Raw genomic sequence first — 57,316 nt, 5'->3', positions numbered from 1 at the left:
CGGTGGCGCTTCTGGCCATGGTCTCGGCGTTCCTGGGACTGTTTGTGGCGGTCGCCGTAAGCGAAGTCTTCGAGGCCCAGACCTTCTCCAACTTCTTCCGCTTTCCCATGGTCTTCCTGTGCGGGCTGTTCTTTCCGGTGGAAAAGCTGCCTGTCCTGCTGCAGCCGCTGTCTTACGCGCTGCCGCTGACGTATGGCGCCGATGCCCTGCGCGGCGCGGTGCACGGGGGCAACGCCATGCCCTGCCTGCTGGACCTGGCCATGCTCGTCGCCTTCTGCATCGCCCTGTTCCTGGGAAGCCTGAGGAACATCAAGCGTAAGTGGATTGTCTGACCGGGGGACGCTACACCAGACGCGAAAGCACCAGCAGCCCGAGGAACAGCACTGACAAAACGAGTGAAAGGGCGGCCACCCCTCGCCCATGCCGCCGCAAGGCCTTCGCCTCGCAGTAGGCGAACCACAGGAAAAGAACGGCGACGGCCAGGGTGACGACCAACAGCACCGGCTGCGAAAGCAGGCCCAAGGCCATGCCCTTGCCCTGCGCTCCCTGCGCCAGGCCCTGCGCCTTCCCCATGCCGCCAGTTGTGGAGGCTGCGGCGATGGACGGGAAGGGCCAGGGGGTGGAGGCAAGCCTCCCTGTCCACGCCTCAAAGGCGCCAGGCAGCCCGGCCAGCCATTGCGAGGATTTCGTCACGGCGCGCACCACCTGAGAGGCGACCAGGGCGCTGACCAACGGCAGTGTCAGCCGCTTCCAGACCTCCTTCACCGAGGCACCCACGCCGGAAAGCCGACCAGCCAGACCGATGAGCAGCCAGAGCGCTGCGGGCACGAAGAGCATGGACCAGAGCGCCGCCACCATTCCAGAGGCCGGGTCGATCCCAAATAGGCCGGCGAATTCCGAGGGGATGCGCCAATAGTGCCGCCCGCCCGTGTTCCAGTTCTGGAATAGTTCGTTCAGCGCAAATCCGGTGAAGAAGAAGGCGAACACCGTGGCCGCCCAGCCGTAGTCCTCCCAGTTGTCGTCCGGAGTCGAAGGCATGGCGCGCGTCAGACGAACGTCCTGACCATTGCCGGTCTTGAGGCACTGGGCGCACAGCGTGCACGGCGACGAGTCGCCGAGTCTGGCGGGATCCAGGTTGGCGGGGCAACGGCCCCGTGCGGACGACGCGCGCGCGTCTCCGGCAGGGGGGGCTTTGGCCGCCTCGACGCGTAGCGCCAGCATGCCCCTTCTGCCGAACAGCCGGAACAGCATGGACGCGGGGCAGATGGCCGTGCAGAAGGCCCGGCCCCCGAAGGCGAAGCCCGTGGCCAGCGCCGCCAGCAGCAGCAGGCTGAGAAGCACGGCCGCGTTGTGGGGCACGGCGATGAACTTGCTGGAGACCGTCACCACCAACAGGCCGCTGTACAGCAGCGCCGAAACCATTCCGCCCCGGAGGGCGGCGGGGAGGGAAGCACGTTTGCCAAACACCGTCCGCCCCAGCCGATCACCCAGCCTGTTCACCAGTTCCAACGGGCAGATGGAACACCATATTCTGCCCAGGAACACCGTGGCGAGAATGGTCAGCGGCAACCAGCCCCCCCATAGCAGCAGGGTGACGATGTGTTTTTGGGCAAAGGCCTTGGGGGGCATGCCCTGGGGGGTGAACACACCCAGGGCGAACCAGATGAGCCCGAGGTAGATGAGAAGGCCTGCGGCCTGGATGAGCCGGGGATAGAGCCGGTGGCGGAATACCGCCAGAAGCAGTCCGTTCATGTCGTGTGTTCCCCTAATTGCCTGGGGAGTTGGGAGTCCCTGGCCTTGACGGAATGGTTATGCGGGCCTTTTTCAGCTGCTTCCCGGCCTCGATGGATTCACGCTGAAAGTGGACGAAGCCGAGCAGCACGCCTTCCGGGTGCTGGTGGAAGGCGGAAATGTACATGCCCATGCGCTGGGCGTGCATCCGGTCGCGGATGGTCCAGACCGCAAAAACGCGGGGCCGGAACGGACGCGAACCCGCTCCGGCCCCGCTGCGACGGGGGGCGTTGTCTACTAGTTCTTCAGCGCATCGGTCCACTGCCGCAGGATGTCGGGGTACTCCAGCAGACCAGCGTTGGCGTAGAAGGGCAGGCTGTAGACCGCGCCGTTCTTGATTGCCGGAATCTGGGCCAGGCTCGGGTCGCGTTTGAGCGCATCACGCAGGGCCTTCTGCACGGCGAACGGCTCGCCCACCATGACGATGGCGTCGGGGTTGGCCTCTTTGATGCCGCTGAGCCTGGGGTTGGAGGCATGGCCCTTGGAAATGGCCGAGGCATCCGGAATCAGAGCCTTCCCGACGTTGGCGCAGCCCAGGCGCGAGAGGATGTACTGGTCCGAATAGCCGCCAGGGGCCTCGACGTTGATGAATACCTTGCCTGTGGCGATGGCGTAGGTGCCGTTCAGGACCAGAACGCGCTTGCCCAACGCCTGCTTGGGCAGGGCAGCCTCCGCCTGCTTGAGGTTTTCGGCGTGCGCGGCCGCGAGCGCCTTGCCCTCCTCGACCTTGCCGAGCTTGGCGGCGACTTCCTCGATGGCGGCAGGCAGGCCCTTGTCGAAATCGACATATTCCACTGTGGCGCCGGGCACGGAGCGCACCAGTTCGGCCACCTTGTTCAGGTCGATGTTCTTGTACAGGCAAAAGTTCGCGCACTTCTCCACAATCACCCTGGATACGCCGCGCGCCTTCATGGCCTTGGGCAGACTGTCCGGCGTCACGTTCGTCACCTTGTTCGGGCAGCCCAACGCCTGGGAAAGCCGCGCCAACTCCTTGCCCTTGGGCCACAGGCTCATGCGGATGACCATGGCCTCCGGGGCGACGCCCAGGGCTGCGGCCACGTCCACCAAGTGGTCGCCAACCATGACGACTTTCTGCCGCTCCAGAACCTTGGGCGGTCCTGCGGCCCAGGCGGGGGCAAAAGCGGACAGGGACAGCAACCCGACAAGCAGGGCCAGGGCGGAAATCTTGTTCACGATGCTCATAATTGGGCTCCTTGCTGGTTAAAACTGGAAGGAAAGGCTGGTGACGATCCGGTAGTCCTCGTACAGCCCGTACTGGCTCGCCCTGTCCGGGGTGCGGGTTTCGCCGCGCATGTTGCGGTACACGTTGATGGGTACGCCGAGAGCAAGACGGGAGCTCTCGGTAATTTTCCAATGCACGCCTGGGGTGATGAAGACGAAATGGCCGCCGGTGTTCAACGTGGACTCGTGGTCGTGGCGGCAGGACTCGTGGTCGATGCCGTTGACCTCAAGCTCCACGTCGAAATACTTGTTCAGCGCGTAGCCGTAGCCGAAATCGTACTTGAACACGTTGCCCGCGCGCGAGCCGTGGGGGCCATCGCCGGAGATGGTGTACATGGTGTGGAAGTCGAACCGTGACCGACCAAGGATCTTGGTGGCCCCCAGCTCGAATTTGGGATCCCAGGTTCCGGTGCCCAACTGGAAGTTCGGCCCCATGTAGGGGTGGCTACCGGCTCCGCCCTGCGGGCTTCTCTTGTCCGTGTCGCCCGTGGGGATGCTGAGGCCAGCGCCGACGGCCAGGCTGAAAGGATCGCCCAAGCGCTGGTTGAGCAGCGCGTACCGGCCCATGGCGATGATGTCTCCGAGCCCTTCGTTGTGCACGGTGGCGAAATGCGAGGGGGGGTTGCCGCTCTTCTGCTTCTGCTCGCGATTGTACCAGGGGACCTGCACCCTGGCCTCAAAGTTGTCGAAAAGCCCGGCCTTGGCGGTCAGGGTCGTAATATGGTCGGTGCGCTCGTACTTGCCGTTGTAATTCCCGGTCTTTTTTTCCTGGCCGTCGTACAGGTTGTCCTTGTGCACGAAAACATGTTTCAGGCTCAAGGAGTACTTGCCCGCAGGCAGGACCAAGCCGTTGGACATGTTCACCAGACCGGCGCACTTGGGCGAATTCTCCCCTTTGCCAGGCTTTCCGTTCTTCTCGCCGACCGGCTTTCCTGCTTCGGCACCGTCCTTTGAAGGCAGATCCCCCATGATGTCTTCCGCCATGGCGCAGGGGGGCTGCGCCACCCACAACAGGGCGGCGGCGATCAACACATGCAACGCTTTCATAATTCCTTCCTTTCCTCTGCTCTCGCGGGGCGCGAAACGGCCCCAAGTGAACGCGCCGGGTACGCGGCGCAGGCCTGCAACACCTTATGAAATTGAATTTCGAGTTCATTTTCTAGGTTTCTGAGTAGAAATAGTCAATAAAAAATGATGCTTGAAAAAGATGTCGATTGAATGACGGCACAGTGGGAGCGCAGCCGGTTGCGGATGAGAATGGTGTCAAGCGGAGCTCCCCCAAAACGGGGAAACAAAAAGCGGCCAAGCGCATCATCGCGTCTTGGCCGCTTCTTCCAGGATAAAAGGGCGGGCCGGGCTATGAGCCGCGCTACGTGGCTGGAGTTGTGCTTCTGGATTTCTCGATATCCCGGGCCTGCTGGCAGGACGGGCACAGGCCGTAAAACTGCGCCGTGCAGTGGTGCAGTTCGAAGCCTTCCTGCCGGGCAGCAACCTCGCGCATGGACTCCAGATACGGATTGCTGACGGGAATGCGCCTGCCGCACTTCTCGCACACAAGCTGGCAGCAATGGCCGTGCACGGCTTCGTACAGCGCGCTTCCGGCACCAAGCTGTATGCGCCGCGCAAGCCCTGCGCACTGGAGATGGTTCAAGGCGCGGTACAGGGTGGACAGGCTGATGCCGCTCTCCGCTCCGCCTGCGGCGGCAAGGATGTTCTCGGCGCTCATGGGCTCCTGCTGCCGCATGAACACGCGAAGAATCCGCTGGCGTTGGCCGGTCAGCTTCAGTCCGTTGGATTCAAGGTAGTCCTTGAACCGGTCCCTTCCGGGCGTCTGTTCAAACACGTCCCCTGCCCCCGCTGAAGAAAACGGGCCACTGACACTGGTCGCAGTGGGCCGACTGCCATTGCACTGATTGTGGTACAACATCTGAAAACCTTCGCATTTGTTTCTATTTCTTGACTTTTCCAGCCTCGCTGAAGTAAAGACGATAGCGAAATTCATTATCAATTGCAAGCGGCGCCAGCGCGCCCTGTAGTTGGCAACACAGCGACGCCGCCAACAGCGGCGCTGTTCTTTTGAGGAGAAGCAGATGACATTGTGCGAACTTGAACCCGGCGGCGTATGCACCATTTGCCGCATGACCGCCGCAGGCGCCCTTGGCCAACGCCTGACCGACCTGGGCTTCTATGCCGGAGCCGTGGTCCGGATGCTCCGCTATGCGCCACTCACGGACCCGGTGGAGGTCGAACTTGACGGCTGCTGCGTCAGCATCCGCCGCACCGAGGCACGCCAGGTCGAGGTTCAGCCGGGATGAGCCCGACCCGTACGCTTGTCGCCCTTGCCGGGCAGCCCAATTGCGGGAAATCGACGATTTTCAACATGCTCACCGGGGCACGCCAGCACGTGGCCAACTACCCCGGCGTCACGGTGGAGAAAAAGAGCGGAGGCTTCCGCGCCAGGAATCTTGCTGTGGAGCTGGTGGACCTGCCCGGCACCTACAGTCTGAGCTCGTACTCGCTGGAGGAACGTGTCGCGCGGGATTTTCTGCTCCACGACAAGCCCGGCGCAATCATCGACATCGCGGACGCCTCGAACCTCAGGCGCAGCCTCTACCTGACGCTGCAACTGCTGGAGATGGGCCGCCCCCTGGTGCTGGTGCTGAACATGATGGACGTTGCCGTGCGCCGGGGCGTCCACGTGGACGTGGACTGTCTTTCAGAGCGCCTGGGGGTACCGGTCATCCCCGCCGTGGGCAAGAAAGGCCAAGGCGCGGAGGAGATCGCCGCCGCCCTGGAGCAATGCGTCAACAGCACGCCGGGAGCCTACCGGACGCCGTATGGCGCACTGGAGCCAAGCCTTGAGGCGCTGGAGCGGGCGCTGGCCCAGGAACCCAAGCTGCTGTCGCATTGCCCGCCCAGGTGGCTGGCCATAAAGCTGCTGGAGGGCGATGCCGGGGCCGAAGCGTTGCTGCGCGCACACCACCAGGATGCGTGCGGCGTTCTGGCCCATGCGCTGGAGCTCGGCCGCCGCTTTCAGGCGGAATGCGGCCATGCGGCGGCGGGCCATATCGCCCAGGCCCGGCACAGTGCGGCGGCGGAGCTGGCGCGGCAGACCACCCGCCAGGTCCCGATGCAGGGCCGCCACCTCACGGAACGTGTTGATGCGGTGGTATGCCACCGCTCCCTCGGCCCCCTGGTGCTCATGGCCATCTTGTTTTTGCTGTACCAGGCGTCCATCGTGTTCGGAGGCTGGGTTTCCGCCCAGGCCTGGCCTATTTGGGGCGCGCTGGAGGGCCTGGCGGCGCAGCTGCTGCCGCCTCCCGGTTTTCTCGAAGATCCGCTTCCCCGCGCGCTGGGAATATGGGCCGTGAAAAGCGTCACGGCCATCCTGAACTACCTGCCGATCTTCTTCATTCTCTTCGCGCTCATCGCCGTGCTGGAGGACAGCGGCTACATGCCGCGCATGGCCTTCATCCTGGACAGGGTGTTCCATCGCTTCGGGCTGCACGGGCAGTCCACGCTGCCGCTCATCCTGGGCGGAGTGTATGTGGGCGGCTGCGCCGTGCCCGCAGTCATGGCGACCAAGGCCATTCCCGACGAGCGCGCCCGCCTAGCCACCATCCTCATCACCCCGATGATGAACTGTCTGGCAAAGGTGCCGCTCTACCTCATCCTCATCGACGCCTATTTCCCCGAGCACGCCGGGGCGGCCCTGTTCTTCATCGCCACCGTGACCGTGTTCATGGCCCTGCCCGTGGCCAAGGCCCTGACGCTTACCGTGCTGCGCGGCAAGGAGCAGGCCCCCTTCATCATGGAGATGCCCCCCTACCATCTGCCGACCATACAGGGCGTGCTGTTGCGCGCAACCGAGCGCGTTCTGATTTTCGCCAAGAAAATCGTCACGGTGGTGCTGGCCGTGGCCGTGGTGGTCTTCATGCTCATCAGCTATCCGGGCCTAGAGCCGGAGGACACGGCGCATTTCGAGGCCCAAGCACGGGAGACCATGCGGTCCTTCCTGAACGAGGCGGACAAAACCGCATACGCAGGCAGGCTGCGCATGGAGGATGTGGCGGGGCTGGCCCTCTTCTCCGAAGCCCTGCGCGATGCGGGCCGCGGGGCGAGCGAAACCGCGCGCGCGGCCATCGGCGCGGATTTCCAACAACGCAACCCTCTCTACTATGACATTGTCCGCGGCGATTCCGGCGACGCCAAACGCTTGGCCCGGTCCCTCCGCAAGGTCGAAAGCACCCGCAAGCGCCTGCGGCGTGAAATGCGCACCCTGGGCTTCGAGACAAGCTTCCTGGGCATGGCGGGCAAGGCCCTTGAGCCGGTGACGCAGTTCGCGGGCTTCAACTGGAGGGTGAACATCGCCCTGCTCTCGGCCTTTGCCGCAAAGGAGAACAGCGCGTCCACCCTGGGCGCCCTTTACGGCCAGGACACCGATTCCACGGTGGAGAGCGACATGCGCGCCGGAGAACCGGGCATGACCCCCCTGCACGCCCTGGCCCTGATGCTGTTCATGGCCCTGTACCCGCCCTGCATCCCGGCGTCCGTCATGGTGCGTCTGCAGGCGGGCTCCACGGGCTGGATGCTCTTCTCCATGGGCTATCAGACGCTGCTCGGCCTGCTTGTGGCCTCGCTGGTCTTCACGGGAGGCACGCTGTTGGGCTTCACTGGCTGGCAAAGCATGTGGGCCTTCTACGTCGTGTGCGTGCTGGCCACGGTCGCCATGGCCCTTGTGCCCGAACGCTCCCTCCGGTGCAAACGCCTTTCCATGCCCCCCATCACCACAACCTGCAAAGGAGAACACCCATGAAAAAGAACATCCTTGCCGCAGCCGCCCTGGCCGCCCTGCTGCTCGCCTCTGTCCCGGCCTGGGCGCACACGCCCCTGTGCGATTGTTTTGACAACGGTGATGGAACCGTCACCTGCCAAGGCAGCTTCTCCGATGGATCGTCCTCCGCGGGCGTGAAGATGAGTGTGCGTGACGACAAAGGGACGGTTCTTGCGGACGGAAAAATGAACAAGGACAGCGAGTTCACCTTCAAAAAGCCTTCCGGGGCCTACACCGTTCGCTTCGACGCCGGCGCCGGGCACGCCTTGGAGATCAAGAGCTCCCGCATTGTGAAGTAGCCCCGGGCTCCCGCCAGGAAGCGGGAAAAGAGCGCCTGGCCGCGCGGTCCCCACAACCAGCGCCATGCCAAGACTTCGGCACAGACTTTGTCAACGCGATGCGCCGCCGCCCTGTACCGGGCGGCGGCGCAATGCTGTTCCGGACCGCGCCCCCGCGTCTCCCGGCGGCAAGCGGCGACCGTACGTGTGCCCCCGGAAAGGGCCTCCCGTCACAAGGCCCTAGAACTGGGTCTCAATGGGCGCGGAGTTGTCCTTGAAGTATTCCGCCGTGACGGTAAGGCTGGTGCCGCCACGCGGATTGAACAGGGCCACCACCTGCATCATGCGCGGCTGGCATACGCTCACCAGGTCGTCCAGAATCTTATTGGTGATGGTTTCCATGAAGGAGCCGTGGTTGCGAAAGGCGGTGAAATAGAGCTTGAGGGACTTGGTCTCGATGCACAGGGCGTCGGGGATGTAGGTGATCTCGATGGTGGCGAAGTCCGGCTGGCCGGTCTTGGGGCACAGGCTGGTGAACTCCGGGTGCTCGAAGCGGATCTGGTAGTCCCGATTGGGATACTTGTTGGGGAAAGCCTCCAGAATGTCGGCGGTGGGCTCGTGGAAGGCGTAACTGGTCTTGCCGGAGCCAAGGTGCTTGAGGCCGGAGGTGTCGTCGATCGTGCTCATGGGCGTTGCTCCTGAAATGTGGGGTATGCGCGCGGGCGCATGTTCTGCATAGCCCAGAGCGGGCCTCAGGCCAAGAGGGAAGGCGGTGCTGTGTCCGGGGCCGGGCTGCCGTCCTCCTGCCCGTACCGCTCCACCAGGCGCACAAGATCCCGCCGCTGGTCCTGGGAGGCAAGGTCGAAGGCAAGGGCGATGGAGAAACCCGCGTCCTCGCTTTCGCGCTCCAGCCGCACCACGCGCCCCGAAACCCGCAGCCCCCGCTGCGACGGCGAATCGGCGTCAAGGGCCAACTCCACCCTGGCGCCTGGCAGGATGGGCGTTGGCGAAACGCACAGCATTCCCCCGAAGCTGACATTGGCCACGACCACACGTACCGGTTCGGCCTCGCCCTGGGTCCCACTGCCGACGAACAACGCCATAAGGCTGACCGGAGCGCGCGGGAAGCGCCGGTTTTTCTCGGAAAAGCAACTCACGGCGTTCCGCGTGCGCTTGGCCTCATACAGGGCCTCGTCGGCGCGGCACACCAGGTCGCGGGCGTTTATGGCATCCTCCGGAAAGGTGGCCGTGCCCAGGCTGACGGTGACCGAAACGTCCTGGCCGGAAACGGCAACCGGACGCGCCGCCACGGCCCGGCGCAGGCGCTCTGCTGCGGCGACGGCCTGGGCGCTGTCGGTATGGGGCAGGATGAGGGCGAATTCTTCGCCTCCGTAGCGCACCACATGGTCGAAACTCCGTGCGGTATGCCGGAGCACATCGGCCACAGTCTTGAGGGCATCGTCGCCCGCGGTGTGGCCGAAGGCGTCGTTGAAACGCTTGAAATGGTCCACATCGAGCATCAGCAGGGAAAAACGCTGTCCGAAACGCTTGAAACGCTCGACCTCGCGGGAGATGGCGTCGTTGAAATAGCGGCGATTGTAGAGGCCGGTAAGCTCGTCGACCAGCGCGCCTTGCTCCTTCTGCAGCAGCACCTGCACCTCCACGATGACCGGGTCGCGCATCTTGGGGTGCAGGTTCATGAAGTAGTCGCACACGGCGACGCGAAGGCCCACGTCGCGGCCAAGCGCAAGATTCAGCCCATCGTGGTGACGCAATATCTCGCAGCAGTAGCCCAGGGCCTCGTCCGGGCCAAAGCGCATCCGCGTCAGCACATACAGCAGTTCGGAAAAAGCCTGGCCCCCGGCAAGCGGCGCGTCCGAAAGCTCCTCTGAGAGCAGGCCAGCCCGCGCGAGCAGTTCGTGCAACGCCGAAGCCTCTTGGGGGTCCATGCCTTTGTCCATCCATACCTCGCACATGCGGGCTCCACGAATCAGGAATGTCGATTGAGCATTGACAACAGCCCAAGTCTACGTACTAGGCGAAACCAAGGCAAGAAAAAACAAAAGGCCCGACATTGCCGGGCCTTGCGTACAAAAACACGATACGGACTGGCGGCCTATGCTTCGTAGTCCACCACGCTGCGCGAGGCGGCCACCTGCTTGACAAAGGCCACCACCTTCTGGTGCTCCGGGTGGACCTGATAGGCGTCGAGATCGGCCCGGCTGGCGAATTCGGAATACAGGATCACATCGCAGGCGGGCGAGGCCGCAAAGACCTCGACGCCCACCTCAAGGGCGGCAAGGGAAGGCACCACACCGCGCAGGGCCTCCAGCATCTCCTTCATTTTTCGGGCGTTGGCCGCCCTGTCCGCTCCGGCGGCCTCGTCCTTCAGGGTCCACATGACGATGTGCTTGATCATTGGGCCTGTCTCCTTGTGGCTTGGCAGGGCTAGCAGACCTGCATTCTGGAAATGAGTTCCTCCAGCTCGGCGGAAAGCCGGGAAAGATCATCCACGGCCCGGGCCGCGCTGTCCATGTCCCGGGCGATGTCCTCGGACACGCCGCGCATTTCGCCCACGGCGCGTCCAATCTCCTCGGCCGCGGCGGACTGCTCCTCGCTGGCGGCGGCGATGGCGCGCACCTGGTCGGCGGAGCCCTGGCTCAGGCGCACGATCTCACGCAGGCTCTGCCCTGCGCCATCGGCCAGGGTGGTGCTTTTCTCCACTGCCTGCGCCGCCCCGGACATGCCCTCGGCCGCTCGGCGAGCGCCCTGCTGCACATTGCTGATAGCCTGCGCAACGTCGCTGGTGGCGCTTTGGGTCTTCTCGGCCAGCTTGCGCACCTCGTCGGCGACGACGGCAAAGCCCCTGCCCGCCTCGCCAGCGCGCGCCGCCTCGATGGCGGCGTTGAGCGCCAGCAGGTTGGTCTGGTCGGCGATGTCGTTGATGACATTCAAGATCTGCGCGATTCCTGCCACCTGCTTGTCCAGGTCGTCCAGGCGTTCGCGCATGGCCCCGGTGCGTTCGGACACATCCCCGATGGCCGAAATGACATCATGAACGATCCCCGCGCCCGCCTCGGCCAGTCCACGGGCCTCGTCCGCCCCGGAGGCGGCCCCGGAGGCGCTTCTGGCCACATCCACAACCGCCTGGCTCATCTGCTCCATGGAGGTGCTGATTTCGGCTACGCGGGACTGCTGGGCTTGGCTCCCCGTGGCCGTCTGCCCGATGCTGCCGGTAAGCTGCCGCGAGGCGTCTCGCAGACGACGGCACAGCTCGTTGGCGTGATCGGCGGCGCGTTCGATAGCGGCGTTCTTCTCCACGATGACCTGCTCCTTCTGCTTGAGCATGGTCATGTCAAGATACAGGCACAAGCCGCCGATGCACTTGCGGTCGAGATCATAGAGGGGAAAGACGTTGGCCAGCACGTTGCGCACGCCGCCCTTGTGGCCCTTGATCTGCACTTCGAGGTTGCGGAACACCTCTCCGCCGCCGATGCTGCGGCCGACGGCGGTCTTGCGCGTGGGATCGTTGTAGAAGATCTGCGCCAGAGTCTGTCCGTAGTAGTCCTCCGGCCGACCGGAAAGCTCCAGCATCTCCAGGCATTCCTTGTTGGAGCACACGGCGCGCTCCAGCTCGTCCACCAGGAGATACGGCATGGGCAACCCGCCCAGGATGCCCTGGGCCAAGCCGGTCTGGTGCTTGAGTTCGGCGGCGTTGGCCTGCACGATGGCGGCGAGGCCATCCAGAGGGTCGTCCCCCGGCCGGGGCCGCGCGCCCAGCGTTCCGCCCAGAGCGAGCAGCTCGGCTCGCAGCCGTGTTTCCCGCAGCTGCGCCAGGCCGAAAGCCAGCGCTCCAAGCAAAAGGGCCGCCGCAACCTGCGGCAGCCCCATGACGAATCCCGATTCTGAAAAGAGCCACAGTGCGCCGGCGGGGAGCAGCCACCCCCCCGCCGTCACGCCGATTCCGCACACAAGCGGCCCTGCAAGCCGAGCTCCGGATCGCGGCATACGCACCTCCTTACGCGTTCTGGAACAGCACCCTGGCGTCCACATCGGCCACGCTGTTGCAGCCGGTGAGGATCATGGCCTGCAGCAGTTCTCCGCGCAGTTGGTCGAGATACTTGCCCACGCCCTCCCGCAGGCCGCCCATGGCGGCGATGGCCACCGGACGCCCGATCATCACGGCGTCCGCGCCAAGAGCCAGCATTTTGAGCACATCGCCGCCGGAGCGCACGCCGCCGTCGGCCAGAATGGCGATCTGCCCCTTCACCGCGCGGGCCACAAGCGGCAACACCTCGGCCGTACCGGGGGTGTGGTCCAGCACGCGGCCACCGTGGTTGGAGACCACAATGCCCGCCGCGCCCGCGTCCACGGCGCGCTTGGCGTCGTCCGGGGTCATGACCCCCTTGACGATGAACTTGGCGTTCACGTGGGCGATGATGTCCTTGAGCTTCTCCACCGGTTTGGGGCCCACCGGACGGCCCATGAGGCGCAGGGTGACCAGCCCGGCCGCGTCGATGTCCATGCCCACGACAGGGGCTCCCGTGGCCACGGCGCGGTCGAGCTTTTCAAAGAGTTCCTTGTCCTCCCAGGGCTTGATGAACGGAATGCCCGCTCCGCCAAGCGCCTGGATGGCCGCGAAGCCGGTCTCGTGGATGAAGGGGGGCACGCCGTCGCCGGTGCAGCCCACCACGCCCTTGTCCACGCAGCCGCCCAGAACGGCGTCGAGGTAGTCGCCCTCGGTGATCTTGCCGCCCATGTTGAAGCTTACCCCACCGATGGGCGCGGCCAGCACCGGCATGGCCAGCTTCAAACCGAGCACTTCCGTGGCGGTGTCGGGCTGTTCCGCCCCATGCATGAGCCGCATGTTGAAGCGCAGGTTGGCGAGCGCCCCCACGTTGTTCATGAACGACGAGCCCGTGCCAAGGCCGCCCATGCCGGGCACCTCGCCCGCGCAGGCCTTGCCGTTGCACACCGGGCACACCTTGCAATAGCCTTCCATAAGCTCGCGCGCGTGCTTGCGAACGTCCTTCATGCCGTCATCCTCCTGAGGGGTGCGCCGGGCCGCTATTTCAGACGCTCGGCCAAGGCCTCGGCCACGTGCGCCACACGAATGGAGCTTCCCTTGGCCTCAAGCCCGCCGCGCAGTTGCATGATGCAGCCCGGACAGTCTGTAAGCAAAAGTTCTGCCCCGGTATTCTCCACATTCGCAAGCTTTTTCTTCAGCAGCTCGGCCGAAAGCTCCGGGAATTTCATGGAATACGTACCGCCAAAACCGCAGCAGACGTCCTCTTCCTCGGAAGGCGCGTAATCAAGCCCGGCAATGCCCATGAGGGCGCGCGGGGCTTCGGTGACGTGCATTCCCCGGCACAGGTGGCAGGGCGAATGGTAGGTGGTTTTCTTGCCGTCGCCGCGGAACTCGTCGGGCGACACGTGCAGGACATCGTGCGCAAAGGAACTGAAGTCGATGACGCGGTCGGCGAACTGCCGCGCCTTCACGCCCAACGCGGGGTCGTCGGCCAGGATGTCCGGGTAGCCGTGCTTCAGGTGGGAGGCGCAGGAGGCGCACAGGGTCAGGATGTAGTCGCAACCAGCCGGATCGAACGCGGTCACGTTCTGCACGGCCACAGCGCGGCTGGCATCGCGTTCGCCCATCATCTGCACGGGCAGCCCGCAGCAGGACTGGTCCATGGGGAAGACCACCTCGACGTTGTGCTTGGCCAGCAGCTTCACCGCGGCCTCGGCCTGCTCGGGGTATACGAAGTCCTGCACGCAGCCGCTGAAGAGCGCCACCTTGAACTTCGGGTTCGCCACCTTGGGCTTGATGGACTCGAAACGGTCGCGGAAGGGGGTCTCGGCGATGGCGGGCAGCGCACGGAAGCCCTGGTCCTTGGCGAAGATCATGGGCAGGTGCCGCAGGTACGGCGTGCCCCCGGTGATGGGCTTCTGCACGGCCTTGGCCGAACGCAGCAGAGCGTGAAAGAGCTTGCGGCTTTTCAGCACCTTGCCCAGAAGCTGGCTCTGGAGCGGGTGGCCCTCCTCGTCCTGGATGCGCGCATGAACCTCTTTGATGAGCCGGGGCAGGTCGATGCCGCCAGCGCACACGGCCTTGCAGGCCCCGCAGTTAATGCAGTTCTGCACCAGGTTCTTGGCCTTGTCGCGGCCATGATAGAAGTAGGTCAAGATCAGGCCGATGGCGCCGATGTAGATGTGGCCGAGCTGGTGCCCGCCCACCAGGCGGTACACAGGGCACACGTTGGCGCAGGCCCCGCAGCGGATGCAGCGCAGCACCTGGGAAAAGAGCGGATCCTTGGCCAGGGCGCGGCGGCCGTTGTCCAGGAACACCACATGCATTTCCTTTTTGTCGCAGGGACCGCCCTGGCATTCGGCTTTGCACTCGTTCGCGCCGCTGATGAAGGACACGTACGAGGTGATGGCCTGGCCGGTGGCGTTTCTGGGCAGGGCCTTGATGACCCGCAGGGCGTCGGCGATGGTGGGGGTGAGCTTGTCCAGGCCCACCAGGGCCACATGGACGCGGGGCAACGTGGTGGTGAGACGCCCGTTGCCCTCGTTGGTGCAAATGGCGATGGTGCCGGTTTCGGAGATGGCGAAGTTGCCGCCGGAGATGCCCATGTCGGCCTCGGCGAACTTGCGCCGCAGCTCGCGCCGAGCGACCTTCACCAGCTTCTGGATGTCCACCTCCTGCTTGTGCCCGGTCACGTCGCTGAAGAGATCCGCCACCTGATGGCGCGAAAGGTGGATGGCGGGCATGACCATGTGGGTGGGGCCTTCGTGCCTGAGCTGGATGATCCACTCGCCCAGGTCCGTCTCGGTGACCTCAAGGCCGAGATCCTCCAGGTGATGATTGAGCAGGGTCTCCTCGGCGGTCATGGACTTGGACTTGATGATGCGCTTGACCCCGGCGTTCTGGGCGATGCGGCCGATGATCTCGTTGGCCTCGCGCGCGGTCTTGGCCACGTGCACCGTAACGCCCTGCGCGCTGGCGTTCCTGGTGAACTCGGCCAGGAGTTCGTCCATGCGCCCCATGGCCTCGTCCTTGGACTTGGCGATGTCGGCGATAAGCCCTTCCACATCCATGCCCTTGAAGGCGTTGGCCCGGGAAGCGCGGTACGCCACGGCGAACTTGTCCATGGCCTCGCGCAGGAACTCGTTGTGCAGCGCGCCGGTAAGCTCGCCCTTGTACTGTTTCATATCGCGTGCGTTCTGCATGGCCTAGTCCTCCAAAAGCAGGATGTGCAATTCAAGGGGTCCGTGCACGCCAATGGCCAGCACGCGCTCGATATCCGCCGTGCGGGACGCGCCCGTGACAAATGCGACGTAGGCCGGGCCGTTCGTGCTCATGGACCGGATGAGTCCCTCGGCCTCGAAGCTGGTCTCGCGCAGGGTGCTGGTCTTGAGCACGCACACGTGGACTTCGCACAGCATGGTGGCGAGCCGCAGCTCCTCGCTGCCGGAGTTGAGCAGCAGGGTGCCGGTTTCGGCTATGCCCGCATCCGCCACGGTGAATCCGATGTCCACCCCGCCCAAATGGCGGCGCATCCCGGAATCCAGGCAGTGGATGCCGCGAGACTCGCACTGGGCCTTGAGAACAGCGAAGTCCTCGGCGGAAAGGGCCGGAGCCACCACCACCTTGCCCGGCTTTGCGTCGCACAGCGCGCCCGCCGGGGCGGAGAGCTCGGACTCGCAGCCGCTCATGAGGATCTGGCAGGCGTCCTTTTTCTCACAAATGTCCACGGTATAGGCCAAGGCCTCGGCCATGTCCTTCACCGGCGTAACCACGGCCGAAACCAGCCTCGCCTTTTCGGCGAACAGTTCCGCCAGTTTTTCGGTGTCGCTCATATGCGGCTCCTCGTTAACGGACCCTACGAAAGCCCGTGCTTGAGACGGGGGCGCTCTCGCTGCCACCCTCGCCTTTTGTGTCGACCCGCCAGGGGTAGGGGGTCGGAAATTTTTCGGGAAAAGGATTCCGAAGAACCCGCTCCCATGTCTAAATCCCCAGAAGGTTCATGCCGGCCGACCCAGCACGAAAAGAATCTTCTCCTGCGCCCTGGGGAACATCGTCGGGAATCTCCAGACGCAGCCCACGCCAGGCGTGAACACCAATCGGCTGATGCAGGATCCTCTGGCGCAGGCTGTTGGGCATCGGCGCATCAAAGGCGGCCAGGACGCGGCAAACACACTGCGCTTGTTCAAACCGCCGTTTCCAAGAGCCAAGAGACGTGACGGCTCCGAAGGCGTTCCTGCCCAAACCGGCTTGGCCCAGTCAACTGCTCCGCCACAAGGCGCCCTGCTCCCGCCAGGAGACCCCTTTCTTCGACCTGCGCCTGCAATTCGGCGGCATACCTGCTCCACCTTGATTCACGGACGGAAATGCAGGGGGTCAAGCGAAGAAGGGAGAATGGGGCGATGTGGCGCTTGCACTCCTCTGTCGAAAATGGGGGGCGGAGCGATGCCCCGCCCCCCACACAACACCTTGGACTTAGAACAGGTTGGCGTACGGCCCGAAGCTGAGCACCGTGGCAATGATGCCCACGACGACTCCGTAGAGGACAAAGGGCCAGAAGGTACGCTTCAGGATCATGCCTTCGCGGCCGATCAGGCCGGTAACGGCGCAGACGGCAACGATGTTGTGGATGCACACCATGTTGCCCATGGCGCCGCCGACAACCTGGGCCGCCACGATGATCTGGCGGGGCAGCTGCAACTGCTGCGCAACGCCCCACTGGAATTCGGCGAACAGAAGGTCCGAAACGGTGTTCGACCCGGTGATGAACGCGCCAAGGCCGCCCACGTAAGAAGCAAGCATGGGCCAGGCGTTGCCCGCGAACGCGGCCACGGTCTTGGCCATTGCCAGGGGCATGGAGGGGTAGCTGTTGGGGTTCAGCGCAATGTCGGCCACGCCGGAACCGCGGAAGATGGACACCAGGGCCACCGCAGCGAACAGCGCGATGGTGGGGGCCTTCATCTTGGCGATGGATTCGGTCCAGGCCTTCTTCACCGCATCGCCCTTCATGCCGTGCAGCACAATGGTCAGCAGGGCGACCAGGGTGAAGGGAACGGTGCCGGGCAGGTACAGGTAGTCGATGGAGGCGGAAACGCCCTTGTAGCCGAGAATGTCGTTGAAGGGGAGCTTCTGGGCGGACAGGAAGCCCTTCAGGCCCAATTCGGGAATACGGGTCAGCACCAGGATGACGCCGATCAGAATGTAGGGCAGCCACGCCATGAACTGGCTCATGTGCGGCTTGAATTCAGTGTTGGTGCTGGTGGCGATGGAGCCGGTCCATGCCGCTTCCCAGGTGGACTGGGGGCCGAAGTCCCAGGTGTCCTTGGGCACGCAGAAGCCCTTCTTGGCGCCTGCCACAATGATGCCAAGACCCACAAGGCCGCCGATCATGGACGGGAATTCGGGGCCCACAAGCCAAGCGAAAACCAAGTAGGGCACGATGAAGGCCACGGCGGAGAACACACAGAACTTCCAGGCGGCAAAGCCTTCGCTCCACGACTTCTTCTGGCCGTAGAAACGGGTGAGAAAGCCCAGCATGAAGATGGGCAGGATGAAGACCATGGGTCCGTGCATCACAGTGGCCCACTGGCCGATGACCTTGGCGAAGGAGCCGAAATCGGTGAAATTGAGTGCGACGCCGGAGGCGACGGCCTCCGTGGTCAACGGGGCAAGGAACTTCAGGCCGATGAGAATGGGGGTACCCACCGCGCCGAACGACACGGGGAAGGAGTTGAACACAAGGCAGATGACGGCTGCGGCCAGCGGCGGGAAGCCCAGCGAAAGCAGCAGCGGCGCGGCTAGCGCGGCGGGCGTGCCGAAACCGGCGGCGCCTTCGATGAAGGCCGCGAACATGTAGCCGATGATGATCGCCTGCACGCGTTTGTCTCGGCTGATGTTCTGCATTCCGTACTGGATGGTTTCCATGCCGCCGGAATACTTCAGGGTGTAGAGGATGACGATGGCGCCGAACACGATGATCAGCACGCCGACGGCGGTGACCAGACCTTGCAGCGACAGGGCGGCGATGTACCCCGGCGGCAGGTTCCAAGCGCCGATGGCGCCGAGTACGCAGACAAGCCAGGCCAGGGGCATGGCGCGGGTGGACGGCCAACGCATGCCGACCATGAGCACCAAAGCCACGAGTATGGGCAACAGTGCCACCAATGCAAGCAGTTCCATTGACATAAAAGACGCTCCTCCTCTTGTTGTGCGTGCCCCCCCCGGAGTGCACCCGCCGGGTCTGGGATAGGTTTGGAAGTGCCGCAGGGGGTTGCACCTCCCCCACGGCACTGTTCTACCGATTGATTCTTTTCAGAGGCCCGGCCATCGTCGCGGGCATGTCCGCCCTTGCGATTGAAGGCCTGACCACGCAAGCCGCACCATCAACTCCGCTGTCCATGCTTATCCCTTTGCGCCGGGGGCGAGCACCTCGGCGGTCTGCCTGGCGATCTCCAATTCCTCGTTGGTGGGCACCACAAGCACCCGCACCGGGCTCTGCGGCGCAGAAATGTCCCGTGCGCCGCGCTCCGGGGCCAGGTTGCGCTCCGGGTCCAGCTTAATGCCGAGGTGCTCCAGTCCCCGGCAGGAAAGCTCGCGCGCAACGGGGTCGTTCTCCCCGATGCCCGCGGTGAACACGATGGCGTCCACCCTGCCGAGAACGGCCAGGTAGGAGCCGATGTACTTGCGGTTGCGGTAGCCGAACATATCCAGGGCAAGCCTGGCCCGGGCATCGCCCTGGGCCACGGCCTCGTGGATGTCGCGCATGTCGTTTTTGCCGCAGATGCCCTTGAAGCCGCTCTGCTTGTTGGTCAGCTCGTTGATCTCCGCAATGGAGAGCCCCTTTTCCGCGCCAAGAAGCGGGTAGATGGCCAAGTCGGCATCGCCGCAGCGCGTGCCCATGATGAGCCCCTCAAGAGGGGTGAGGCCCATGCTGGTGTCCACGCTCTTGCCGCCCTGCACGGCGCACATGCTGCTGCCGTTGCCCAGGTGCACGGTGATGAGGTTGGTCTCCTCCGGCGCCTTGCCAAGGAAGCGCGCGGCCTCCTTGGAGACATAGGAGTGGGAGGTGCCGTGGAACCCGTAGCGGCGCACCTTGAGCTCTTCGTACAGCTCATACGGCAGGGCGTACATGTAGGCGCGAGGGGGCATGGTCTGGTGGAACACGGTGTCGAACACGGTGACCTGCGGCACCTTGGGGAACAGGTGGCGCGCCACGCGGATGCCCGCCAGGTGGCCGGGGTTATGCACGGGCCCCAGGGGAATGAGCTTGGTCAACTCGTCCACCACGCGGTCGTCCACCACGCAGGAGGCGTTGAAGATGTCGCCGCCCTGCACGATTCGATGGCCGATGGCCTCGATCTCGTCCAGGCTCTTCACCACACCCCGCTCCGGGTGCACGATGAGGTCGATGACCAGATGCATTCCGGCCTCGTGGTCGGCGATGGGCTGGGAAAGGGTGACCTTTTCCTCGCGCTCGGTGCCGGGTGCGGCCTTGTGGGTCAGCACCCCCGTCTCCTCGCCGATGCGCTCCACCGCGCCGGAGCACAACACCGTCTCGGTGCGCATGTCGAGCAGCTGGTATTTGATGGACGAGCTGCCGGAATTGATGACAAGAACGTTCATTGAAACCTCTAGGCTTTGACTGCCTGGGCCTGAATGGCCGTGATGGCCACGGTGTTGACGATGTCGGGGATGGTGCACCCGCGGGACAGATCGTTGACGGGCTTGTTCAAGCCCTGGAGCACGGGGCCGATGGCCACGGCCTGGGCGGAGCGCTGCACCGCCTTGTAGGTGTTGTTGCCGGTGTTCAAGTCGGGGAAGATGAACACCGTGGCGCGGCCTGCGACCTGGCTGTCGGGCATCTTGGTCTGCGCCACATTAATGTCCACGGCGGCATCGTACTGGATGGGGCCCTCGATGAGCAGTTCGGGCGCGCGTTCGCGGGCGATGCGCGTGGCCTCGATGACCTTCTCCACATCCTGGCCCTTGCCGGAACTGCCGGTGGAGTACGACAGCATGGCCACGCGCGGCTCGATGCCGAAGATGCTCGCGGTATGCGCGCTGGACAGCGCTATCTCCGCCAGCTCCTCGGCCGTGGGGTTGGGGTTCACGGCGCAGTCGCCGTAGACCAGCACGCGGTCCTTCAGGCACATGAGGAACACGCTGGACACGATCTTGGCGCCGGGCCGGGTCTTGATGATCTCGAAGGCCGGGCGAATGGTCTGCTGGGTGGTGGTCACCGAGCCGGAAACCATGCCGTCCGCGTGGCCCTTGTAGACCATCATGGTGGAGTAGTAGGTGGGATCGAGCATACGGTCGCGGGCGTCTTCCTCGCGGATGCCCTTGTGCTTGCGCAGGTCGAAGTAGGTCTTGACGTAGTCGTCGTAATTGGGGCTCTTGCCGGGGTCGATGATCTGCACGCCTTCAAGCTCCAGTCCGAACTGGCTCATGCGGGTGCGGATCTCCGTCTCGCGGCCCAGAAGCGTCACGTCCACCACGCCGCGCCGCAGCAGGATGTCCGCCGCGCGCATGATGCGCTCGCCCGTGCCCTCGGGCAGGACGATGTGCTGCTTCCTGCTCTTGGCCTTCATGATGAGGCTGAACTCGAACATCTTGGGGGTGACGGTGCTGGGCTTGGCGGCCACCAGCTTGGTCCGCAGCTCCGAAAGGTCCACATGCTCCTCGAACACGCGCAGGGCAGACTGGATCTTGTTCTGGTCGGAAGGCTCGATTCGGCCGTACAAATCGTACAGAATACGCGCGGTCTTGTAGGTGTGCCCCTCGGCCACCAGGATGGGGATGGGCGCGCCCACCCAGCCTTCGATGAGCTTGCGCACGGAGGAGGAGGGTTCAAGCCCGCCGGTGAGCAGGATGCCGGAGATGTCCGGATAGTTGGTGGAAAGCCGCGAGGCCAGGCTGCCCAGGATGATGTCGCTGCGGTCGCCGGGGGTGATGACCAGGCTGCCGCGCTCCAGATAGTTGAGGAAGTTTCCCAGCTGCATGGCGGCGATGACGTAGTTGTCCACCAGATTGCTCGTCATGTCCGCGCCGTAGAGCACACGCGCATCGAGCCACTTCATCACGTCGGCCACGGTGGGCTTGCCGAGCTTGGCTTCCTCGGGAATGACGTAAATGGGGAAGCATTCCGGACAGCGAATCTTCTTTTTGAGCTCCTCCACCATGCCGGAGCCGTCCGAATCCTCCACGCGGTTGATGACCGCGGCCAGGATGTCCAGCCCCTTGTCCTCGAAGGATTCAATGGTCAGCAGGGCGCTGGCCACGATCTCGTCCTGGCTCTTCTTCTGCCCGTTGCATACCAGCAGCACAGGGCAGCCCAGGTTGGCGGCGATGTCGGCGTTGATGTCGAACTCGAAGGCCGAATCCGTTCCGAAGAAGTCCGTGCCCTCGCAAAGAATGAAGTCGAAACGGCCCTTGAGCGAGTTGAAGTCGCTCAAAATCTTTTCAAGCAGGGCCTCGTGCTGGCCCATGTTGATCATCTCCCGGGCCTTCTGCATGGTCATGGAGTAGGCTTCCGAATAGCGCATGTCGAGATTGAACTGGCTCATGACGAGATTGATGTCATGATCCTTGGCGCTCGCCTCTGAGGAGGAGATGATGGGCCGGAAAAAGGCCACGCGCTGGATATCGCGCGAGAGAAGCTGCATGAGCCCCAGAACAATGGCGGACTTGCCGCTGCGGGGCTCGGTTCCGGTAACGAAGAGAGTGTCAGCCACGGTACTGCTCCTTGATTGTGTCGCTCGCCTATAAGGTCTTCCGGCGCCGGGGCTCTTGAGGGGGCTCAGAGGGGGATGGGGGCCTCCCCGGCGCCGGAAGTGAACCTCTGTATCGTGCCTCTCCCCCCGAGAACCGCATCGCTCCGCGACCGTTCTTAGAGGAGATTTCCCCGAACGAAAAGTCCTGTCGGGGCCGCGCGTTGGCGAACGCGGATCGTCTGCGACCCAGTCCTAGTCCGGCAGGCACTCGGCGTAGAGCTCCATGGGGTGCTTCACGCTCACGCGGTCGCCGTTCCGAGAAAGCATGTCCGATATCTGCATCATGCAGGCGGGGCAGCCAGTGGCCACAACCTGCGCGCCGCTGTTCTTGATGTTGTCGCGCTTCTGCTGGCCGATCTTCGCCGACATGTCGGCGTGGGTCAGGGTGAAGCTGCCGCCGCAGCCGCAGCAGGTGTCGGCTCCGGCCATTTCCTTGAGCTTGTAGTGCGCGTTCATGGACAGCACCGCGCGGGGCTGGGCCGAAACCCCCAATGACTTCTTGAGGTGGCAGGGGTCGTGCACGGTGACCTCCACAGCGTCCCCGGCGGGCGCTGGCGGGGTAAGGCCCAGCTTGTCCACAACAAAGGCGTTCACGTCCATCACCTTGGCCGAAAGCGCCTCCACAGCCTTTTTCTCGGCCTCGCTGAAGCCCTTGGTCATGGTCGGCCAAATCTTCTTCATGGTGGATGTGCAGGTGGCGCAGGGGGTCACCAGATAATCGAACTCGCCCTTGGCGAAGGCGGCAAGGTTGAGGCGCACCAATTTTTCGTAGCTCTGCATGTCGCCGGAGGACAACGCAGGAATGCCGCAGCAGGCCTGACCTTCGGGCATGTACACGCCCACGCCGTGATGCTTGAGCACCTTGAGCGAGGCGTGCGCGATGCGCGGGAAGATCTTGTCCGCCATGCAGCCGGGGAAAAACGCCACCTTGAGCCCGCTCTTGCCGGGCTTGGTGTCCAGGCTGGGCACCTCCTTGTGCAGGGGCGTCTTGGCCAGCAGCATCAGGTGCCGCTCGCCCAGCATGGGCTCCAGGAACTTGGAGCAGGAAGAGCCCACGATGTCGTTGACCGGGCTGGTGAACAAGCCCTGAAACTTGGAAGCGAAGGACAAAAGGTTGTTGAACAGTCCGGGCTTGGTGAGCATTCCCCGGAAGATGAGCTTCTTGACCGGGGGCAGGCCCATGTAGCCGGTGAGGATGGTGCGCGCCTTGAGGAAGATGTCCAGGGCCTTCACGCCGCTGGGACAGTTGGCCTGGCACGAGCCGCACAACAGGCAGCGGTTGACCTTCTCCTGCACGCCCTCCGGGTTCTTGACCATCTCATGGGCGAGGCCTTCCAGCAGGGCTATCTTGCCGCGCGCCACATCGGCCTCGCGTCCGGTCTGGCCATAAATGGGGCACACGGCCTGGCACATGCCGCAGCGCATACAGGTGACGAGCTGATCATCCAACTCGCCCAGCAGCCGAAGCAGTTCTTTCATGTCGCTCATGGCGTCTCCCCTACTCCCCGATGATCTTGCCGGGATTCAGAATGCCCTTGGGGTCCACGGCCTTCTTGAGGTGGCGGGAGAACAGGATGGTGGCGCGGCTGGTCTCCTTCTCCAGGTACTTGCTCTTGGCCAGGCCGATGCCGTGCTCGCCCGAAAGGGTGCCGCCGAGGGAGAGCGCCACGTCGAATATCTCGTCGATGGCCTCCTCCACGCGCTTCCATTCCTCGGCGTTCCTGCGGTCGGTGAGGATGGTCGGGTGCAGGTTCCCGTCGCCCGCGTGGCCGAAGGTGCCGATGGTGAGCTTGTATTTCGCGGCGACGGAGTCCAGGGCGTGCATCATGGCCGGTATCTTGCTGCGGGGCACGGTGGCGTCCTCCAGCACGGTGGTGGGAGAAACGCGGGCCAGGGCGGAAAGCGCCGCACGGCGGGCCTCCCACACCTTGTTGCGCTCCTCGGCGTCCTTGGCGACCTGAATGCGCACGGCGCCCTGCCGCCGACAGATGGCTTCCACCTTTTCGGCTTCGTCCGCGACTTGGCCGGGGTGCCCGTCCACCTCGATGAGGAGCAAGGCTTTGGCGTCCACGGGCAACCCGGCCTTGGCGAAGTCCTCCACCGTGCGGATGGTGAAGTTGTCCATAAGCTCAAGGGTGGCGGGCACGATCTTGGCGGCGATGATGGCGGCCACGGTCTCCGAGGCCTTGGACATGTCGTCGAACACGGCCATCATGGCCTTGGCGGCCAGCGGCGGCGGAACCAACTTCAGGGTGATCTTCTCGAACACGCCGAGCGTGCCCTCGCTGGCCACCATGAGGCCGGTAAGGTTCAAGCCGGAGACGCACTTGACCGTGCGCGAGCCGCTTTTCACCAATTCGCCGTCCACGTCGAAAAAGTCCACACCCATGACGTAGTCCTTGGTGACGCCGTACTTGAGGCCGCGCAGGCCTCCGGCGTTCTCGGCCACGTTGCCGCCAAGGGTGCTGACGGCCTGGCTGCCGGGATCCGGCGGGTAGAACAGGCCGCGCGCGGCCACCTCGGCCGCGAACTTGGCGGTGATGACGCCCGGCTCCACCACGGCGTACAGGTCGGCCTCGTTGATCTCAAGGATGCGGTTCAAGGCGTTGGTGAGGATGACCACGCCGCCCTGCTTGGGGATGGTGCCCCCGGAAAGATTGGTGCCGCTGCCGCGAACCGTAATGGGCAGTCCGTTGTCGTTGCAGAGCTTGACAACGCGGCCCAACGCCTCGCGGGTCTCCGGCCGGATCACCACGCCCGGGAGCACCGGCTCCAGCACTGCGGCGTCGTAGGCGTAGGAGAAGCGGTCGCTCTCGCCCTCCATGACGTTGTCCTTTCCGACAAGGGCCTCGAATTCCTTCTTCAGCGCATCGTTCATGGCTGCTACTCCTCGGATGTGGCTTCGGCGGATACGGGGGCCGCCTCTTGTTACACCATAGGCAACTTACGTGCCGAAATCATCAACCAACCGATTACATTGATAATCCCATAAAAATCGCGAGTTCTGGAGAATCGCAGGCCCTTGCTGGTCCATTTTTCCGGACATGGCCTGAAGCGCTGGGGTGCCCTGTGCTTCCTGAAATCACAGGAAACCAGGGTGGGGGGGGGAACCGGGGCGCGTTTCTGGACACACAGATGCGGCAAAGCCGTCCGAAGAATCGGACGAACCCGTGTGCGCAGGAAAACTAGGAGCCCACGCCCGGGCCCTCTACGGACAAACCCCATTTTTTGAGCAGGGCGTACAGGTGCGAACGCGACAGCCCGGAACACTCCAGCGCGCGTTGCACGTCGCCGCGGGCGCGGCGCACCAGCGCCTCCATGTAGGCGCGCTCCACCACCTCCTTGCAGTCCTTCAGGGACTGGTCGAATACCCCCTGAGGCAAGGGAGAGGCCGCGCCCTCCGCCGATTCCGGCGACAGGGACAGTTCGAAAGGGGCATGGGACGCCGCCTCCTCCGCGCCTGGCGCGACTGCGAGGTTGGGCGCGCCGTGCGGATCGGCCTCGCGGCCCCGGCCCAAATGGGCCTTGGCCACCTTGATGCGCACGTCCTGGGGCAGATGCATGGCGTACAGGGTCCGCTCCGGCCCGGCGGCCACAAAGGCGCGCTCCAGCACGTTGAACAGCTCGCGCACGTTGCCGGGCCAGTCGTAGCCCTCCAGCACCTGAAAGAGGTCGGGATCGATGCCCTTCAACGGCGTGCCGTACTGCTCGCACAATTGGCCCACGCGGAACACGCACAGGGGCTTCACGTCCTCCACGCGGTCGCGCAGGCAGGGCAGGCTGATGGAGATGGTCTTGATGCGGTACAGCAGATCGCTGCGGAAGGTTCCCTCCGCCACCATGCGCGACAGGTCGCGGTTTGTGGCGGCCATGAGCCGGAAGTCGCTCTCCAACTCGTTCGTGGCGCCCACGGGGCGGAAACGGCGCTCCTGCAGCACGCGCAAAAAGGCTTTCTGGAGATTGAGGGGCATCTCGCCCACCTCGTCGAGGAACAGCGTCCCGCCGTCCGCCAGCTTCACCAGTCCCACGCGGTCGCTGTCCGCCCCTGTGAAAGCCCCTTTCCTGTGGCCGAAGAGGGTGCTTTCCACCAGTGTTTCGGTAAGGGCGGCGCAGTCCACCACCACAAACGGCCTGGAGGCGCGGGCGCTGTTCACGTGGATGGTGCGGGCGATGAGTTCCTTGCCTGTGCCGGTCTCCCCTGTGATGAGCACGCTGGCGCCGGAGCCGGCCGCGCCAGCCACGGCGTCGAAGCAGGTGCGCATGGGCAGGCTCTTGCCCACCACGTCCTCCAGGCGCAGAGCCACGGGATTGCACGCGCCGCGCTTGCCCGTGCGGTACTTCAGCGCGCGCTCCAGGGTGAGCATGGTGTCCTTGATGGGCGAAGGCTTGAGCAGATAATCCCACACGCCGCCCTGAATGGCCAGTTCAGCGCCGTCGGGGTCGCCCCGGCCGGTGAGGATGATGACCTCGGGCGAATCCGGCAGGGCCTTGATCTCGGAGAGGGCGTCCAGCCCGTTGCCGTCGGGCAGGGTGACATCCAGGAACACCACGTCCACGCCGCCCCTGCGCAGGCGCACAATGCCCTCGCGCAGGGTGCCCACGGCCTCGCCGCTCATGCGCATGCGCCGCGTGAGGGAGAGTAAGGTGTCGCGGACTTCGGCGTCGTCGTCGATGATGAGGATGTTGCCCATGCTGCACTCCGATTTGCGGTTTTGGCGCACCGGTAGCAAACTGCGGGCCAGACCGCGCAAGGGGGGGGCGAAACGCCCCCCCCCGAAGGGTACGCTGGTCTGTATGGTGACTAGGCTACTTGGCCCGTTCCGTCAATGCGGGACAGACCGTTGGGCGCTATTCGGCAGCGCGCGGCGCGGAGGGGCGGTACGGCTGGCCCTGCGGCCTGCCGCCCTGGCCGGAACGAGCCTGGCCAGAGCGATCCTGGCCGTAGCGGCTGTTGCCCTCGCGGCCCTGACCCTGGCGGCCGTCGGCGGCGCTGCGGTCGCCCCTGTACCCGCCGCTGCCGGAACGGTCGCCATAACCACGCGGGGCGCGGTTGCCGCGATCGTCGGAAGCGTAGATGTCGTCGCCTGGCTGGACGCGGTTGCCGTCCACATCGCGTTTGTCCGTTTTTTCGGACCGAACCGCGCCATATGCCGGACGCGAGCCGCGCGACTGCGGACGCTGACCGTTGCGGTCCCCGGCCTCGCGGCTTCCGCCGTACCCGCCGCCGTAGCCGCCGCTCCTGCGGCCGCCCCGACGGTCCATGATGGGCCGGTTGAAGTCGCCGTCAGCCGCGCTGGGAGACTCGTTGTAGTCGAAGCCCTCGATCTTCTTGCGGGTGAGGGGCTCGCGCATGAGGCGCTCGATGGCGCGCACCATGGACACGTCCTCGCCCGTCACAAAGGTGTGGGCCTCGCCCGTGCGCTCCGCGCGGCCCGTGCGGCCAATGCGGTGGGTGTAGGTCTCCGGCGTGCTCGGCACGTCGAAGTTCACCACGTGCGTCACCAGGTTCACATCGATGCCGCGCGCGGCGATGTCCGTGGCCACCAGCACGCGGTAACGGCCGGAGCGGAACCCGTCCATGGCCTCCTTGCGGCGGTTCTGCGACAGGTTGCCTTGCAGCGCCGTGGACTTGTGGCCCGCCTTGTCCAGGTTCTCGGCCAGGCGCTTGGCGCGGTGCTTGGTGCGGGTGAACACCAGCACGCTGCCCTGCTGGTTGCGGCGCAAAATCTCAAGCAGCAGCTTGGTCTTCAAGTGGTGCGCCACGGGGTAGATGGCGTGGCTGACGGTCTCGGTGGGCGCGTTGTGGTTCACGCGCAGGGTCTCCGGGTCCTTCAGGATGTCCGCCGCCAGGGAGCGAATGGCCTCCGGCATGGTGGCGGAAAAGAGCATGGTCTGGCGCTCGCGCGGGAGCCCGGCCAGCACCTTCTTGATGTCCGGGAAGAAGCCCATGTCGAACATCTGGTCCGCTTCGTCGAGCACCAGGTGCTCGATGCCGGAAAGGTCCACGGTGCGCTGGCCCATGTGGTCCAGCAGGCGGCCGGGGCACGCCACGATGATGTCGGCCCCGTTGCGCAGTGCGTTGATTTGGCGGTTCATGCTTACGCCGCCGTACACGGTTGTGCTGCGCAGGCCGGTGTTCTTGGCCAGGTCCAGGGCGGCCTCGTGGATCTGCTCGGCCAGCTCGCGCGTGGGGGCGAGCACCAGCAGACGGGCCTTGCGGCCGGTGCGGCGCTGGGCTTCGGGGCGCTTCAACAGTTGCGCGATGATGGGCAGCAGGAACGCGGCGGTCTTGCCGGTGCCGGTCTGGGCCAGGCCCATGAGGTCGCGCCCGTTCAACACGGCCGGAATGGCCATGGTCTGAATGGGCGTGGGGGCGGTGTAGCCGAGGTTCTTGATGTTGGAAAGCACGATGGACGGAAGGCCGAAAGAATCGAAAGTCAAAGTAGGTCCTTTGGTTGAGTAGACCGCAACAGCGCGGCGCGCCAGATGATGGCGGCGAAGAGCGTCTCTTGAGCGGGTGCTGCGAACCGGGACAGGATGGGCTCAGCGGAAATCAGTCGGATGCGGCCCTGGGAGCGGAGTCTTTGGTTGGCGGGCTGTGCAGCTGTGCCTCGCCACTCGCGTTCAAAGCCGTGCCGGACTTGCGCCCGGCGCTTGGGAGATAAGGGGGATGGAGGGGGATGTCAAGGGGAAAGGACTTAAGATCACTTCCCATCGTCGGGCTTAGCCCCCACCGGCGCATTGTCAAAGGCGACTTCAACACTCCCTGCCTGGGGAACCTCAGCCTTGATCTTCGCGAGCCGGCATAATTTGCTAACAACTTTACCAAAAAACTCACTCCAAGGTGAGGCATGGACTTCCAAACCACGATATATCCTAAGAGGATTTTGAGCTAGGTTGTAGAGAGAAAACTCAAGCAGAACCCCCTCAAGAGCTGGGTCCGACGCTCTTGCTGCACTCTTATGCCCCTCATATGCCATAGCCGCAGCCGATTTAAATGCGTAATCTTCCTGGATCCTGCTTATATACCCGTGTTGTTTTGCAGCAAACCACCCCAGCCAAACAAGCGGAGAAACAAAAGCGAGTTCTCCAACTAACTCAACTGACGCACCGGACTTAAGCGACACCAGCAGGTATTCTTTAACGACATATAATAGCCCACCAATGGCAGCACAGAAAGCAAATTGCCAACCATACAACTGCCATTGCAATTCCTTTTTCCGCTTCAAAAAAGATGAAGCCATTCCTGCACGGTTCGCATCCTCAAGAAGTTTGTTAATCTCTTGAGATATCTTGATGTGCTCCTCTTTTGCAATACGAATATACTCGCTATCTGATGTTGACTTTGTTAACGCGTCAGTTAGCTTTGAATTAATTATAGTACCTTCTTCAGAAAGTGCAGAAACGCGATCTCGCAGCGCCTTAAATTTTTCTTTACTCTCTCCAATCTCTTTGGCCCACATTTCAACGTTTTCATGCTCAGTCTCTATGCTTGTAGAAAAATTCGCCGCATCCTTATGCCAATTATCCAAAGCGAAAATTTGCTTCATCGCGGCTTCATGCCCAGATGCTAACTCTTGAAGCTGGCCTTTAAACGACTCGATGTCTGCCTGAAGAGTCTCAACATGCTTAGATAATTCAGACTCGATTGGCGCTAAAGCTAAAATACGTGACCGGATTCTTGATATTTCCTCGTCAGAACGCAAACCGTCTTTTGCAACAATAAAATACACAATTTTAGTCTTCTCAACCAAATATGCCAGGCTATCTAAGAATTCATCAAACTGCTTTCTTTTCTTCCCTTCGTCTACCGTGTCCAAAATGCTCTTCAGCTTATCGTAACTAGCCTTGCCTGCGCGCTTTAAGCTAATAACCGGAAACAAAGCCTCATCACTCGCCTTAATTTCTTCTGACAGCGAACGTGCTGTGTCAATGGCGGCGCAAAGGGCTTCACGGCTGACCCCAGGGTAACCAAAGATATCGGGCCCTTCTGGAAGAGAATTGTGAATTTGCGTTTTAAGATTTGTCAAGTTCGTCTTAAACGTCTTCATAGAAACCCCGCATACTGCATCGAAATCGCGAACCTATACTTTGCAATTTGTGACACCTATACAACACAACGGACTAGCTATCAATACCTAGCCGATATTAATTAGCCCCCCTAAATCTCCTCCCCCAACTCCTTCAAAAACCTCCGCATCACCTCCACCCTCTTCTCCGCCTCGGCCCTCCCCGCTGCTGTCTGCATGGTGGCGGCGGTTGTGAAGAGCTTGGCATAAAAGTGGTCGATGGTGAACAGGGCGTCGTCGGGTTCGCGGGTGGTGCAGAAGGGGTCGGTGGGGCTGTAAAAGGGCCGGTTCAGCGTGCCCGCGCAGGCGAAGCACCGCGCCACGCCGATGGCCCCGATGCCGTCCAGGCGGTCGGCGTCCTGCACCACCTTGGCCTCCAGGGTCTGCGGCGCAATGTTCGCGCTGAAGCTGTGCGCCTCTATGGCGTGGCCGATGGCCGCGTACAGCTCCTCTGCCGAGGCGTGGCCGCAGCGCGCGCCCCGGTCCAGGGCGGAGGCGTAGCCCAGCTCCCGCAGGTGGCGGCAGGCCAATTCCGCGGATAGGCGCGAGGCCTGGGAGCGGCGCGGGTCGTCCTTGGGCACGGTGACGTAATCGTGCAGCCATGCGGCCGGAATGATTACGGCCAGGTCCGCGCCCTCGCTGCGGGCGATGCGCTTTGCCGTGGCCGCCACGCGCTCCAGGTGCAGCAGGTCGTGGGCCGGGTCGCACGCGCCCTCGCGGGAAAGCCGTTCGGCCAGGTGCGCGCGCAGGGCCAGCTCCAGCGCATCCAGGGCAGCGGAAGTGCGGGGGGCGGGCTGCGCGGCGGCCATGCTATTTCCCGGCGTCCACGCTGACCATCTTGCCCTTCTTCTCGCCGCCGTCGATCATGCGCTGGAGTTCGCGCTTCCACTTGGCGCCGCCCAGGCGCTCGGCCAGGTGCTCTGTGGTGTGCAGCACGTCGTTCTTGCGGTGCAGCTGCATCAGGCAGCGCTTCACGCCGATCTTGCAGGACGGGCAGCCCACCAGCACGGGCGTGTCGCGGTCGGGGCGTTTGGAGTCGGGCCGGGAAAGGTCGGCGGTCAGCTGCTCCTTCTTGCGCTCGCGAATGCGGTTGTAGATGGCCGGGCTGGTGAGCGCGCCCATGCCGGACTCGCCGCAGCAGCCGGGCGAGAGCCGCACCTGCGCGCCCAGGGCGTCGGCCAGGGCCTTGCGGTACAGCTCCGGGGCCTTGACCTTGGGCACGTCCACCCATTCGGCGTGGCAGGCGGCGTGGTACAACAGCTTCTCGCCGGAATCGGTCTTGGGGATGTTCAGCCGGGTGAGCAGGAACTGCACGATGTCCAGGTGCTTCAAGGGCTCCGCGAGCTCCTGGCTGAAGTCGTAGGTCTCCAGCGACTCGCGGCAGGTGCCGCAGCTGGTGACGAGCGTGGTGGCCTTGAGCCCAGCGCGCCCGGTGCTGATGAGGGTGTCCAGAATCTCCTGGATGGTGCGGTGGCGGTTGGCGTTGTAGGCCTCGGTGCAGCCGCTGGAGAGCAGCGGATAGCCGCAGCACAGGTGCCGCTCCGGCAGCACCACGTTCACCCCGGCCTTCAAGAGCAGGTACACGCCCGCCAGGCCGATGTCGTGGCTGAAGAGCCCCGCCCCGCAGCCGGGGAAGTAGAGCACGGTGCCGTCAAAGGCGGCCGTGGGCACGCGGAAGATGGAACGCTCCGCGAGCTTGAGCTCCTGGGCGAGGTTGCGCAGGTCGATGAGCGGGCCGGGGCCCTGCAGGACCGGGCTTTCAAGCCGCTTGCGGAAGTGGCCGGGCACCAGGCCAAGGACGCTGTTGGCCGCGGCCTGGCCCAGGGAAAGCACCTTGGCCACCTTGGGCAGGCGGCCCGCCGGGTCCTCGGCCAGGTGCGTCAAGAGCGCGGTCTTGATGGGGTGCCCGCCCTTGCCCTTGTATTCAAGGAAGGAGCGTATCTGCAGGGCGTTTGCGGCCGAGTCGATCTTGACCGGGCACACGGCCTTGCACTTGCCGCAGGCGGTGCAGTGCTCCATGATGCGCCTAAGCTCGTCCAGAAGCTCGGACGAGGGCTCGCCGCCCTGCACCTGGGAATAGTATATGGCCTCGGTAAGCGCGCCCAGGCTGAGGTTCTTGTTGCGCGGATGGTACAGTAGTCCGCGCGCCGGGCTGTACATGGGGCACACCTGCTTGCACTTGCCGCAGCGCGTGCAGGTCTGCACGTTCTTCAACAGCTCGATGAGGTTCTCCTTGTCCTTCAGCGCGGTCTTCTGCAAGTCGCCGATGAGCCGGTTGAAGGAGAAGGTGTAGGGCTCCACGGGCAGGGCGCGCTGGGTGAGCTTGCCGGGGTTCAGCACATCCTTGGGGTCCACAAGGCGCTTGTACTCGCGCAGGGCGTCGATCTTCCCCTGAGCCAGGAAGCCGATCTTGGTGATGCCGATGCCGTGCTCGCCGGAGATTTCGCCGCCGAGCTTCAAGACCTCGGCGAAAAGTTCGTCAACGGCCTCGTAGGCTTGCGCCATCATTTCGGGATCGTTGGAGTTCACCGGCACGTTCACGTGGCAGTTGCCGTCGCCCGCGTGCATGTGGTTGGCGATGACGATGCGTTTCTGCTGGGCCTCCTGATAGATGGCCTCAAGCTCGCGCTCGTGCTTGGGATACTTGTCGGCCAGCTCGTGGAACAGCAGGCGCATTTGGCTCGCCAGCTCCTCGTCGGCCAGCTCGGCCGCGGTGGTGCGCCGCTTCAAAATGAACAGGCAGCGCTCGATGCCGAAGTCGATGTCCGGATCGTCGAAGGGGATGCCGGACAGCTCGCGCACCTTCAAAAGGGCCTTGCGCGCCACCTTGGCCATGTAGACCAGGTTCAGGTTCTCCAGAAATTCCGCGAAGCCGGGAATGGCCACCATGGGAATGACCACGTCCTCGTTGACCTTGAAGCCGGACGTGCGTTTGGAGATGGCCGAGAGCTTATGCCGGTCCTCCCAAAACAGTTCGGCCTCCTTGTCGTCGCGCGCGGCGAAGATGTCCACGCCGGGGTACGGCTGGGCGATGGCCAGCACGGCGTCCACGGCATCGGCAAGCGCGGCCTCGTCGTCGGAGTCCAGTTGCAGGATGAGCACGCTAATGGGTTCGCCCTCGTACTGGGTGGACTTCTTCTTGTACTCGATGGCCTGCACGTACTTGGTGCCGAACTCCTCCAGAGCGCTGATCTTCACGCGGTCGCCCTGCTTGCGGATGGCGTCGCGCAGGCCCACCACGTCGCGGATGACGAGCATGGCGTTCTTCATGCTGCGTCCGAAGAACTCCAGCACCAGCACGCGCGAGAACTTGGGCTGCGGGTGCAGGGTGAAGGCGCAGGTGGTTATGACGCCGTCCACGCCCTCCTTCTGCACGCCGGGCAGGCCGCCCAGGTACTTGTTGGACACGTCCTTGCCAAGGCCGGCGCCGCGAATCTCCGTGCCCCCAAGGACAATCTCGTCCTTAAGCGCGCCGGTTTCATCCAGAATCTCGAAGGCGGCGCTCTCGCCCTCGAATATCTTGTGGCCGGGATGGTTCTTGCGGCGCACGGTGATGCGCTCGCCCTGGGGGGTGACCATCTCGAACCAGGCGATGTTGTCGATGGTGGTGCCGTACTCGAAGGCGAACGGCCCGCCGGAGTTCTCGGAGATGTTGCCGCCCAGGGTGGAGCCCGCCTTGGATGCCGGGTCCACGGTGAAGAGCAGGTTCTGCTCTGCCGCGGCCTTGATGGCGTCGAGCGTGATGACGCCCGCCTGGGCCACCAGCAGCATCCTGTCCGGGTCGATGTCGATGATCTTCTTGAAGCGCGCCAGGGAGAGCACCACAGAGCGCGCGAACATGGGAATGGCCCCGCCGGTGAGACCGGTGCCGCCGCCGCGCGGAATGATGCCGAAGCCCATTTCGTCGGCCAGGCGAACAATCTTCTGCACTTGCTCCGTGGTCTCGGGGAACAGCACGAACAGCGGCAACTCCAGGCGCAGGTCCGTGGCGTCGGTGGCGCACTCTATGCGCGTGTTCGGGGCGTCGCCGATGCCCTCCTCGGGCATGAAGGCGGCCAGCCGCTCCTTGAGCTCGCCGGAAAAGGCCCGGTCCGCCTCGTAGCGCTCCCAGAACCCGGCCACGGCCGAGGCCAGCACGCGCGGAAACTCGCCGGAGAGGCTGGGCCGGGCGATGGAGAGCTTGCGGTCCACGCTCTCGCGCACCAGGCCAGCGTCCACAAAGGGATTGTAGCGCACAAGGAAGAGTTCGGCGGCCAGGCTCATGGCCAGCTCGCGCACGTTGTCGGGCCACTGGGCGAAGCCGCCCTCCTCCGGGCTGGCGGTAAGGCCGAGCACGCGGGTCAGGATGCGTTCATCGGAAATGGAAATATGGGGGCCTATCAGGGGCATGGGCGTATCGTCTCCAGAGGGGGAAGGGAGGGTTGCGGGACGTGGTTCGCGTTCGCGAAGGCAGGAATATAGGCCCGGCCAGCGCGCTTGGCAAGTGCGGCCGGTCGGACCCGCCCGGAGACGGCCGGGGCAGGCCCTCTGGACCACGCTTTACAGCAGATGTGACTCCGGGTATGGAGGCTGATTCAATCGGAGGAGTCCCTGCCCGAACATTCTTCTACCACGAGGTGACGCGCCCATGAGCACCCAGGATTTTGCCGATCTTCAGCTCTTCATCACCGGCCCCACGTTCATCCGCCCCGAGATTCGCGAAGCTGGCCTGCTGCCCGAGTTCGGCCACCGCGACTCCGAAAACAACAAGCGCTTCACCCCCATCATGGCGGGGCTGCGCGCACTTGCCGGGTGCGGAGAGGACTACCACGTCATCCTGTTCAACGGCTCCGGCTCCAACGCCATGGAGGCCACGGTGCGTTCGCTGGTGGCTGACGGCGAATGCGTGCTGAACGTCTCCGTGGGGGCCTTCGGCGACCTGTACCACAAGATGGCCGTGGTGAACGGCAAGAAGGCCGCGCAGCTCAAGTTCGAACCCGGGCAGGCCATCGACTTGGCCAAGCTTGAGGCGGCGCTTGTGGAGCACAAGCCGACCTGCGTCACCTTCACCCACAACGAGACCTCCACCGGCGTGATGAACGACATGAAGGCCGTGTGCGCCCTGGTGCGCAAGCATGGGGCCCTCCCGCTCGTGGACGGCGTGAGCATCTTCGGCGGCGCGGAAATCGATCTCTCGCACTCCGGCGCGGCGACCTACGCCACCAGCACGCAAAAATCCCTGGCGCTGCCTGCGGGCTTCGGCATCCTCTTCGTCACGCCCGAAGCCGTCGAGAAGGCCAAGACCGTGAAAAACCGCGGCTTCACCACGGACATCGTGGGGCAGTTGGGCCGCGCGCAGAAGAACCAGACCCTGACCACACCCAACACCACGCTGGCCAACCAAATGGCCGTGCAGATCGACCACATCATCCACACCGAGGGCATCGCCAACCGCTTCTCCCGGCACCTCAAGATGCAGGGCATGGTCCATGCCTTCGTGAACAGCCTGCCTGGTTTCGAGCTGCTGGCCCCGGAGGGGCACCGCTCGCCCACGGTCACGGCCGTGCGCGTGCCCCAGGGCATGAGCGTGGCGCAGCTCAAAAAGGTCAAGGAGGCCATGCGCGCCAAGGGCTACCTCTTCGACCCCGGCTACGGCAAGCTGAACACCGACCTTGAGGAGAAGGGCCAGCGCGTGCTGTTGCGCCTGGGCCACATGGGCGACGTGACCCCGGAGATGGTTGAAGCCTATCTTGAGGCGCTCAAGCCGGAACTGTCGAAGTAGCCCCTCGCGGCTTTTGGAGGAAGACCACCATGCGCATCCTCGCCAATGATGGCCTGAACGAAGAGGCCGTCGCCCTGCTCAAGAAGGAAGGGTTCAGCGTCGAAACCGAAAAGCGCAGCGCGGAGGATCTGCTGGGCGAGATCGCCAGCTTCGATGCCCTGCTCGTGCGCAGCGCCACCAAGGTCACCCGCGAACTCATCGAGGCGGGCGCCAAGAACGGCGGCAAGCTCAAGATCATCGGCCGCGGCGGCGTGGGCACCGACAACATCGACCTTGAGGCCGCCAAGCAGTGCGGCGTCATCGTGAAGTTCGCGCCCAACGGCAACACCAACGCCACGGCGGAGCACGCCCTGGGTCTGATGTTCGCCGTGGCCCGCAAGGTGCCCATGGCCCACCGCACCCTCATGGGCGGCGTGTGGCACAAGAAACGCTTCCAGGGCAACGAGCTGCACGGCAAGACGCTGGGCGTCATCGGCTGCGGCCGCATCGGCCAGTGCCTGGCGGGCAAGGCGCTGGGCATCGGCATGAAGGTGGTGGGCTACGACCTCTACCAGGTGCAGGACTCCAACGTGGACTACCTGCCCAGCATCGACGACGTGCTCAAGGTTTCCGACTTCGTCAGCCTGCACACCGGCGGCAAGGACGCCATCATCACCGAACGCGAGCTTGCGCTCATGAAGCCCACGGCGTATCTCATCAACGCCTCCCGCGGCAGCAACGTGCGCGAGGCCGACCTCTGCGCCGCCCTGAAGAACGGCACCATCGCCGGAGCCGCCCTGGACTGCTTCGAGAAGGAGCCCAAGCGCGAGGGCGAAGCGTTCCAGAGCTGCCTGCACGAGCTGGACAACATCGTCATGAGCGCGCATTTGGGCGCCAGCACAAAGAACGCCGTGCGCAAGACCGGGCTCGAAATCGCCACCGTGGTCACCAAGTACCTGCGCCGGGGCGACTTCGGCAATTCCGTCAACGTTGGCGAAACCGTGGAGCAGGAAGGCAAACGCATCTACTCGCTGTTCATCACCCACGAGGACAAGCCGGGCATGTTCGGCAAGTTCGGCACCACCCTGGGCGAGCTGGGGGTGAACATCCGCGAGAACAACTCGCGCTTCCTCTCCGACAGCGTGCAGACCGTGTACGTCGTCCACCAGGAGCCCAGCGAGGAGGTGCGCGAAAAGCTCATGGCCATCCCCGGCGTGAAGCGCGTCACCTTCTAGCCCCCGCCCCCGACCCAACAACGAAGCCCCTGCCCGGTCCGCCCGGCGGGGGCTTTTTCGTTGACACCAATTCACATGATGCATACAGATTTGCATAATCAGGAGAAGGAGGCCGCCATGAGCATACTGCGCAAGCCCGGCGTCCCCGACGACGCCCCGATAACGCCCGATGTCGACGTCCCGGACGCCCCGCCCCTGCCTGACGTGGATTCCTTAAGCGTGCCCTGTCCGGACGCCGACGGCGAAACCGTTTGCAGAAAAATTCGAATCGACAGAACCCGCTGCCCCAAATGCGGGGAAAAGTGGGAAGACTGCACCTGCCTGGGCGGGTAGGAGGTGGCCATGGCGCAGGGCGCGTTCACCATCGACTACGACGAGGATTCCCACACCGGCCGCAAAAAGGGCATCACCTTCTGCCTGAAGGACAGCCTTGAGCCCACACCCGAGGATCAGACCGCGCTCTGGCTGGACATTGAGCGTGTGGTGGAGACGCTCAGGCAGCTTTTCCCGGAACGCGGCCCGCGCTTCGACAGCTATCTTGAGGACGCCTTTTCCCTTGCCAGCGTCGGCCTTGTTGGCCCCATGGCCAAACCCGCCACCGCCGTTTTGGCCCTGCAATCCCTCAAGGAGACCATCCTCGGCAACGAGGCGGGCCGGGTCAAGAACAGACACCTGCGGGACCTGGGACGCTGGGCGCTGGGCCTTGGCGCGGCGGCCGTCCTGCTGGGGCTGGCGCTGCACGCCCTGGCCGGGTGGGGGCCGCTGGCCACAGCCAATTGCGCGCTCCTGGCCCAGTTCTGCTACGCCTGGGCCGGCGCCATGGCCGGAACCTGGGTATCCTTCGGCTGGCGCAAGGCCCAGTTCCGCTTCGAGGACCTGGGCCGCCCGGAGGCCGACTTTCTCTGCCCTCCCGCACGGCTGGTGTTCACCGGGCTGCAGACCGTCATCATCGGGCTTTTGTTCACCCTGGGCGTGGTCAATGTCAGTTTCGGGCAGATAGACACGGCGGGCTTTGCGCAGAGCGTGGAGATGGCCCTGCTCGTGGGGCTGCTCTGCGGGTTCTCGGAGCAGACGCTGCCCTCGGCCATCGCCCGGCAGGCCACAACCCTGCTCCGCGGTGCCGCCCCGGCCAAGGGCGCGGCCTAAGGCGCAAGAAAGCCCCTGTCCGGTACGCCGGGCAGGGGCTTGGCTCAAGAACAGGGGGCCTTACTCCCCCTCGATCTGTATCGTGTGCGCGGGCTGTGCGGGCTTGGCCTTGGGCAGCGCCACGCGCAGCACGCCCTTCACGAATTTCGCCGTCACGCCCTTGGCTTCCACCGGGGCAGGCAGCGGCACGGTCCGGGTGAAACTGCCGTAGCTGCGCTCAATGCGGTGGAAACTGTCCTTCTTCTTATCTTCCTCGAATTTCTTCTCCCCCCGGATGACCAGCGCGCCGCCGTCCAGGGAGACTTCGACATCCTTGGGGTCCAGGCCCGGCAGTTCGGCGTCCACGCGGATATCCTTGTCCGTCTCCGAAATGTTGACCGCCGGGAATCCCGACGCCCCGAAGACGCTTTTGCCGAACTCCGCCGGGAAGGGTTCGAAGGGGCTCTTCCAGAACTCCTCCATCATGTCCGCGATGCTCATGGGGCGCAGCGCGTCTTCCGAACGCCTGCGCAGAACGGGGAGCCATTGTCTCAGCATGACCTCTCCTCCTGTTCAGGGTGTGCGGTTTTGCGGCTCTCTCGCCGCAGAGTCTCACGGGCCTTGGCGCTCACGCCGCGCTGTCCATGTTGGCGAAAACAAGGCTGCGACCCTTGGCCAGAGCCATTTCAAAGGCTTCCTCAAGGTTCGCGCAGGCACGGTCAAGGGCGTACACGGCTCCGGGGCTGCCGGGTGCGTGTTTGCGGGTGGAGAGACACGGAGCGAAGGCGCCCTCCGGGGTTTTGATGGCGAACGGCCGAACTTCCCAGCCGTTCAAAAGCTGCATTCTGCCAGTGAACACCCGCTTTCCGCTCAAATTCATGAGCCACCTCCCGGCCACCCGTGCAGCCACCGCGCCAAACGTCTCCTTTTGCTTTCCGCTCCCCTGCCTGGTTCCATGTCCGGCCCCTGTGGCGCAACACAAAAAAGCCAATAATCACGGGACAGAGGATGGTCTTTCAGTTATCACCTTACAAGCTTTGCGGACTGATGCAACAACATTTTCTGTCCAAAACGTGCGAATATCGCCTAGCCATTCAAATCGCGGAGCATTTTTTTTTTTGCGTCAGCACAGGGGGCAAGCCTTGCGCCAAAACATGCACCCCCCTCGCCATATTCCGACAATAAAGATCAGGATTGTGTATAATTTTGCACAACCGACGCTGCACAAAAAACACATAACAAACCGTCATGCTGTAACTTTCAGCCATGGCACGGCGTATGCTCAAGTACAGCCACATGCGGACGAGCGCCGCAAACACTTTGGAGGATCACCATGAAGCGTTTCCCGACAATTCTCGCGGCCAGCTGCGCCGCCATCGCCCTCTCCTCTTCCCTTGCGCTGGCGGCAGAGCCGATCCAGCCGCCTCGTCACATTCCCCATGCCACGCCGTGGAACCATGGCAGAGGCGGCATGATGGTCCCCGATGCAGGACCGTTTGCGCAACTCTCGCCGGAGAAGCAGGAGGCCGCGCGCAGGCTCATGGACGCGCACGCCAAGGCCATGGCCCCTCTGCACCAGGACCTCTACGCCAAAATGGCCGCTTTGGAGGCACTGAATGCCGCAGGTGAAGGCGAAGGCGCAAAGGCCAAGGCCGTCATTCGGGACATTGCCGACCTGAACGCAAAGATGCTGATTGAAAACGGGAAGTTCCGCACCAGAATGATCAAGGAGACCGGCCTGCGGATCCCGGTGATGGGGCATGGGCCCCGGCATGGCATGATGGGCGGCAAAGGCTGCGGCATGATGGCCGGACCTGGCGCGCCGGTGCCCCCCCCTCCGGCCAACGCCGAAGCCGATGCTGTGGCCGACGATGCGGTAACGGACCACTCGGCCCACCATTAAGCAGTTCCACAGGTACGACAGCAGGGGGCGGTTCCGGCGGGGCCGCCCCCTGCCGCGTCGTCAAGGCAGAAGCGGCAACCGCCAGGCGCTGCGCAGACGATCGTAATCGGCGCGCGGCAACTGCGCCAGAAGCGGCCCCTTGTCCGCATCCAGCCAGCGCAGCACGGTCAGCATATCTGCCGCGTCCATGTTGGTGCAGCCGGAGGACGCCACGCCCTGCCCAAGCCAGATGTGCAGGAAGATGCAAGAGCCGGCGCCGGGCGTTACGGGGTCGCTGTTGTGCCGCACAAACACTCCCAGACGGTACTGGCCGTCCGCGCGCAGCATGTCCTCTGCGCTTTTCCACGCCTTCGGCCCGCCATCTGCGCGCGCAAAGGTGTTGTACAAGGGCGAGGCGGCGTCATCCACGCAATACAGCCGCTCGTCGGCGCGCAACACCGGAACCCGCGCCTCCTTGACCTCTTCCGGCTCCTGGGCGAAGCCCTGCCCCAGCGCGAACAGGCCCACCGGCGCGCGGCCATCGCCCTCGCGCTTCACCGGCCCAGCTCCCAGCGCCAGGCCATGCAGCCCGCGCCCCCAGCCCAGGCCGTTGCGTCCCAAGTTCACAGCCACTGGCGCGCCAACCCGCCGCCAGTCCTCGTCCGGCCCGGAACGCTCCAAGCGCTGCAGATGGGCCTGGGTGCTGCTCCAGTCCTCGGCCACCACCAGCAACAGCTGGCGCGAGCCGTTGGTCAAGTCCTCGCCGCCCAGACAAGCTGGCCGGGGGGCGCAGCCTGCCGCGCCAAGACACAGGGCAAGGGCCAACACGCCCGCGCACATGAAAAGAGTCGTCGAACGCATGGTCAGCTCCTTGCCGGGGGCGGCAGCACCAGCCCGCCCTGCTCGTTGAGGGTGAAGAAATCCGCGTGGGCCAGCTCCCAAAGATGTCCTTCGGGATCTTGGAAGTATCCGGAATACCCGCCCCAGAACACTTCCTGCGGCCGCTTCACCATGCGCGCCCCTGCGGCCACGGCCCGGGCCATAAGCCCGTCCACCTCCTGGCGACTGGCGCAATTGCACGCCAGGGTCACCCCGTCGAAGCGGCCCGGTTCGCCCAGGCTCGCCTGCGGCAGTTGCGCGTCCTCCAGCAGGCCTGTGCGCGGGTACAGGGCCAGCACAGCCGCCCCGCATTGATAGAAACGGATAGCGCCCTGGCTGATTGCCGAGGGCTCAAGTCCGAGCCCCTGCTCATAAAACGCGGCCGCGCGGTCCAGGTCATCCACGCCCAGGGTCACGATGGTCATCCCAAAGCGCATGATCCCTCCTTGCGCTGCTGTAAAACAATATCCGCCAGGGCGTTGACCGCGCTCGCGGCCAGGGCCGAGCCGCCCTTGCGCCCCGCCACGGTGATGAAGGGCACGCGGCTCTGACGCAGGAGCAAGTCCTTTGATTCCGCAGCGTTGACAAAGCCAACGGGCATTCCGACGATAAGGGCCGGTGTGGCGCGTCCGGCCTCCACATGCTCAAGCAGCCGCAGCAGCGCAGTGGGCGCGTTGCCGATGACGTAGATTTCCGGCCGGATGTCCGACACGGCGAAGTCAATAGCGGCGCGGGCGCGCGTGCTGCCCGCAGCCTGGGAAAGCGCGAGCACGTCCGGATCGCGCATGAGGCAGCGCACCGTGCAGCCGAGCAAATCCGTACGCCGCGCCGGAATCCCCGCCCGGGCCATTTCCGTATCCGTGAAGATGCCGCACCCGCGCGATAGCGCGGCCAGGCCCGCCTCCACCGCGTCTGGGTGAAAGCGTGCGAGGTCCAGCATCTCAAAATCCGCGGTGGTGTGGATCATGCGGCGCACCACAAGCCACTGCGCGCCCGCAAAGGGCCAGGGCTCCGGGACCTCCGACTCGATGATGCGCATGGACTCCGCCTCGATGTCCTCTCCGCGCCTGATGTCGCGCACTCCGCTCATGCGTTCTCCCTTCTTGCAGCTCCCTGCTCCAGAATGGCCACCCCGGAGGATGTGCCGATGCGATCGGCTCCGGCCCGCGCCATGCGCAGCACATCGTCCAGCGTGCGGACGCCTCCGCTCGCCTTGACGCCGAATCCCAGCCCCACAGCACGGCGCAACAGCCGCACATCGTCCTCCGTGGCCCCGGAGCGGGAAAAACCCGTGCTCGTCTTGACGAAGGCAGCACCCGCGTCCACAGCAAGGCGGCAGGCCAGCGCCTTTTCTTCGTCGGTCAGCAGACACGTTTCAAGGATGACCTTCACCGGCCGCCCGGAGCAGGCGCGAACCACCTGGGCGATGTCGCGCAGCGCGGCGTTTGCGTCACCGCCTTTGAGCGCCCCGATGTTCAGCACCATGTCCACCTCGACCGCGCCCTGCTCCACCGCCAACCCGGCTTCCCGCGCCTTTGTCTCGGTCTGCCCGGCCCCCAGGGGAAACCCCGCCACGGTGATGGGCAACGGCCCGCGTCCGTCAAGCACGGCGACGGCCCTTGGCAGATGCCAGGGGTTCACGCACACGGCCTTGAAGCCGTGGGCCACCGCCTGGACGCACAGCATCTCCACCTGGGCGGGCGTGGCGTCCGGCGCAAGCAGCGTGTGGTCGATAAGCGCCGCGATGTCCAACTGGTTCACATCGTGCATGAAGCTCCTGCGTTCCTTGCCTCTGGTTGGTATGACCACGTAACTGCGCGAGGTCAACAGCCTGTGGCGCATGCCTGGGGCATCAGGGCGTGGCCACCCGCCACCCGATGGCTTCCAACGCACCGGGCGGCAGGCCGAGGGATTGCGCCGCTTCGGTCCCGAGCCGGGGCTGCCCCTGGCCCAAGAACCAGGCCACGCCCTGCCAATGCCCCTCGGCTTCACGCCGCAGCAGCAGCCACAGCGCATCGTCCAGCTGCACAAACGCTCCACGCTGCGCTGCGTCGTGGGGAGCAGCCGCACACAAGACCGAGGCCAGGCCGCCCTGCACCATGACGGCGTCGGGCTCATGGACGCACAGGGCGTCGCGTGCCCCCCCGCCCGGTTCCGACTCCAGGCTGCAGCGGAAGCGACCCAAAGGGAAGCGGTGGGCAAAGGACGTGTCCTCACGCGCCAGGGCTTCCAAAAACCTGGACGCCGCCACGCGGACCGGGCGCTCCCGCTCCAGCAGAGCGGCCTCGCGGCCCTGGAATATGAGCTTGCCATCGCGTTCGACGCGGACATCGCCGTGGTGTTCCCAGAAGGTTGCGCGGCCATCGCTGTACCGCGCCCCGGATGCGGACAGGGCGAGCGGCAGCGTCAGGCGGGCGCCATCGGGCAGGGTCACGCGTACGCGCTTGCCGGGGATGTCGAAGCGTGCACGGAGCTGGCGGCCGTCCGGCGCTTCAAAACGCGCATCGGCTGTCTGGCCGCAAAATGCGGGGCCCGCCACAAATAGCGCAGACAGCAGCGTCAAGGCGAAAGCGGGGATAATCCTGTTCATGCCGTCTCCGTGGGGTAGCCGCCACGTTTCTTCATTGTCGCAAACACCGCGGGAGTCAACAGCAGACAGCCCCAAACGCCGAACGCTCCGTGCGCCCCCCTAAAAAAAGAGCCCGGTCTTGCGGCCGGGCTCCAAGGGAAGGCTTGAAGGCAAAACCTACTTGTTCAGCATACGCTCCTGGGGGAACACCGGCAGGTAGCGGTAGGACAGGCTCATGACCAGGAAGCCGTAAGCCACGATCATGCCGCTGGTGGCCCACTCCGCCCAGTTGGGCGCGTAGGTCTGCCAGGCGTCAAAAGGCATCACCGGGATGGCAATGGCCTGCACCGTGAACAGGTAGCGGTTCAGGGTCACGCCGATGCAGTCCAGGATGGCCGCGGTGTACAGCATGGTCGGGTTGTTGCGGATGCTCGGAGTGATGAGCATGATGGCGGGCACAACGCCGCAGAGGATGATCTCGGTGAACATCAGCCACTTGCCGTAGATGACCCCGTAGAACATCTGGTCGAAGGTCATGCCGACGCTCGGCAGGTAGTTGTTGGCCCAGGCCCAGGTGTCCAGAATCTTGAAGAAGATGTAGACAGTGAGCATGGTGCCAGCGATCTTGCCCATGAGGGCCTTGGTCTTGAAGTCCACCAGCTTGCGACCGGTGAGCTTCTCCATGAAGGTGCACACCAGCACGGTGAACACGGGGCCGCAGCCCACGGCGGAGAGCACGAACAGGAAGAAGGTCCACGGCCAGATGAAGAAGCCTTCGCGGAAGGCATAGGGACGGCCAATGAGCACGCCGTACATGCCGCCCAGGGAGCCCTGGTGGAAGGTGGACAGGAACGCGCCGATTCCGGCGAACAGGGCCATGTTCACGTGCATGTTGTGCGCGAGGTGGTGCAGGAAGGGGATCTTGTTCAGCTGCTTCTGCTCAAGAATCAGTGGCACGTACTCGATGATGAGCACCAGGCAGTAGCAGGTGATGCAGAAGATGACTTCAGTGAGCATGGAGTGGACATTGGGGTGCCAGTAGCCGAACCACGCGCGGATGGGCTGGCCGATGTCCATGGTGAGCACCAGCATGGCGCCAGAATAGCAGATGAACCCGACGATGACCGTCAGGTTGATGATGTTCTTGAGCTGGTCGATTTTCAGGATATACTTGAGGAACCCCGTGAAGAACGCGCCAGCGCCGAGGGCGATGACGGCCAGGTCGAAGGTGATCCACAAACCGAATCCGAAGTAGTTGTCCAGGCCGGTGACCACGATGCCCTTGTAGAAGATGAGCAGCATGGCGTACAGGCCGAAGAGGAAGAAAGCCGTGATGAATCCCATCCACAGCGCGAACTTGCCGAAGGAGCAGCGCTCCACGCCATCGGGAAAGAGTGCTCTATCCATTGTTGCGCCCCCTAGGAATGCTTCTTTTCAGCCCCGGCCTTGCCGGTGGCGGCGTAATTGTCGCCCAGTTTGCGCACCCACTCGCGCTTGGTCATGTAGTACACCTGCGGCTCAAGGCCGAGCTTCTCAAGCAGGCGGAAGGCGTGCTCGCTTTTCACCAGCTCGTGGACCTTGTGCTCCGGGTTCTTGATGTCGCCGAAGGTGATGGCTCCGGTGGGGCACACCTCGACGCAGGCGGGCATGTAGGCGCCATCGGGCAGGGATTCGGGATTGCCGCCCTCCTGCCTGGCCTTGTCCTTGGCCTTCATGAGGCGGGTATGGCAGAAGTTGCATTTCTCAACCACGCCGCGCGGACGGGCGGAGGTGTTGGGCGAAAGCGCCTTTTCCATGCCCTTCGGGAAAACGGGGTCTTCCCAGTTGAAGTAGCGGGCATGGTAGGGGCACGCGGCCATGCAGTACCGGCAGCCGATGCAGCGAGGGTAGATCTGGCTGACGATGCCGCCCTCCTCGTTCTTGTCCGTGGCCACGACCGGGCACACGGGCACGCAGGCGGGATTGCCGCACTGCATACAGGGCCGGGGCAGGTAGGCGATTTCGGCCTCGGGCGCTGGCTTCTTGTTGGACAGCTCGTACACCAGCATCCAGCTCAAGGTGCGCAGCTTGTTCGACGCGTCAACCAGGGGGGCGATGTTGTTCTCAACCTGGCAGGCGGTCATGCACGCGCCGCAGCCCGTGCACTTGTCCAGGTCAATGACCATTCCCCACTTGATGTTGAATTCTTTTGCTCCGTGTCCAGACATGTCGGTTCCCCCTAGACCTTGGCGACGGTGACGGTGGACCCGGCCCACACTTTCATGCCAGTGCCGGGCTCGTCGCTCACCGTGAGTATCTTATAGACGTTTTCGCCCTTGCCCTTGGTGAATTCGTCCCAAGCGCTGTGGCCAAAGCCGAGCAGGATGGCGGCCGTATCCGCGGCCACGCCCTCGTTCACGTGCACACGGGCCTTCACCTCGCCGCTTCCGGCTGTAAGCTTCACCTGGTTGCCGTCGGCGACTCCCAGCTTCTTGGCGGTGGCGGCGTTGATCTGCACGAAGAAGTCCTTGCCCTTGAGCTCCGTGTCGCGCACAACCAGCAGGTTGGCGGGAGGGGTGGCCAAGCTGGCGGTGCCGTAGGCAAGCCGGGTCACCGGGGCCAGGGCGACGGTCTTGTCAGCCAGCGGTGCGGCCGCGGCCTTGGCCAGCGCCGCAGCGCCCAGGCTGAGCCCGCCGCCTTTGGCTTCGCCGGTCCAGATGCCGCCGGCCGCCAGGGCGTCGTAATCGGCTCCAAGGGCGCTCGCCTTGGCCTTGATCACATCGGCGTAGGTCTCGAACCCAAGCGACAGGCCGAGCTTGCCACTTGCGGCGAGCAGCACATCGACAGGGTCCTTGCAGTCGTGCACGGGCTTGGCCACCACGGGCTTGCCGGCCAGGTAGGTGGCCTTGGCCACGCCGTAGGGGTTGAGCGCGTCGTCATGGCGCTCGAAGGGATGCGGAGCGGGCAGGATGAGATCGGCCAGGGCAGCCGTTTCATCCATGTAGGTGCTGAAGCTCACCTTGAAGGCGATGTTGCCCAGGGCCTTGGCCATTTCCGCGGCCTGGGGCAGGGCGTAGGCCGGATTGGCCTCGTACACGATGAGCGCCGCCGGGGTGGCCTTGCCGGTGGCGACACCGGACAGGAAGCTTGCGGCGTCCTTTGCGGCGTCGCGGTCGGCCGCTGCGGCGATGGCCTTGGGGCCATTGCCCAGCAGGGTCATGCCGCCCTGCTGGCCCACGCGGCCAAGCAGCACGTTGAGCGATGCGGCGGCAACAAAGTCCAGCGCGCCGCCGCCCTGGCCGAAGGAAGCGCCGCCGATGACCAGCGGGGCCTTGGCGGCCTTGATTTTTGCGGCCAGATCCTTGAGGGCCTCGGCCTTGAGGCCGGTGGCGGCTTCAAAGGAGGCGGCGGCCTTGGCGGCAAGGGCCTTGTAGTCGGCGAAGTCGGGCGCGGCGCACACGGCGCCGGACTCGATAAGGGCGTTTGCCAGGGCCAGGCAGAAGGTTGCCGTGGCGGTGGGCGGAACGGCAAGCCACTTGTCGCACACGCTGGCGGTGTTGTTCAACACCGGACCGGCGTAGACGAAATGGGCCGTGGCTTCCCCGACAGAGGGACGCGCAGCGGCGAAGGCCTTCTGGTTGGCCACGGTGGCGCCCCAGGAATTCAGGGCGTCCGCGCCGACCATCAGCACCAGGTCGGAGCCTGCGATGTCGAAGCCGGGCTGGCCCGCGCCGCCCATAAGCTTCACACCCTGGCAGGCGGTGAACATTTCTCCGGGCATGACGGTGAAGACGCCCCCGCCCATGCCGACAAGCATGGCGCTCAACACCTCGTTCGCCGTGCCGGTCTCGTCGCCGCTGATGACGGCGACCTTGCCGTCCTGGTCCTTGAGGGCGGTCAGCTTTTCAACCAGAAGGGCCTCGGCGTCCTCCCACTTGATGGCCTCGTACTTGCCCTCGCCGACCTTTTTCATGGGCGCCTGGACACGCGCCGGGCTGTACATGAGTTGCGCGCCGCTTGCACAGATAGGGCATACGCCGCCCTTGCTGTGGGCGTTATCTTTGTTGCCGGTAACCCCGAAAGGCTGTCCGCCGACGGTCTTGACCTTTACGGCGCAACCGGCGGGGCACAGCTTGCTCAAAGCGGGAACGGCCTTTTCCTCGCCTTTCGGCACTCGGGGGATCCACCCCCAGTTCTGGGACCATATGGACGCATCGTCCAGGCTCTGCCAGATGGCAGGCGTGAACAAGCTTCCCGCAACGCCCCCCACGACGAATGTGATGAATCCTCTGCGATCCAAACCCATCTTACGCACCCCTCTTTTACTTGTGGCAGACGTGACAGGCGTTGCTGACGCCGTTCTCGGCATGGCAGCGCTCGCACTGCCACATCTTCATGGTCTGCTTGCTGTACCCGGACAGCCTGTTTTGGTAGTAGACCGGCGGAGTGTCATTCTTGCCCATGTCGGGGTGGCAGGAGGTACACTCGAAAGACTCGTGCGCCTTGTGGCTGAAAATCACGTTGTCGGGCTGGTACTGGTAAATGAGCCAGGGCACTTCCTTGCCCGTCTTGGCATACTGCTCCACGTACTTCGCCTCGTCCGGGTCGCTGCCCACCACGTCCGCGTGGCACTCCATGCACTTCTCGTTGGTGGGAATGCCCGCGTACGAGCCGTCCTCACGGAAGCTGTGGCAGCTCGCGCAGTCCATGCCCTGCTCCTGGTGCACCTTGTGGCTGAAGCGGATGGGCTGCGTCTTCTTGCTGTAGATCAAGTCAGGAAACAGAACCCAGCCCGCGATCACTGCGGCCACGAAGCCGACCACGAAGGGCAACGCCCCCCCACACCCCTTGCACTGTTTCTTTTCCTCCATAACCTCGCCCCATCGCTCCTGTAGTTTCTGGTCAAACTTCGCCACGGAAAACTGCGTTTTCATAAAGGATGCACGTCTTGCGTGTCAAGGGCTTAGGAAAAAATTCACGAGTCCTTCCGTTTCACCCGCCCATACACATCGTCAAAGCGTACGATATCATCCTCTTCCAAATACGGTCCACTCTGGATCTCGATGATCTCCAGCGCCACCTTGCCCGGATTCGCCAGGCGGTGCGTGGTGGCCTTGGCGATGTCCACGGCCTGATTCTCCACGAGGAGCCGTTCCTCCCCGCCGATCTCCACCAGCGCCGTGCCAGAGACCACGACCCAGTGCTCGCTCCTGTGGTGGTGCATCTGCAGCGACAGGCGCGCCCCGGGCAACACCTCTATGCGCTTGATTTTATAATGCGGACCTTCCTCCAGCACGGAGTAGCTGCCCCAGGGCCGCTTCACGGTCATGTGGCTCTCCACCAGCTGGCTGCCCTGGCTTTTCAGCAGGGCCACGACCTCCTTCACGCGCTGCACGTCGGTGAGCGGGCAGGTGAGCGTGGCGTCGCGGGTCTGGATCATGATCATGTTGGCGAGGCCGACCGCCGCGAGCTTGCCCCCCTTGGAGATGAGCAGGCAGTCGCGGCAGTCCAGGGCCAGCACATCGCCCTGGATTACGTTGCCGTTTTCGTCCTTCTTGCCCAGGCGGTAAATTGCCTCCCAATTGCCCAGGTCGTCCCACTCGAAGCGGGCCTCCACCACGGCGATGTTGTCGATCTTCTCGGCAATGCCGTAGTCCACGGAAAGATTGGGCAGCCCGCCGTAGCCTTGCGAAAGCGGCAGTTGCTCCCTGTTCGTCCACCAGGGCCAGAATTCCGGTGCGTGCCGCGCCACTGCGTCCAAAAAGTCACAAGGCCGGAACACGAACACGCCGCTGTTCCAGTAGTGGCGGCCGCTTTTCAGGAACTCAAGCGCTTTTTCCAACCGGGGTTTTTCGATGAAGCGCTCCACGGACCACGCCCTGTCTCCCAGGCTCTCGCCCCGGGCAATGTAGCCGTAGCCGGTCTCCGGCTTGCGCGGCACAACGCCGAAGGTGACGAAACGCCCCTGCGCGGCGAGCTCCATGGCCCGGTCCAGGGAATCGCGGAATCCTTGCAGGTCTTCCAGTAAATGATCGGAGGGAAACACCGCCACAGCAGCCTTGGAGTCCTCGCCGCCCGTGGCCGCCAGCACCCGGTCCAGGCCAAGAAGCACGGCGGGCAGCGTGTTGCGGGCAAGGGGCTCGGCCAGCACGCGGGAGTCGAGCGCGGGATCCAGCCGCTTGAGCTGGCTGCGCACCTCGAACATGTGCTCCTCGTTGGTGACCACCCAGATGTTCTGCGGCGCAAAAGCCGTGAGCACGCGGCGCACGGTCTGCTGCAACAGGGTTTCCTCGCCGCTTAAGGCCAGCAGTTGCTTGGGGAACAGGTTGCGCGAAAGCGGCCACAGCCGCGTGCCCGAACCGCCGGCAAGGATGATGGCGTGCTTGGCGGGCTCGGCCGTGCGGGACGTGCGGGACTTGGGCATGGAACCTCCGGGTTTCAGCCGCGGGGAGAACCTTCCGGAGCGGCCGGATCAAAGACGAAGGGCGAGGTGAAGGCCTTGAATGCGGGCAGGGCGCGGTCCTTTGCGGAGAGCACGGGCGCGGCCACGGGCCAGGCCACGGCCAGGTCCGGGTCGTTCCAGATGATGCCGGAATCCGCCTGCGGAGCATAGGCGGCGTCCACCTTGTACAGGAACTCGACCTCCGGGGAGAGGGTGAGATAGCCGTGGGCGAAGCCGCGCGGCACAAACAGGCGCAACATGTTCTCCCCGGAAAGCTCCACCGCGAAGTGGCGGGCGTACGTGGGCGAACCGCGCCGCAGGTCCACCACCACGTCCAGCACACGGCCGCGCGTCACCCACACCAGCTTGGCCTGGTCAAAGGGCGGCAGCTGAAAATGCAGGCCGCGCAGCACGCCCGCGCCTGCGGAATACGCATGGTTGTCCTGCACAAAGCGCGTGCGGACGCCGATGGCCTCAAAGGCGGCGGCGCTGTAGGACTCCAGAAAAAAACCGCGCTCGTCGCGGAACACCTTGGGCTCAAGCAAATGGAGCCCAGCGATACCGGTTTCGATCAGCCGCATGGTCAAAACGCCCCCGAAAGCAGCCGGGCGGAAGCAAGGCCGCCCGCGCACCGAATGTGATAGCCCCGTGTCCTACCTGATATTTCGAACCAGCACAACAGCGCCCCCCGCATCCTGCCGCAACGCTTCCCTTTCCGGCGCGGGTCTGCTAGGTGTCGCCCCAGCGGGCGGCGCGCGCGCCCCAGGAGCACACGCGAGGCGAAGCCAATGAACTCCCTGGACATCATCATCATCGCCATCATCGGGCTTGTGGCCTTCCGGGGCTACCACCGCGGCCTCATCAAAGAGGCCGTGTCCCTGACGTCCGTGTTCATCGGGCTCTTCGTCGCCTCGCACCTGCACGGCGTCTTCGTGCCGCACCTCAAGGTCTACATCGCCAACCAGGGCACCGTGCTGGCCTTGAGCTACCTCATCACCTTCATCGGCACCCTGGTGGGCCTGTGGTTTCTTGTGCGCTTCCTGCAGGACGTGCTCAAGGTGGCCATGCTCACCGTGGTGGACAAGGCCGCCGGGGCCGCCTTCGGCGCGGTGGAGGGACTGCTCCTGGGCCTTGTGCTGCTGCTGCTGCTCAAGGCCGTGCTGCCCGGCACCAGCGTGGTGCGGCAATCGGTGTTCGCCCAGAAGACCGACCCGGCCCTTGTGCTTTTGGCCAACTTCACGCCGGAGCCCATCCGCGAGACCTTGGAGGAGGGCGGCTTCGCCCTGCCCAAGCCGGCCCCGCCGCCCATTCCCTCGCGCAAACCCATCTTGCGCGATCAGAAAAAGAACGCCAAGGACAAGCACACCATTTAGCCCCGCCGCCGCCCCGCGAACACCGGGCGCGCGCGCGTCAAGGAGACAGGCCGTGAACCCGGACTGCGCAAGCATCGCCACGATCCAGAACGTCATCGACCGCCTGCTGGGCGAAGGGGGCTGCCCCTGGGATCGCAAGCAGACCCCGCTCAGCCTCTGCGACTACGTGGTCGAGGAGGCTTTCGAGCTGGTGTCGGCCATCCGATCCGGCGACGCCGTGGAATCGTGCGAGGAACTGGGCGACGTGCTGTTCCTGCTCCTGTTCATCGCCACCTTGGAGGACCGCGCGGGCCGCTACACCCTTTCCGACGTGGCGGAGACAAACGCCGCCAAGATGATCCGCAGGCATCCCCACGTCTACGGCGACACGGTGGTCGCCAACCAGGAAGAGCTGCTGCGCAACTGGGAGCGCATCAAGCGCGGCGAAAAGAAGGACGCTGACGCCCCCGCGGGCGTCTTCGGTTCCCTGCCGGAGGGGCTGCCGCCGCTCTTGAAAGCCTACCGCATCCACTCCAAGGCGGCGCGCACGGGATTCACCTGGGAGGACGACCAGGCGGCGCGCGCGCAGTTCGAGGCCGAACTGGCCGAGTTCGACGCGGCCTGCGCCGAGGGCGACGCCGAACGCATGGAAGAGGAGTACGGCGACGCGCTGTTTACCCTGGTGGAGCTTGGCCGCAGAAAAGGGATCAAGGCCAACGCGGCCCTGGACCGCGCCAACCTGAAATTTTTGGCGCGCTTCCGGCGCATGGAGGAGCTGGCCCGCGGGCGCGGGCAGGAGTTCCCGGATCTTTCCCCGGCGGAGATGAACCGCCTGTGGGACGAGGTGAAGGCCGAAGGCCGGGGCTAGCCCGCGTTCTTCTCCGTGGGCGACAGCTCCACCTTGCCGATGGCTTGGCGCAGTTCGCGCAGGATCTCCTCGTCGCTCACCGGCTCGCGGATGACGATGGAGCCGCTCTGCTTGTAGCGCGGCGGCAGGTTGTTCAGGGTCAGGGCGTAGATGTCCTGGATGTCCAGGTAGCTTGGCTTGTAGTCCAGAAATTCGGCCAGGGCCATGGGCATGAGCCGGGCCACCCGTTCCTCGTTGCGGTTGCGGATGCCGCCAAGGGGCACGCCGTTCACCTCAAGGGCCTTCTGGGACATGCCGCGCACCTCCGTTCGAAAGGGTGAGGCGGATCGAACCGCCCCGCAACGCAGGGGTTCCCGCCCATAGCTGCGCATACCTCAAGCGACGCGTCCGCGCAAGACACACAACAGCGCACCAGCCGGGGGCAACGGGACGTCGGCCGCACTGGCCGACGCCCCTCCACGTCCGCAGGGCCGAGGGAACACTAGGCCCCGGAGCTGATGAAGCTGGCCGGGAACTCGCCCTGGACCGCGCGCAACACCTCTTCGGCCTGTTCGCGCGCCTCGAAGCTGCCCGCCTGCACCACGGAGAGCTCGCGGCCGCCGCGCACCGCGCGCACCACGTTGGCCTGCCGGAATCCGGACTGCACAAGGCGGTCCTTCACCTTGCGGGCGTTCTCGTCCTGGGAGAACGCGCCCACCTGCACGCTGTAGCGGCCGCCGTCGGCCGAGGCCAGGGCGGGCTGCGCCTTTGCCGCGGCCACCGCCGGGGCCTCGTTGCGGCGCGGCCGTTGCTGCGCGGCGGGGGAATCGGAAAGATCCTTCTCCACCACGCTGGGCTTCCTGCGCACTGCCGTCTCGGCCGAGGCCAGGGCCACAGGCTGGCCGTTGGCGCGCGCCAGCACCGGGTTTTCCTCAACGCCCTCCACGCGCACGCGGGCCAGGCCGTTGTCGGCCATGCCCAGCAGCCTGGCCGAGGCGTAGGAGAGGTCGATGATGCGGCCGTCCACAAAGGGGCCACGATCATTGACCACCAACTCAAGCTCGCGGCCGTTCTCCAGGTTGGTCACGCGGACCTTGGTGCCCAGCGGCAGGGTCTTGTGCGCGGCGGAGATGCTGAACATGTCATACACTTCGCCGGTGGCGGTCTTCTTGCCGTGGAAGTCTATGCCATACCAGGAGGCAAAGCCTTCCTCCCGGAAGCCCAGGCCCGACTGCACCGGCCAATAGGTCTTCCCCATGACCGAATAAGGCTTGATCTTCGGGTCCGTCTCCCCTGCCCTGGCGCGGTAGGCCACCTGCGGGGCCGCCTTGTCCGCCTGCTGCGGACGGACGGATTGGCGCGGGGCCTCGGAATACACCCGCTGCGCGCCTCCCATGGGCATACCGGCGCAACCGGCGAGCGCCAAAAGCAATGCCGCCACAATGCAAACTCTCAAATACTCCATGCTAGCCTCCGTGCGGACGTGGTTTCACGTCTCCCCTCCCAGGGCTCCCGTCCAGGCCCGGCTCTCCTTGGCCGTGCGGCGCCATGCGCGCTCAGGACAGGCACGCGAACCGCCCCGTGCCCTATCGGGCGGGACGATCCATGCAGAAGCATCGTGCGGAAAAAGCTATGCAAAGAGCGAACCACAATTATCGCTTGACATCCCGGAAGATGCGGCTCAAAGCTGAACCTCAATTGTCGCCCAGGGGTGGAGGCTCGTGTCCCATCCGACGAAGCGATGCAAACTTTTAGAATTATTTCAGGAGCTTAGACTTTTATGCCCAAGTCCATCTACGTCGGCAACATTCCCTTCAGCACCTCCGAGGACGACCTCCACAGCCTCTTCAGCCAGTACGGCGAGGTCATCTCCGTGAAGTTCATCATGGACCGCGAAACCGGCCGTTTCCGCGGCTTCGGCTTCGTTGAGATGGACGACGCCGCCGCCAAGCAGGCCATCGACGCCCTGAACGGCAAGGAAATCAGCGGACGCGCCCTGCGCATCAACGAGGCCCAGGAGCGTCAGCCCCGTCCCCGCCGCGACTACTAGACGCCAGAAGAGCGCCGGCATAGTCGCATCCCGGCACCATCCGCCCCGTCCCGCCCCTGCGGGACGGGGTTTTTCAATTCACTGGACCGACCGCACGCCAACGCCAAAAAGCGAGCGCCAAAAAAACGTCACCAGGCCGATGCCAAACGGACATGCTTCGGCCCTCCGCGTCCTGTACGCTTGTCACACCACGCAACGCCCCCCAAAGGAATTTCCCCGCATGAAGAACACCGCACGCAACGAAAACCTGCGCAACATCGCCATCATCGCCCACGTCGACCACGGCAAGACCACCCTTGTGGACGGTCTGTTCCGCCAGAGCGGCGTGTTCCGAGAAAACCAGCAGGTCAGCGAGCGCGTCATGGACAACATGGACCTGGAGCGCGAGCGCGGCATCACCATCGCCGCCAAGAACTGCTCGGTCCGCTGGCAGGGCGTCAAGATCAACATCATCGACACCCCCGGCCACGCCGACTTCGGCGGCGAAGTGGAACGCAGCCTCGCCATGGCCGACGGGGCCATTCTTCTGGTGGACGCCAGCGAAGGCCCGCTGCCGCAAACCCGCTTCGTCCTGAAAAAGGCCCTGGACAACGGCCTGCCCATCATCGTCATCGTCAACAAGATCGACCGCGGCGACGCCCGGCCCGAGGAAGTGCTGAACGAGGTGTACGACCTGTTCATCGACCTCGGCGCCGACGAGCACCAGTTGGAGTTCCCCGTGCTCTACGCCATCGGCCGCGAGGGCATCGCCCAGACCAGCCTGGAAGGGCGCGGCGAGAACCTGCACCCCGTGTTCGAGGCCATCCTCAAGAACATCCCCGGCCCGGCCTACGACACCACCGCCCCCTTCCAGATGATCGTCTGCGACCTGGGCTACTCCGACTACCTGGGCAGGCTGGCCATCGGCAAAATCATCAACGGCGCGGTCAAGTCCTCGGACCAGCTCGTGTGCATTGGTGAAGACGGCGCGCCCAAGGCCCTCAAGGTGACCAAGCTGCAGGTTTACGACGGCGTGCAGCTGGCCAGCGTGGACGACGCACAGGCCGGTGACATCGCCGTGCTCGCGGGCATCGACGACGTGCACATCGGCGACACGATCTGCACAAAGGATTTCCCCCAGGCGCTGCCCCGCATCACCGTGGACGAGCCCACCGTGTCCATGCGCTTCGGCATCAACACCTCGCCGCTGGCCGGGCGCGAGGGCAAGCTCGTGCAGAGCAACAAGATCCGCGAACGCCTGCTGCGCGAAGCCCTGCAGAACGTGGCCATCCGCATCGAGGAGGCCGAGGACCGCGACTCCTTCATCGTCAAGGGACGCGGCGAATTCCAGATGGCCATCATCATCGAGACCATGCGCCGCGAGGGCTTCGAGCTCACCGTGGGACGACCCGAGGTCATCTACAAGAAGGACGCCGCGGGCAAGATCTCCGAGCCCATCGAGCGCGTGTACGTGGACTGCGACGAAACCTTCATGGGCATCGTCACCGAGAAGCTCTCCATCCGCAAGGGCCGCATGGTCAACCTGGTGAACAACGGCAAGGGCCGCGTGCGCATCGAGTTCAGCGTGCCCTCGCGCGGCCTCATCGGCTACCGCGACGAGTTCTTGACCGACACCAAGGGCACCGGCATCATGAACTCCTACCTTGAGGGCTACGGCGAGTATCGGGGCGACTTCCCCACCCGCTTCACCGGATCCATCGTCTGCGACCGCGGCGGCAACGCCGTCACCTACGCCCTCTACAATCTGGAGCCGCGCGGCATCCTGTTCACCGTGCCCGGCGATCCCGTGTACGAAGGCATGATCGTGGGCGAACACAGCCGCGAAAACGACATCGACGTGAACCCCACCAAGGAAAAGAAGCTCACCAACATGCGCGCCTCCGGCAAGGACGAGGCCTGCACCCTGACCCCGGTGAAGCCCATGACCTTGGAACGCGCCATCCACTTCATCCGCGAGGACGAACTGGTGGAGATCACGCCCCTGTCCATCCGCCTGCGCAAGGCAATGCTTTCCGCCCAAAAGCGCCACACCATGCGCGGCACACTGAAGGCCGAAAGCGACAAATAGCGCCATAGGCGCAAGGAAAACCGCCGTGAACCCGCTGCGCCTGCTGCTCAAAGAGCCCGACCGCCGCTTCCTCGAGGAAGCCGACGCCCAGGGCCTGGGCCTGGCCAAGAGGCTCCACGGCTACCTCTACCTGCGCTGGCCTTACACTTACATACGCCTCCTCTCCGGCGAGCACCCCCTGGTCACCTTCCTGGCCAGGGGGAGCCGCTGGCTGGACCGGCTCTTCCCCGCCCGCGTGGAACGCCGACGCAAGGCCCGCAAGACCGCGCGGACCAAAATCGGCATCCGCTTCGCCGACACCTACCACGGCAAGGTCATGCCCACGGCCGAGGCCACCAGGCTCGTCACCATCGGCCGCGAGGTCTCCGTCACCGAGCCGGAAACCGTCATTCCCTACGCCTTGGCCCGCGATATCGTGCTCAAGAACCCGGACCATATCGTAGTTTTCGACTGCCCCTGCCGAGCCATGCGCGAGAACCCCTGCCTGCCCATGGACGTATGCCTCGTGGTGGGCGAGCCCTTCGCCTCCATGGTCCTGGCCCACCACAAAACGCGCCACGCCCGCCGCGTCACCCCGGACGAGGCCGTGGACATCCTCAAGGCCGAGAACGCCCGCGGCCATGTGCACCACGCCTTCTTCAAGGATGTCGTCCTCGGACGCTTCTACGCCATCTGCAACTGCTGCTCCTGCTGCTGTGCCGCCATGGCCGCGCAACGCAACGGCGTGGGTATGCTCGCGCCCTCAGGCTACCTCGTCCATGTGGATGCGGATGCCTGCGTGGGCTGCGGCAACTGCGTGCAATACTGCCAGTTCGGCGCGCTCAAGGCCCGCGACCGCACCCTGCAAATCAAGACCGCCCGCTGCATGGGCTGCGGCGCCTGCGTCAACAAATGCCCCAAGGGCGCGCTTTCCCTCATCCCCGACGCCACCCGCACACTGCCCCTGCTCGTGGATGAACTGCTGAACGGCTGCACGACGCGGAAAAGCTGACCTCAACCCGGCCTCTTCTGCGCCGGGCAGTCTGCCAGTGTACACCTCCGGCGGCCAAGGGGCCTGTCCGGCCCCTTGGAACCCCGAATAAGGGAATACTGCAGCGTCGCCCTTTCCCGTTCACGCGGGTCCAGGGGCGCGAAGCC

51 protein-coding genes (1 of these 51 only partly in view) are annotated in these 57,316 nt (G+C 64.5%); 14 read left to right on the top strand and 37 right to left on the bottom strand.

The genetic code is table 11. From position 1 onward, the window contains the following. Positions 1-332, top strand: partial view of an ABC transporter permease gene (locus CHB73_RS05135; RefSeq protein ID WP_089272781.1) — the end only. It extends 406 nt beyond the left edge of the window; only the last 332 of its 738 coding nucleotides appear in the window; its start codon lies beyond the left edge, outside the window; the stop codon is at positions 330-332. Between the two features lie 10 nt (positions 333-342). Here the strand turns inward: CHB73_RS05135 and CHB73_RS05130 are convergent, their stop codons facing one another. The 5 genes from CHB73_RS05130 to CHB73_RS16725 form a co-directional block, all read right to left on the bottom strand. Then, positions 343-1,752 (bottom strand): 4Fe-4S binding protein, encoded by a 1,410-nt coding sequence (locus tag CHB73_RS05130; protein ID WP_089272779.1) that lies wholly within the window; start codon positions 1,750-1,752, stop codon positions 343-345. A 13-nt stretch (positions 1,753-1,765) separates the two neighbouring features. Next, the gene (locus CHB73_RS16730; protein WP_179216906.1) at positions 1,766-1,939 is read right to left on the bottom strand and encodes a hypothetical protein; all 174 of its coding nucleotides are present in this window, start codon (positions 1,937-1,939) and stop codon (positions 1,766-1,768) included. Positions 1,940-2,028: 89 nt separating this feature from the next. After that, positions 2,029-2,994: an ABC transporter substrate-binding protein gene (locus CHB73_RS05125; RefSeq protein ID WP_089272777.1), complete on the bottom strand. Its 966-nt coding sequence runs from the start codon at positions 2,992-2,994 to the stop codon at positions 2,029-2,031. Positions 2,995-3,012: 18 nt separating this feature from the next. Then, the gene (locus CHB73_RS05120) at positions 3,013-4,080 is read right to left on the bottom strand and encodes a transporter (RefSeq protein ID WP_089272775.1); all 1,068 of its coding nucleotides are present in this window, start codon (positions 4,078-4,080) and stop codon (positions 3,013-3,015) included. 322 nt (positions 4,081-4,402) lie between these two features. Further along, a complete protein-coding gene (locus tag CHB73_RS16725) occupies positions 4,403-4,876 on the bottom strand; it encodes a Fur family transcriptional regulator (protein ID WP_179216905.1) in 474 nt (157 codons plus the stop codon). 247 nt (positions 4,877-5,123) lie between these two features. On the opposite strand from CHB73_RS16725, the gene CHB73_RS05110 reads away from it, so the two are divergent. From CHB73_RS05110 to CHB73_RS05100, 3 genes are read left to right on the top strand one after another with little or no spacing between them, the layout of a single operon-like run. Continuing rightward, the gene (locus CHB73_RS05110) at positions 5,124-5,348 is read left to right on the top strand and encodes a FeoA family protein (protein ID WP_089272773.1); all 225 of its coding nucleotides are present in this window, start codon (positions 5,124-5,126) and stop codon (positions 5,346-5,348) included. Further along, positions 5,345-7,849: a ferrous iron transport protein B gene (gene feoB / locus CHB73_RS05105; RefSeq protein ID WP_089272771.1), complete on the top strand. Its 2,505-nt coding sequence runs from the start codon at positions 5,345-5,347 to the stop codon at positions 7,847-7,849. Before CHB73_RS05110 ends, feoB begins: the two co-directional genes overlap by 4 nt. Then, on the top strand, positions 7,846-8,166 hold the full coding sequence (locus tag CHB73_RS05100) for a hypothetical protein (RefSeq protein ID WP_089272769.1): 321 nt from the start codon (positions 7,846-7,848) through the stop codon (positions 8,164-8,166). Before feoB ends, CHB73_RS05100 begins: the two co-directional genes overlap by 4 nt. 219 nt (positions 8,167-8,385) lie before the next feature. Here the strand turns inward: CHB73_RS05100 and queF are convergent, their stop codons facing one another. The 17 genes from queF to CHB73_RS05020 form a co-directional block, all read right to left on the bottom strand. Further along, positions 8,386-8,832 (bottom strand): preQ(1) synthase, encoded by a 447-nt coding sequence (queF, locus tag CHB73_RS05095; RefSeq protein WP_089272767.1) that lies wholly within the window; start codon positions 8,830-8,832, stop codon positions 8,386-8,388. A 65-nt stretch (positions 8,833-8,897) separates the two neighbouring features. Then, positions 8,898-10,121, bottom strand: a complete 1,224-nt coding sequence (locus CHB73_RS05090; protein ID WP_089272765.1) for a diguanylate cyclase — start codon at positions 10,119-10,121, stop codon at positions 8,898-8,900. Positions 10,122-10,261: 140 nt separating this feature from the next. Then, entirely contained in the window at positions 10,262-10,564 is a 303-nt protein-coding gene (locus CHB73_RS05085; RefSeq protein WP_089272763.1) for a Dabb family protein, read from the bottom strand. Positions 10,565-10,593: 29 nt separating this feature from the next. Further along, positions 10,594-12,153, bottom strand: coding sequence for a methyl-accepting chemotaxis protein (locus CHB73_RS05080; RefSeq protein ID WP_179216904.1), 1,560 nt, complete (start codon positions 12,151-12,153; stop codon positions 10,594-10,596). 10 nt (positions 12,154-12,163) lie between these two features. Further along, the gene (locus CHB73_RS05075) at positions 12,164-13,180 is read right to left on the bottom strand and encodes an alpha-hydroxy-acid oxidizing protein (RefSeq protein WP_089272759.1); all 1,017 of its coding nucleotides are present in this window, start codon (positions 13,178-13,180) and stop codon (positions 12,164-12,166) included. Positions 13,181-13,212: 32 nt separating this feature from the next. Continuing rightward, positions 13,213-15,375: an L-lactate dehydrogenase (quinone) large subunit LdhH gene (gene ldhH / locus CHB73_RS05070; protein ID WP_089272757.1), complete on the bottom strand. Its 2,163-nt coding sequence runs from the start codon at positions 15,373-15,375 to the stop codon at positions 13,213-13,215. Between the two features lie 3 nt (positions 15,376-15,378). After that, on the bottom strand, positions 15,379-16,005 hold the full coding sequence (locus tag CHB73_RS05065; RefSeq protein WP_089272754.1) for a LutC/YkgG family protein: 627 nt from the start codon (positions 16,003-16,005) through the stop codon (positions 15,379-15,381). A 640-nt stretch (positions 16,006-16,645) separates the two neighbouring features. Next, a complete protein-coding gene (locus tag CHB73_RS05060; protein ID WP_089272752.1) occupies positions 16,646-18,355 on the bottom strand; it encodes an L-lactate permease in 1,710 nt (569 codons plus the stop codon). A 216-nt stretch (positions 18,356-18,571) separates the two neighbouring features. After that, a complete protein-coding gene (locus CHB73_RS05055) occupies positions 18,572-19,792 on the bottom strand; it encodes an acetate kinase (RefSeq protein WP_089272750.1) in 1,221 nt (406 codons plus the stop codon). Positions 19,793-19,800: 8 nt separating this feature from the next. Beyond that, positions 19,801-21,903: a phosphate acetyltransferase gene (pta, locus tag CHB73_RS05050; RefSeq protein WP_089272748.1), complete on the bottom strand. Its 2,103-nt coding sequence runs from the start codon at positions 21,901-21,903 to the stop codon at positions 19,801-19,803. A gap of 231 nt (positions 21,904-22,134) precedes the next feature. Next, complete coding sequence (locus CHB73_RS05045; protein WP_089272746.1) at positions 22,135-23,430, bottom strand: (Fe-S)-binding protein; 1,296 nt, start codon at positions 23,428-23,430, stop codon at positions 22,135-22,137. Between the two features lie 10 nt (positions 23,431-23,440). Next, positions 23,441-24,820, bottom strand: a complete 1,380-nt coding sequence (locus CHB73_RS05040; RefSeq protein WP_089272744.1) for an FAD-linked oxidase C-terminal domain-containing protein — start codon at positions 24,818-24,820, stop codon at positions 23,441-23,443. 307 nt (positions 24,821-25,127) lie between these two features. After that, positions 25,128-26,633: a sigma-54-dependent transcriptional regulator gene (locus tag CHB73_RS05035; RefSeq protein WP_089272742.1), complete on the bottom strand. Its 1,506-nt coding sequence runs from the start codon at positions 26,631-26,633 to the stop codon at positions 25,128-25,130. A 157-nt stretch (positions 26,634-26,790) separates the two neighbouring features. Continuing rightward, on the bottom strand, positions 26,791-28,383 hold the full coding sequence (locus tag CHB73_RS05030) for a DEAD/DEAH box helicase (protein WP_089272740.1): 1,593 nt from the start codon (positions 28,381-28,383) through the stop codon (positions 26,791-26,793). Between the two features lie 263 nt (positions 28,384-28,646). After that, positions 28,647-29,993, bottom strand: coding sequence for a hypothetical protein (locus tag CHB73_RS16400; protein ID WP_143337313.1), 1,347 nt, complete (start codon positions 29,991-29,993; stop codon positions 28,647-28,649). Between the two features lie 110 nt (positions 29,994-30,103). Then, positions 30,104-30,820, bottom strand: coding sequence for an HD domain-containing protein (locus tag CHB73_RS05025; RefSeq protein WP_089272738.1), 717 nt, complete (start codon positions 30,818-30,820; stop codon positions 30,104-30,106). Position 30,821: 1 nt separating this feature from the next. Further along, positions 30,822-34,400, bottom strand: coding sequence for an FAD-binding and (Fe-S)-binding domain-containing protein (locus CHB73_RS05020; protein WP_089272735.1), 3,579 nt, complete (start codon positions 34,398-34,400; stop codon positions 30,822-30,824). 238 nt (positions 34,401-34,638) lie between these two features. Here CHB73_RS05020 and CHB73_RS05015 point away from each other — a divergent pair, with 238 nt between their 5' ends. From CHB73_RS05015 to CHB73_RS05000, 4 genes are all read left to right on the top strand, one after another. After that, complete coding sequence (locus CHB73_RS05015) at positions 34,639-35,772, top strand: pyridoxal-phosphate-dependent aminotransferase family protein (protein WP_089272733.1); 1,134 nt, start codon at positions 34,639-34,641, stop codon at positions 35,770-35,772. Positions 35,773-35,801: 29 nt separating this feature from the next. Further along, complete coding sequence (locus CHB73_RS05010; protein ID WP_089272731.1) at positions 35,802-36,986, top strand: phosphoglycerate dehydrogenase; 1,185 nt, start codon at positions 35,802-35,804, stop codon at positions 36,984-36,986. 117 nt (positions 36,987-37,103) lie between these two features. Next, on the top strand, positions 37,104-37,319 hold the full coding sequence (locus CHB73_RS05005) for a hypothetical protein (protein ID WP_089272729.1): 216 nt from the start codon (positions 37,104-37,106) through the stop codon (positions 37,317-37,319). A 9-nt stretch (positions 37,320-37,328) separates the two neighbouring features. Beyond that, positions 37,329-38,132, top strand: coding sequence for a hypothetical protein (locus tag CHB73_RS05000; RefSeq protein WP_089272727.1), 804 nt, complete (start codon positions 37,329-37,331; stop codon positions 38,130-38,132). Positions 38,133-38,192: 60 nt separating this feature from the next. Here the strand turns inward: CHB73_RS05000 and CHB73_RS04995 are convergent, their stop codons facing one another. Together CHB73_RS04995 and CHB73_RS04990 are read right to left on the bottom strand one after the other, a co-directional pair. Continuing rightward, the gene (locus CHB73_RS04995) at positions 38,193-38,669 is read right to left on the bottom strand and encodes an Hsp20/alpha crystallin family protein (protein WP_089272725.1); all 477 of its coding nucleotides are present in this window, start codon (positions 38,667-38,669) and stop codon (positions 38,193-38,195) included. A 70-nt stretch (positions 38,670-38,739) separates the two neighbouring features. Continuing rightward, positions 38,740-38,991 (bottom strand): hypothetical protein, encoded by a 252-nt coding sequence (locus CHB73_RS04990; protein ID WP_089272723.1) that lies wholly within the window; start codon positions 38,989-38,991, stop codon positions 38,740-38,742. A 453-nt stretch (positions 38,992-39,444) separates the two neighbouring features. Here CHB73_RS04990 and CHB73_RS04985 point away from each other — a divergent pair, with 453 nt between their 5' ends. Then, the gene (locus CHB73_RS04985; protein ID WP_089272721.1) at positions 39,445-40,014 is read left to right on the top strand and encodes a periplasmic heavy metal sensor; all 570 of its coding nucleotides are present in this window, start codon (positions 39,445-39,447) and stop codon (positions 40,012-40,014) included. A gap of 60 nt (positions 40,015-40,074) precedes the next feature. On the opposite strand, the gene CHB73_RS04980 is transcribed toward CHB73_RS04985, so the two are convergent. From CHB73_RS04980 to rfbC, 11 genes are all read right to left on the bottom strand, one after another. Beyond that, a complete protein-coding gene (locus CHB73_RS04980) occupies positions 40,075-40,854 on the bottom strand; it encodes a L,D-transpeptidase family protein (protein WP_235641518.1) in 780 nt (259 codons plus the stop codon). Between the two features lie 2 nt (positions 40,855-40,856). After that, positions 40,857-41,309: a VOC family protein gene (locus CHB73_RS04975; protein WP_089272719.1), complete on the bottom strand. Its 453-nt coding sequence runs from the start codon at positions 41,307-41,309 to the stop codon at positions 40,857-40,859. Then, positions 41,294-41,962: a precorrin-8X methylmutase gene (locus tag CHB73_RS04970; protein WP_089272717.1), complete on the bottom strand. Its 669-nt coding sequence runs from the start codon at positions 41,960-41,962 to the stop codon at positions 41,294-41,296. The genes CHB73_RS04975 and CHB73_RS04970 overlap by 16 nt, the downstream gene beginning before the upstream one ends. Further along, on the bottom strand, positions 41,959-42,714 hold the full coding sequence (deoC, locus tag CHB73_RS04965; protein ID WP_327438369.1) for a deoxyribose-phosphate aldolase: 756 nt from the start codon (positions 42,712-42,714) through the stop codon (positions 41,959-41,961). Before deoC ends, CHB73_RS04970 begins: the two co-directional genes overlap by 4 nt. A 10-nt stretch (positions 42,715-42,724) precedes the next feature. Beyond that, positions 42,725-43,462, bottom strand: a complete 738-nt coding sequence (locus tag CHB73_RS04960) for an MliC family protein (protein WP_089272713.1) — start codon at positions 43,460-43,462, stop codon at positions 42,725-42,727. A 156-nt stretch (positions 43,463-43,618) separates the two neighbouring features. Beyond that, positions 43,619-44,848, bottom strand: a complete 1,230-nt coding sequence (qrcD, locus tag CHB73_RS04955; protein WP_089272711.1) for a menaquinone reductase integral membrane subunit QrcD — start codon at positions 44,846-44,848, stop codon at positions 43,619-43,621. A gap of 11 nt (positions 44,849-44,859) precedes the next feature. Further along, a complete protein-coding gene (qrcC, locus tag CHB73_RS04950; protein WP_089272709.1) occupies positions 44,860-45,648 on the bottom strand; it encodes a menaquinone reductase iron-sulfur cluster-binding subunit QrcC in 789 nt (262 codons plus the stop codon). 11 nt (positions 45,649-45,659) lie between these two features. Further along, positions 45,660-47,726 carry a menaquinone reductase molybdopterin-binding-like subunit QrcB gene (gene qrcB / locus CHB73_RS04945; protein ID WP_089272707.1) on the bottom strand — a complete coding sequence of 689 codons (2,067 nt, stop codon included), beginning with the start codon at positions 47,724-47,726 and terminating at the stop codon, positions 45,660-45,662. 16 nt (positions 47,727-47,742) lie between these two features. Beyond that, on the bottom strand, positions 47,743-48,291 hold the full coding sequence (qrcA, locus tag CHB73_RS04940) for a menaquinone reductase multiheme cytochrome c subunit QrcA (RefSeq protein ID WP_089272705.1): 549 nt from the start codon (positions 48,289-48,291) through the stop codon (positions 47,743-47,745). Positions 48,292-48,395: 104 nt separating this feature from the next. Continuing rightward, the gene (locus CHB73_RS04935; protein WP_089272703.1) at positions 48,396-49,844 is read right to left on the bottom strand and encodes a mannose-1-phosphate guanylyltransferase/mannose-6-phosphate isomerase; all 1,449 of its coding nucleotides are present in this window, start codon (positions 49,842-49,844) and stop codon (positions 48,396-48,398) included. A 14-nt stretch (positions 49,845-49,858) separates the two neighbouring features. Further along, the gene (gene rfbC / locus CHB73_RS04930) at positions 49,859-50,443 is read right to left on the bottom strand and encodes a dTDP-4-dehydrorhamnose 3,5-epimerase (RefSeq protein WP_089272701.1); all 585 of its coding nucleotides are present in this window, start codon (positions 50,441-50,443) and stop codon (positions 49,859-49,861) included. A 207-nt stretch (positions 50,444-50,650) separates the two neighbouring features. On the opposite strand from rfbC, the gene CHB73_RS04925 reads away from it, so the two are divergent. Both CHB73_RS04925 and mazG read left to right on the top strand, forming a co-directional pair. Further along, positions 50,651-51,235, top strand: coding sequence for a CvpA family protein (locus tag CHB73_RS04925; protein WP_089272699.1), 585 nt, complete (start codon positions 50,651-50,653; stop codon positions 51,233-51,235). 52 nt (positions 51,236-51,287) lie between these two features. Further along, positions 51,288-52,082: a nucleoside triphosphate pyrophosphohydrolase gene (gene mazG, locus CHB73_RS04920; protein ID WP_089272697.1), complete on the top strand. Its 795-nt coding sequence runs from the start codon at positions 51,288-51,290 to the stop codon at positions 52,080-52,082. On the opposite strand, the gene CHB73_RS04915 is transcribed toward mazG, so the two are convergent. Both CHB73_RS04915 and CHB73_RS04910 read right to left on the bottom strand, forming a co-directional pair. Further along, positions 52,079-52,375, bottom strand: a complete 297-nt coding sequence (locus CHB73_RS04915; RefSeq protein ID WP_089272695.1) for a late competence development ComFB family protein — start codon at positions 52,373-52,375, stop codon at positions 52,079-52,081. The genes mazG and CHB73_RS04915 overlap by 4 nt on opposite strands. A gap of 188 nt (positions 52,376-52,563) precedes the next feature. After that, positions 52,564-53,526 (bottom strand): septal ring lytic transglycosylase RlpA family protein, encoded by a 963-nt coding sequence (locus tag CHB73_RS04910; protein ID WP_089272693.1) that lies wholly within the window; start codon positions 53,524-53,526, stop codon positions 52,564-52,566. 315 nt (positions 53,527-53,841) lie between these two features. Here CHB73_RS04910 and CHB73_RS04905 point away from each other — a divergent pair, with 315 nt between their 5' ends. The 3 genes from CHB73_RS04905 (at position 53,842) to CHB73_RS04895 (ending at position 57,170) form a co-directional block, all read left to right on the top strand. Continuing rightward, positions 53,842-54,111, top strand: coding sequence for an RNA recognition motif domain-containing protein (locus CHB73_RS04905; RefSeq protein ID WP_089272691.1), 270 nt, complete (start codon positions 53,842-53,844; stop codon positions 54,109-54,111). 220 nt (positions 54,112-54,331) lie between these two features. Then, complete coding sequence (gene typA / locus CHB73_RS04900) at positions 54,332-56,179, top strand: translational GTPase TypA (protein ID WP_089272689.1); 1,848 nt, start codon at positions 54,332-54,334, stop codon at positions 56,177-56,179. Positions 56,180-56,204: 25 nt separating this feature from the next. After that, positions 56,205-57,170 carry a 4Fe-4S binding protein gene (locus tag CHB73_RS04895; protein WP_218819343.1) on the top strand — a complete coding sequence of 322 codons (966 nt, stop codon included), beginning with the start codon at positions 56,205-56,207 and terminating at the stop codon, positions 57,168-57,170. The last annotated feature ends 146 nt before the right edge of the window (positions 57,171-57,316 follow it).

It is taken from the genome of Humidesulfovibrio mexicanus (assembly GCF_900188225.1).
Taxonomy (GTDB): domain Bacteria; phylum Desulfobacterota; class Desulfovibrionia; order Desulfovibrionales; family Desulfovibrionaceae; genus Humidesulfovibrio; species Humidesulfovibrio mexicanus.
The sequence above is the reverse complement of the archived record's forward strand: the minus strand, read 5'-3'. Positions and strand labels throughout refer to the sequence as shown.

Coding starts and splice junctions, on each gene's coding strand:
- CHB73_RS05130 (WP_089272779.1), bottom strand. CDS start 1,752: ATGAACGGACTGCTTCTGGCGGTATTCCGCCACCGGCTCTATCCCCGG.
- CHB73_RS16730 (WP_179216906.1), bottom strand. CDS start 1,939: ATGCACGCCCAGCGCATGGGCATGTACATTTCCGCCTTCCACCAGCAC.
- CHB73_RS05125 (WP_089272777.1), bottom strand. CDS start 2,994: ATGAGCATCGTGAACAAGATTTCCGCCCTGGCCCTGCTTGTCGGGTTG.
- CHB73_RS05120 (WP_089272775.1), bottom strand. CDS start 4,080: ATGAAAGCGTTGCATGTGTTGATCGCCGCCGCCCTGTTGTGGGTGGCG.
- CHB73_RS05110 (WP_089272773.1), top strand. CDS start 5,124: ATGACATTGTGCGAACTTGAACCCGGCGGCGTATGCACCATTTGCCGC.
- feoB (WP_089272771.1), top strand. CDS start 5,345: ATGAGCCCGACCCGTACGCTTGTCGCCCTTGCCGGGCAGCCCAATTGC.
- CHB73_RS05100 (WP_089272769.1), top strand. CDS start 7,846: ATGAAAAAGAACATCCTTGCCGCAGCCGCCCTGGCCGCCCTGCTGCTC.
- queF (WP_089272767.1), bottom strand. CDS start 8,832: ATGAGCACGATCGACGACACCTCCGGCCTCAAGCACCTTGGCTCCGGC.
- CHB73_RS05090 (WP_089272765.1), bottom strand. CDS start 10,121: ATGTGCGAGGTATGGATGGACAAAGGCATGGACCCCCAAGAGGCTTCG.
- CHB73_RS05085 (WP_089272763.1), bottom strand. CDS start 10,564: ATGATCAAGCACATCGTCATGTGGACCCTGAAGGACGAGGCCGCCGGA.
- CHB73_RS05080 (WP_179216904.1), bottom strand. CDS start 12,153: ATGCCGCGATCCGGAGCTCGGCTTGCAGGGCCGCTTGTGTGCGGAATC.
- CHB73_RS05075 (WP_089272759.1), bottom strand. CDS start 13,180: ATGAAGGACGTTCGCAAGCACGCGCGCGAGCTTATGGAAGGCTATTGC.
- ldhH (WP_089272757.1), bottom strand. CDS start 15,375: ATGCAGAACGCACGCGATATGAAACAGTACAAGGGCGAGCTTACCGGC.
- CHB73_RS05065 (WP_089272754.1), bottom strand. CDS start 16,005: ATGAGCGACACCGAAAAACTGGCGGAACTGTTCGCCGAAAAGGCGAGG.
- CHB73_RS05060 (WP_089272752.1), bottom strand. CDS start 18,355: ATGTCAATGGAACTGCTTGCATTGGTGGCACTGTTGCCCATACTCGTG.
- CHB73_RS05055 (WP_089272750.1), bottom strand. CDS start 19,792: ATGAACGTTCTTGTCATCAATTCCGGCAGCTCGTCCATCAAATACCAG.
- CHB73_RS05045 (WP_089272746.1), bottom strand. CDS start 23,430: ATGAGCGACATGAAAGAACTGCTTCGGCTGCTGGGCGAGTTGGATGAT.
- CHB73_RS05040 (WP_089272744.1), bottom strand. CDS start 24,820: ATGAACGATGCGCTGAAGAAGGAATTCGAGGCCCTTGTCGGAAAGGAC.
- CHB73_RS05035 (WP_089272742.1), bottom strand. CDS start 26,633: ATGGGCAACATCCTCATCATCGACGACGACGCCGAAGTCCGCGACACC.
- CHB73_RS16400 (WP_143337313.1), bottom strand. CDS start 29,993: ATGAAGACGTTTAAGACGAACTTGACAAATCTTAAAACGCAAATTCAC.
- CHB73_RS05025 (WP_089272738.1), bottom strand. CDS start 30,820: ATGGCCGCCGCGCAGCCCGCCCCCCGCACTTCCGCTGCCCTGGATGCG.
- CHB73_RS05020 (WP_089272735.1), bottom strand. CDS start 34,400: ATGCCCCTGATAGGCCCCCATATTTCCATTTCCGATGAACGCATCCTG.
- CHB73_RS05015 (WP_089272733.1), top strand. CDS start 34,639: ATGAGCACCCAGGATTTTGCCGATCTTCAGCTCTTCATCACCGGCCCC.
- CHB73_RS05010 (WP_089272731.1), top strand. CDS start 35,802: ATGCGCATCCTCGCCAATGATGGCCTGAACGAAGAGGCCGTCGCCCTG.
- CHB73_RS05005 (WP_089272729.1), top strand. CDS start 37,104: ATGAGCATACTGCGCAAGCCCGGCGTCCCCGACGACGCCCCGATAACG.
- CHB73_RS05000 (WP_089272727.1), top strand. CDS start 37,329: ATGGCGCAGGGCGCGTTCACCATCGACTACGACGAGGATTCCCACACC.
- CHB73_RS04995 (WP_089272725.1), bottom strand. CDS start 38,669: ATGCTGAGACAATGGCTCCCCGTTCTGCGCAGGCGTTCGGAAGACGCG.
- CHB73_RS04990 (WP_089272723.1), bottom strand. CDS start 38,991: ATGAATTTGAGCGGAAAGCGGGTGTTCACTGGCAGAATGCAGCTTTTG.
- CHB73_RS04985 (WP_089272721.1), top strand. CDS start 39,445: ATGAAGCGTTTCCCGACAATTCTCGCGGCCAGCTGCGCCGCCATCGCC.
- CHB73_RS04980 (WP_235641518.1), bottom strand. CDS start 40,854: ATGCGTTCGACGACTCTTTTCATGTGCGCGGGCGTGTTGGCCCTTGCC.
- CHB73_RS04975 (WP_089272719.1), bottom strand. CDS start 41,309: ATGCGCTTTGGGATGACCATCGTGACCCTGGGCGTGGATGACCTGGAC.
- CHB73_RS04970 (WP_089272717.1), bottom strand. CDS start 41,962: ATGAGCGGAGTGCGCGACATCAGGCGCGGAGAGGACATCGAGGCGGAG.
- deoC (WP_327438369.1), bottom strand. CDS start 42,714: ATGCGCCACAGGCTGTTGACCTCGCGCAGTTACGTGGTCATACCAACC.
- CHB73_RS04960 (WP_089272713.1), bottom strand. CDS start 43,462: ATGAACAGGATTATCCCCGCTTTCGCCTTGACGCTGCTGTCTGCGCTA.
- qrcD (WP_089272711.1), bottom strand. CDS start 44,848: ATGGATAGAGCACTCTTTCCCGATGGCGTGGAGCGCTGCTCCTTCGGC.
- qrcC (WP_089272709.1), bottom strand. CDS start 45,648: ATGTCTGGACACGGAGCAAAAGAATTCAACATCAAGTGGGGAATGGTC.
- qrcB (WP_089272707.1), bottom strand. CDS start 47,726: ATGGGTTTGGATCGCAGAGGATTCATCACATTCGTCGTGGGGGGCGTT.
- qrcA (WP_089272705.1), bottom strand. CDS start 48,291: ATGGAGGAAAAGAAACAGTGCAAGGGGTGTGGGGGGGCGTTGCCCTTC.
- CHB73_RS04935 (WP_089272703.1), bottom strand. CDS start 49,844: ATGCCCAAGTCCCGCACGTCCCGCACGGCCGAGCCCGCCAAGCACGCC.
- rfbC (WP_089272701.1), bottom strand. CDS start 50,443: ATGCGGCTGATCGAAACCGGTATCGCTGGGCTCCATTTGCTTGAGCCC.
- CHB73_RS04925 (WP_089272699.1), top strand. CDS start 50,651: ATGAACTCCCTGGACATCATCATCATCGCCATCATCGGGCTTGTGGCC.
- CHB73_RS04915 (WP_089272695.1), bottom strand. CDS start 52,375: ATGTCCCAGAAGGCCCTTGAGGTGAACGGCGTGCCCCTTGGCGGCATC.
- CHB73_RS04910 (WP_089272693.1), bottom strand. CDS start 53,526: ATGGAGTATTTGAGAGTTTGCATTGTGGCGGCATTGCTTTTGGCGCTC.
- CHB73_RS04905 (WP_089272691.1), top strand. CDS start 53,842: ATGCCCAAGTCCATCTACGTCGGCAACATTCCCTTCAGCACCTCCGAG.
- typA (WP_089272689.1), top strand. CDS start 54,332: ATGAAGAACACCGCACGCAACGAAAACCTGCGCAACATCGCCATCATC.